This window comes from Pseudomonas sp. B14(2017) (assembly GCF_002113255.1).
GTDB classification, from domain to species: domain Bacteria; phylum Pseudomonadota; class Gammaproteobacteria; order Pseudomonadales; family Pseudomonadaceae; genus Aquipseudomonas; species Aquipseudomonas putida_Z.
Map to the genome: position 1 here is coordinate 1 of NZ_NEJY01000017.1, position 56,310 is coordinate 56,310.

A 56,310-nucleotide genomic window follows, 5' to 3' on the forward strand; every position below is an offset into this window, starting at 1 on the left:
TGAACTCGCGGGTGTAGGTCTTTCGTTCTTGCATGGAACCTCCTGATTGGGCGAATCATATCGCCCTTAAGAGGTGTCCGGGATCATTAGGCCAGTTCAGCTTGCCGGCGATGAGGCCAGTACAGGCAGTACAGATCAGGAAGCAGGCGCCGGATCCACCTTGGCTTCCCGGTGATTGGCCCAGTACTGGATCAGCTCTCGCAACTGCGACAGTTCCACCGGTTTGGCCATGTGCCCGTCCATGCCCGCCAGGCGGGCGCGTTCCTTGTGTTCGGCAAGTATGTGCGCGGTCAGCGCCACCACCGGGGTGCGCTGGCGCTGGTTGGCCGCTTCCCAGGCGCGCAGCTGCTGGGTGGCCGAGAAGCCGTCCAGTATCGGCATTTCGCAGTCCATCAGCACCAGGTCATAGCGCTGCGCCTTCATCGCCTGCAAGGCCTCTTCGCCATTGCTGGCGGTGTCGGGCTCGAGGTTGAGCTTGCCGAGCATGCCGCGGATCACCTTGGTCGAGATGCTGTTGTCCTCGGCGACCAGCACGCGGAAATCGCCGGGCAGGTCCAGTGCCTGGGGGATGCCGGGCAAACTGGCTGGTATGGCTTGCTCGCGGCCGCGCTGGGCCAGTTCTTCGGCCAGGGTGGTTTTCAGCGTGTAGCCGGCCACCGGCTTGGCGAGGATCCGCTTGACCCCGGCGTTGCGCGCAATGACCTTGCTCGGCGCGTTGCTGATGCCGGTGAGCATCACCACCAGGATGTCGTGGTTCAGGCTCGGGTCTTCCTTGATCTTGGCGGCCAGCTGCATGCCGGTCATGCCTGGCATGTTCTGGTCCAGCAGCACGGCATCGAAGTAGTCGCGCAGGTGGGCCTTGGTGCGCAGCAGGGCCAGGGCTTCCTTGCCCGACGGGACCGCGCTGACGTTCATGCCCCAGGCACTGCACTGCTGTACCAGCACCTTGCGGCAGGTATCGTTGTCGTCCACCACCAGTACGCGAGCATCGCGCAGCGGGCTTTCCAGGTCGGCCGGTGGCTGTTCCAGGCGCGAAGGGTCCAGCGGCAGCGTCAGCCACAGGGTGTTGCCCATGCCGGAGCTGCTCTTGATGCCGAACTCGCCCTGCATCAGGCCGATCAGCTGCTTGGCGATGACCAGCCCCAGGTGGCCGCCCAGCTTGTTGCTGGACAGGAAGTGGTGGCTGTGCAACTCGGCCTGCAGCAGGGCTTCGCGGTCAGCGGCGGGCAACGGTTCGCCGCTGTCCTGCACGGCGATGCGCAGGCGCGGTACCTCGCCGCGCTGGTCCAGCGCCACTACCAGCAGGATCTCGCCCTGGTCGGTGTTTTTCAGGGCATTCTCCAGCAGGCTCGACAAGGCCTGGCGCAGGCGCGTCGGGTCGCCGCTGATCACCCGTGGTACCTGCGGCTGGGTGAAGCTGATCAGTTCGATGTTCTGTTGTTCGGCCTTGGCGCGGAAGATGTTCAGGCAATCTTCGATCAGCGCGTTGAGGTCGAACTGCACATCATCGAGTTCGATCTGCCGGGATTCCAGCTTGGAAATGTCGAGAATCTCGTTGATCAGCGTGAGCAGTTCGTTGCCGGCGCTGTGAATGGTCTGCACGTAGTCGCGCTGCTTGACCGACAGCGGCGTGCCCAGCAGCAGCTCGGTCATGCCCAGCACACCGTTCATGGGGGTGCGGATTTCGTGGCTGATCTTGGCCAGGAACTCGGCCTTGGCGTTGATTTCGGCATCGCTGGCAGCCAGGGCGCGGCTGGCGCTGAAGCGCTCCTCGCTCATGCGCCGCAGGCGTTCGCTGACTGCCAGGTTGAGCAGCAGGCCGCTGGCCACGGTCAGCCCCAGCAGGATGCACAGCAGCCAGGGCGTCGAGGTACGGGTCAGGCCCAGCAGCGCTGGCAGCAGCACCAGCCCACCGAGGTTGAACACCACCATGGCCAGGCTGAACAGGCGTGCGGGTGCATAGCCCTTGTACCAGTGGTAGCTGCTGACCAGCAGCATGCTCACGCTGCCCAGGGCCATCAGGGCGTAGGTCATCAGGTTGAGGGGCAGGGTGTCGACGAACAGCAGCACCAACCCGCTCAACCCGACCACCAGCATCTCGCCCTGCAGCAGGCGGTTGAGCCGTGGCGAGTTGCATGGCGAGAAGAAATGCTGGGTGAAACACAGCCCGGCCAGGCCGGCCAGGACCAGCGTCAGGTATGCGGCGGGCGTTTGCGCGCTGTGCCACACGTGCCACCAGGGGCCGCTGAGGTTCAGCAGGATCAGGCCGCTGAGCAGCATCAGGCCGTGGTACAGCGCCAGGATCAGGGTGGTGCTGGAGCGGCTGTAGAGGAAGCGGATCAGGTTGTGCATGATCAGCATCACCAGGCCGCCGAACAGCATGCCGAACAGCAGTGGCTGGCGCTGGTCGGAGGCTGCCACGGCCGCAGGCTCCAGGCTGATGGCCGGGCGCAGCTGGTGCTCGGAAACCAGGCGCAGGTAGATATCCAGGGGGTGCTTGCTGTTGGGCAGGGGCAGTACATGGTCGCTGCCACGCAGGGTCGGGCTGGCATTGCCGGCCTGGCGCCCGTGGTGCAGCTGACGCAGAAGCTTGTCGCCCTCGAGGGCGTAGAGGTCCAGGCCAGAAAGGTCTGGGGCGAAAACCCGCAGCAGTTGTTCCTGCTCGCCGGGCTCCAGGCGGTAGTGCAGCCACAGGGCCTGTTCCGCAGGGGCGGCATCCAGGTCGGCGAGTACCAGCGGGCTGAACTGGTTGCGGTAACGCTCGGAGCGCACGTCGCTCAGTTGCAGGTTGGCCTGTTCGTCGAGCAGAACGGCCCAGCCTCCGTCATGTTCGGCCGCAGCCGGGAACATACAGAGCAAGGTCAGCAAGCTGACGATCAGAGCTGAGGCAATCCGAAGCCGACGCACTACGAAATCCCTTCTTAGCCAAGGTGCCGGGTATTAACTATGCGCGGCGCGCCAAGTCGAAGGCAAGGCCCCTCGGGGCCCTGTCGACGAGCCGGATGCCGCAGGCGCAAGGTGCTGGAGCGCGCTGCGGCAGCCCGGTACAACTTACTGCTGGTGCTCACCGCGCTCGCGGGCGATGGCCCGGTAGCCGATGTCGGTGCGGTAGAAGCTGCCGTTCCAGCTTACTTCCTTGGCCAGGCGGTAAGCCTGCTGCTGCGCGTCGGCAACGGTGCTGCCCATGGCGGTGGCACACAGCACGCGGCCGCCGTTGGTGGTCACCTTGCCATCCTTGAGCGCAGTACCGGCGTGGAACACCTTGCCTTCGATCTTCGCGGCAGCGTCCAGGCCATTGATCACGTCACCCTTGGCGTAGTCGCCCGGGTAGCCGCCGGCAGCCAGTACCACGCCCAGGCTCGGGCGCGGGTCCCACTGTGCTTCGACCTTGTCCAGCGCCTTGGCGAATGCGGCCTCGACCAGCAGCACCAGGCTCGACTCCAGGCGCAGCATGACTGGCTGGGTCTCAGGGTCGCCGAAGCGGCAGTTGAACTCGATGACCTTGGGGTTGCCCGCCTTGTCGATCATCAGGCCGGCGTAGAGGAAGCCGGTGTAGACGTTGCCTTCCTCGGCCATGCCGCGCACGGTCGGCCAGATCACCTGGTCCATCACGCGCTGGTGCACTTCGGCGGTGACCACCGGGGCAGGGGAGTAGGCACCCATGCCGCCGGTGTTCGGGCCGGTGTCCTGGTCGCCGACGCGCTTGTGGTCCTGGCTGGTGGCCATGGGCAGCACGTTCTGGCCGTCGACCATGACGATGAAGCTGGCTTCCTCGCCGTCGAGGAACTCCTCGATCACCACGCGGGAGCCCGCATCGCCGAAGGCGTTGCCGGCCAGCATGTCACGCACGGCGGCTTCGGCTTCTTCCAGGGTCATGGCGACGATCACGCCCTTGCCCGCGGCCAGGCCGTCGGCCTTGATCACGATCGGCGCGCCTTTTTCCTGCAGGTAGGCCAGCGCCGGCTCGATTTCGGTGAAGTTCTGGTAGTCGGCGGTCGGGATCTTGTGACGCGCCAGGAAGTCCTTGGTGAAGGCCTTGGAGCCTTCCAGCTGGGCCGCGCCCTTGGTCGGACCGAAGCAGTCCAGGCCGCGGCTGCGGAACAGGTCGACCACACCGATGACCAGCGGTGCTTCCGGGCCGACGATGGTCAGGTCGACGTTCTTCTCGGCGAAGTCAGCCAGTTGCTCCAGGGCGCACACGTCGATGGCGACGTTCTCGCACTTGGCTTCAATGGCGGTGCCGGCGTTGCCCGGGGCAACGAAGACTTTCTCCACGCGTGGGTCCTGGGCGACTTTCCAGGCCAGGGCGTGCTCACGGCCGCCGCTGCCGATGATCAAAACTTTCATGTCAAAACCTCGATTCAGGTGATCCCGAGGCTGGTGGGGAACGCTGTGGGAGCGGGCGTGCCCGCGAATGCGGCGGTGAATTCACCATCGTATTCGCGGGCACGCCCGCTCCCACAGGATCGCCGCTTGCCCGGGATCCGCGTAATTAGTGGCGGAAGTGGCGCATACCGGTGAAGACCATGGCGATGCCGGCTTCGTCAGCAGCAGCAATCACCTCGGCATCACGCATCGAACCACCCGGCTGGATCACGGCGCTGATACCCACTTTAGCCGCATTGTCGATGCCGTCACGGAACGGGAAGAACGCGTCCGACGCCATGACTGCGCCCTGCACCTGCAGGCCGGCATGCTCGGCCTTGATTGCAGCAATGCGCGCGGAGTTGACGCGGCTCATCTGGCCGGCGCCGACGCCGATGGTCTGGCGCTGCTTGGCGTAGACAATGGCGTTGGACTTGACGAACTTGGCCACTTTCCAGGCGAACACCAGGTCGTGGATCTCTTGCTCGGTAGGCGCACGCTTGGTGACGATCTTCAGGTCATCGGCGGTGATCATGCCGATATCGCGGCTTTGCACCAGCAGGCCACCGTTAACGCGCTTGAAGTCCCAGCCGGCAGCGCGCTCGGCTGGCCACTCGCCGCATTCCAGCAGGCGTACGTTCTGCTTGGCGGCAACCACGTCGCGGGCAGCCTGGGAGATTTTCGGGGCGATGATCACTTCGACGAACTGGCGGTCGACAATGGCCTTGGCGGTTTCGCCGTCCAGCTCGCGGTTGAAGGCGATGATGCCGCCGAACGCCGACTCGGTGTCGGTGGCATAGGCCAGGTCGTAGGCCTTGCGGATGCCGCCTTCGTCTTCAGGTACCACGGCCACGCCGCATGGGTTGGCGTGCTTGACGATGACGCAGGCCGGCTTGACGAAGCTCTTCACGCACTCCAGTGCGGCGTCGGTGTCGGCCACGTTGTTGAACGACAGTTCCTTGCCCTGCAGCTGGATGGCGGTGGAAACGCTGGCTTCGCCTTTTTTCGCTTCCACGTAGAACGCCGCGCTCTGGTGCGGGTTCTCGCCGTAGCGCATTTCCTGGGCCTTGACGAACTGGCTGTTGAAGGTGCGCGGGAATTCGCTGCGGTCTTCAGTGCTCAGGGTCTCTTTGGCCTGATCGATGGTGCCCATGTAGTTGGCGATCATGCCGTCGTAGGCGGCGGTGTGCTCGAACGCCTTGAGCATCAGGTCGAAGCGCTGGGCGTAGGTCAGGCCACCGGCCTTGAGGCCTTCGACGATGCCGGCGTAGTCGCTGGCGTTGACCACGATGGCCACGTCCTTGTGGTTCTTGGCAGCCGAACGGACCATGGTCGGGCCGCCGATGTCGATGTTCTCGATGGCGGTCGGCAGATCACAGCCAGGCTTGGAAATGGTGGCTTCGAACGGGTACAGGTTGACTGCTACCAGGTCGATCGGCTTGATGCCGTGCTCGTTCATGATGGCGTCGTCGGTGCCGCGACGGCCGAGGATGCCACCGTGGATTTTCGGGTGCAGGGTCTTGACCCGGCCATCCATCATTTCGGCGAAGCCGGTGTAGTCGGCCACTTCCACCGCGTTGACGCCGTTGTCCTTGAGCAGCTTGTAGGTGCCGCCGGTGGACAGGATCTCGACACCGAGCTGCTGCAGCTCACGGGCGAATTCGAGGATACCGGTCTTGTCGGAGACGCTGATCAGGGCGCGGCGGACTGGCAGGCGGGTAGTCTGGTCGGTCATTTCGGGTTCCAATAACGCGGTGGAGTCAGCAAAAAAGGCGCCTCTGTTCAGGGAGCCGCCTTTTCTGGTTGGGATTCTGGCTTACAACAAGTCGTACTGCTTGAGCTTCTTGCGCAGGGTGCCTCGGTTCAGCCCGAGCATCTCGCTGGCCTTGGTCTGGTTGCCCTTCACGTAGTTCATCACGCTTTCGAGCAGGGGCGCCTCGACTTCGGAGAGCACCAGGTTGTACACGTCCGTCACGGTCGCGCCTTCCAGGTGGGCGAAGTAGTTGTGCAGCGCCTTCTCGACGCTGTCGCGAAGGGTCTGGCCCTCTTCGCTCGGCGTGTTGAGGTGCTGTTTCAGGTTGGCGTTGTCGCTCACGGGCGTTGTTCCACTCACAAATGTCTCGGTCATCATCGTCATGCGGCCACCCCTTGTCCGTCCTCTGTCTCAAGGCTCTGTCGACGTTCGCTGAAAAACGCGCGAACGTTGGCGCACTGCGCTTGTGTGTCTTCCAAAGCGTTGAACCGGGAGCGAAACTCCTTGCCGCCGGGTCGTGTTGCCAGGTACCAGCCAACGTGCTTGCGGGCGATACGTACGCCCATCACATCGCCATAGAAGGCATGCAGCGCGGCCAGGTGCTCCAGCAGGATGCGTTCCACTTCTTCCAGCTGCGGCGCTGGCAGGTGTTCGCCAGTGCGCAGGTAATGCTCGATCTCGCGAAAGATCCATGGCCGCCCCTGGGCGGCCCGGCCGATCAACAGGCCATCTACCCCGGTGGCGTCCAGCACCGCCCGGGCCTTTTCTGGCGAGGTGATATCGCCGTTGGCAAAAACCGGGATCGACACCGCCTGCTTGATGGCAGCGATGGTGTCGTATTCGGCTTCGCCGGTGTACAGGTCGGCGCGTGTGCGGCCATGCACCGCCAGCGCCTGGATGCCGGCCTGCTCGGCGATCCTCGCCACGTTCAGGCCGTTCTTGTTCGCCCGGTCCCAGCCGGTGCGGATCTTCAGGGTCACCGGGACGTCCACGGCGCCGACCACGGCGTGGAGAATCTCGCTGACCAAGGCTTCATCTCTCAATAAAGCAGAGCCTGCGGCTTTGTTGCAGACTTTTTTTGCCGGGCAGCCCATGTTGATATCAATGATCTGGGCGCCTGCTTCGACGTTGGCCTTTGCCGCCGCTGCCATCATCTGCGCATCACCACCGGCGATCTGCACCGAGCGTGGCTCGGGATCACCTTCATGGATGCGGCGCAGGCTCGACTTGCGGCTGTTCCACAGGCTCATGTCGCTGGAGACCATTTCCGACACTACCATGCCGGCGCCCAGGCGCTGGCAAAGTGTACGGAAAGGCTGGTCCGTGACCCCGGCCATGGGCGCGAGGATCAGGTTGTTACGTAGTGTGTATGGGCCGATGCGTACCGCCGACATAGGTGATCCCTGTTGTGGGGCCGAATCTTGGAGTTCGAAAAAGGGTTGGCATGATACCCGCTCTCGGTGACCGGATAAAGATGGATTTGGATAAAATCTGAACAGTTGTCGGCTTATGACATTTGGTATGGGGGAGGGCTTGGGGCTGCTTTGCAGCCCTTTCGCGACACAAGGCCGCTCCTGCAGGCGAACGCGATCCCCTGTGGGAGCGGCCTCGTGTCGCGAAAGGGGCGCAAAGCGCCCCCACAGGCATATTGTTTATTCCGGCGAGCGGAAGCTCAGGCTGTAATTGACGGCCTTCGGCCCCGGATCGAGGATGTCCAGGGCGATGTGGATCGGGGTCTGGCTGGGCATTTCGCCGCGCCCGGCCAGTTCGCCGGACAGGTATTCGCTGGGCTTGAAGCGACGGCTGGCGATCAGCTGGCCATTGAGGTCGGCGAAGCGCAGTTCCAGCAGCGGGAACGGCTGGGCGAACGGCGCGCGGTTGTAGATGATCGCATCGACGATCAGTGCGCCCTTGAAGTCCGGGTGGCTGCGTACCACCAGGTTGCTGCTCTTGATTCGGGCGATATCGACGCGGGTCGGGACTTCGCAGCCGACCAACGGGCAGACTTGCTGGAAGAGCGGCCGGTACTGGTCCTGGCGGGCCATTTCATCGAAGTGGAACCACACGTACTGGAACGCCAGCAAGCCAGCGGCCAGCAGGGTCAGGAAGCCCCACAGCAGGCGCTTGCCCCAGTTGGGTGCGGGCTTTTCCCAGCCCAGTTGCAGCGGGTCGTCGACCACGTCGACCAGCGGCTCCTTGCGCGCCGGGCGCTCGGCTTTGCCGGCAAGGCCTGGTTCCAGGCGTTCGCCGGGCAGCGGCTCGACAGGCTCGTCATCGCGCGCCGACAGGTGCAGCTCCAGCGGCTCGTCGTCGCGGGCGCTCAGGCCCTGTTCCGGGGCTTCATCATCGCTGGCACGCAGCGGTTCGTTGAATTCGGGGTGGTCATCGATTTCGACGGCACGGTGTACCGGTGGCTCGTCGTCGATGTCCAGGTCCAGATTGCCGCCTAGCGTCGGCTCGGTACGCTCGCCAGGGGCGGGCTCCAGGTCCAGCTCCAAGGGCTCCGGCTCCCGCAGCACGGGCGCGGTTTCTATCGCCGGTTGCGGTTCGAACGGTTCATCGGTAGCCGTACCGAACAGGTCGTCGGCATGTTCGTCCGGGTGCAGTTCGTCACGCCGCGCCTGCAGGCCGTCATCCTGGCTGGCCGGGCGAGCCGTGGCCGGTTGGCCGCGGCGCTCCAGGCGCTCCAGTTCCATGTCGAGGTCGAGCGCGTCCAACGCCTGGTTGGTGAGCGCCCAGTCCTCGTCCGGGGTGGTGCCGGGTTCGCTGGCGACAGGCTCGGGTGCGATCACCGGTTCGGCCAGCGGATCGGCAGGAACGGCAGGCATCGGTGCCGGCACAACAGGTGCGCTGGCTCCGCCGGCGCGGTTCTGCTCCAGCAGCTGCTTTGCGGCGTTGAACACCTGCAGGCAGTGGCCGCAGCGCACTACACCGCGGGCCACGCTCAACTGGTGGTGGGTGACGCGAAAGCTGGTCTGGCAATGCGGGCACTGGGTGACGAAACTGTCGGTCATGCGGCAATCCGGGAGCTGTGCAGAAAAGTATTCTAGGCCCGCTTAACGGCGGCGACCACTGATGCGCACCCAGCCGTCGCGCACGACGATCGGGTCCAGCTCGAAGTCGGCGGCATAGGCCGCGGCCACTTCCTCACCCTGCTCGGCGAGGATGCCCGACAGCGCCAGCAGGCCACCTGGGCGGACCAGGCCGGACAGTTGCGGTGCCAGCGACACCAGCGGGCCGGCGAGGATGTTGGCGACCAGCACGTCGGCCTGCATGGCCGGCATGTGCTCGGGCAGGTACAGCGCCAGCTTCTCATCGGCGATGCCGTTGCGCTGGGCGTTGTCGCGCGAAGCCTCGATGGCCTGCACGTCGATGTCGGTACCGACCGCCTCACGGGCGCCCAGCAGCAGCGCGGCGATGGCCAGAATGCCCGAGCCGCAGCCGAAGTCCAGCACCTGGGTGCCTTCGAGTTGCTGGCCGTCGAGCCATTCCAGGCACAGGGCGGTGGTCGGGTGGGTGCCGGTGCCGAACGCCAGGCCCGGGTCGAGCAGCAGGTTCACCGCGTCCTGTTCCGGGGCCTCGTGCCAGCTGGGCACGATCCACAGGCGGCGGCCGAAGCGCATCGGCTGGAAGTTGTCCATCCAGCTGCGTTCCCAGTCCTGGTCCTCGATCACCTCGGCCTGGTGCTCGGGCAGCTCGGCGCCGGTCAGCAGGCGCAGGTGGGCGAATACCTGCTCAGGATCGGCATCGGCCTCGAACAGGGCCAGCAGGTGGGTGTGCGACCACAGCGGGGTGGTGTTGAGGTCTGGCTCGAAGATCGGTTGATCCTCGGCGTCCATGAACGTGACCGAGACGGCACCCACTTCGAGCAGGGCATCTTCGTAGGTTTCGGCTTGTTCCGGGCTGATGGCCAGGCGTACTTGCAGCCAGGGCATGGCGGGCACCTTTGGTAAATCGACAGGGGCAGCCCTAGGCTGCGCGAAGGCTGGCAGTTTACGCGAGTGCGGTGGGTTTGTAGAGGAGGCCAGGCACGGACATCGTTGGGGCTACTGCCTTGCACAACATTGAAATCCTGGCATGCACCCTGTGGGAGCGGGCGCGCCCGCGAACACGGGCGAAGCCCGTGCCATCCACCGCGGTGCTTGCTTCGCGGGCATGCCCGCTCCCACAGAAACTGTGGTGTATCAGACAAAACAGAGGGAAAGCGACTCAGCTATATAAGCAGGTTTTTCTTCTCCCTCGATTTCCAGCGTGGCAATCGCCTTGAGCAACCATTGCCCCGGCCTCTTCTCCGTCACCTCGGCCAAATCCACCTTCAGTCGCACCTGGCTGTCGACCTTGACCGGCTGGATGAACCGCACACTGTCCAGTCCGTAGTTCACCACCATCTTCAGCCCTTCCGGCAGGACCAGGATGTCCTCGATCAGCTTGGGAATCAGCGACAACGTCAGGAAACCGTGGGCGATCGTGCCGCCAAACGGGGTTTTCGCCGCCTTTTCCGGGTCGACATGGATGAACTGGAAATCGCCCGTGGCTTCGGCGAACAGGTTGATGCGTTGCTGGTCGATCTTCAGCCAGGCCGAGTGGCCCAGTTCCTTACCAACGTACTGCGAAAGCTCTGTAACCGGTACATGGGGCATCGCGGACTCTCCAGGTTGTCAGTTGGTACGAAAGTGCAAGATCAGCACGGCGAACCGTTTCAGTCAAGTTGCGCGCTTTTCGACGAATATCGGTATATGGCGGCACGTGCTTATAATGGCGGCCATGCCCGAGGGAGATGCTTATGCTGTTGCGTGGTTTGACCTGGCTGGTGCTGTTCCAGCTGCTGGGGACGGCGATCAACCACCTGTTGGTGCCGTTTTTGCCGGGGCCGATCATCGGCCTGTTGCTGCTGTTGTTCTTCCTCATGGCCCGTGGTGAGGTGGGCAAGCCGCTGAACGAGGCCGCCAGCAGCCTGCTGCGCTACCTGCCGCTGTTGCTGGTGCCGCCAGCGGTGGGGGTGATGGTGTATGCCAGGGATATCGCCGCCGACTTCTGGGCCATTGCCGGTGCCTTGCTGATCTCCTGCCTGGTGACCCTGGTGTTCGTCGGCGTGTTGATGCAAAAGCTCATCCACCGCCAGGGCCGGCGCGAGGAGCAGCCATGATGCTCGACTGGCAAGGCGCACTGGATGCGGTCGTTCATCATCCCTTGTTCGGTATCGGCATCACGCTTGGGGCCTACCAGGTGGTGCTGGCGGCCTACGAGAAGACCCGCTGGATCTTCCTGCAGCCGGTACTGGTGTCGATGCTGCTGGTGATCGGCGTGTTGCTGGTGTGTGGCATCGACTACCGCGAATACCGCAAGAGCACCGAAATCATGAACATCCTGCTGGGGCCTGCCACCGTGGCCCTGGCCGTGCCGCTCTACCTCAACCTGCGGCGTATCCGGCAGCTGTTCTGGCCCACATTTACTACGCTGGTAGTCGGAGGCCTGTTCGCCACGCTGTGCTGCCTGTTGCTGGGCTGGTGGTTCGGTGCCGAGCACATGATCCTGATGACCATGGCGCCGAAATCGGTGACCTCGCCGATCGCCATGCTGGTGGCCGAGCAGATCGGTGGCGTGGCGGCCCTGGCGGCGGTGTTCGTGTTGATTACCGGGGTGATCGGGGCAATCTTCGGCCCGGCGCTGCTGAGCCGTTTTGGCGTGCATAGCCCCGAGGCACGCGGCATGTCTCTGGGCGTGACCGCGCACGCGGTGGGCACTTCGGTGGCCCTGCAGGAAAGTGACGAATGCGGCGCCTTTGCCGCGTTGGCGATGAGCCTGATGGGGGTGGCCACGGCGGTGTTCCTGCCGCTGGCGGTCAGCCTGGTGGCTTGAGGACTTGTGATGACGCTACCGCTGTTTCCCCTCAATACCGTGCTGTTTCCTGGTTGTTTCCTCGATTTGCAGATTTTCGAGGCACGCTACCTGGACATGATCGGGCGCTGCATGAAACGGGGCGAAGGTTTTGGTGTGGTGTGCATCCTGGAAGGCGAGCAGGTCGGCAAGGCGCCGCCGGTGGTTGCCTCGATCGGCTGCGAGGCGGTGATCCGTGACTTCGTGCAGCAGGATAACGGCTTGCTGGGTATCCGCGTCGAAGGTGTGCGGCGCTTCAACCTGGAAAGCACCGAGGTGCAGAAGGACCAGTTGCTGGTGGGGCAGGTGCAATGGCTGCCGGAGCAGGCGGACAGCCCGTTGCTCGAGGCGGACGAAGACCTGCTGGCGCTGCTGGTGGCCCTGGGCGAACACCCGATGGTCGAAGCCCTGGACATGCCGCGCCCGGTGGACGGGCGCCAGGCGTTGGCCAACCAGTTGGCGTACCTGCTGCCGTTCATGGAAGAGGACAAGCTGGATTTGCTGACCCTCGACTCGCCACAGGAGCGGTTGGGGGAAATCCAGAAGCTGCTGGAGCGGATTCAGGGAGAGCTGTTTGCCTGAAGTGCTGTGTTGCCTATACCAGCCTCTTCGCGGGCTTGCCCGCTCCCACAGAGATAGCGCCCTCTCGGGCCGGTACCTGTAGGAGCGGGCAAGCCCGCGAAGAGGCCGGTACAGGCGACATCAATATTGATACCGCAGCAAAGCCTGCGGCAGCGCATGCATGGCAAAGAACGCCAGCAATGCGACACACGCCGGCAACACCAGCCACCACACCCGCAGCGGCAAGGCTGGCAGGGTCTGGTGACGCTGCACCAGTGCCAGGCTGAGCGCGCACACACAGCACGCCAGCAAGGCCCCGGCGAGGATGTCGGTCGGCCAGTGCGCCCCCAGGTACACCCGTGACAGGGCAATCGCCAGCGCTGGAATACAGCCCAGCATCACCCAGGTCAGGCGCATCCGCGGCGGCTGCCCGCGCCCGGCCAGCACCGCCATCACCAGAAAGAACGCAAACGACGCCGAACTGTGCCCGCTGGGCATGCTGTAGCTGGTCAGCGGGTCACTCAGCACTTCCGGGCGGGCCCGGGCGAACAGCCACTTCAGCGTGCCGTTGGCAAGCGCCGTACCCATCAGCGCGCCCGCAGCGAACATGGCATGCCGCCACTGCCGGGCAAGCAGCAGCAGGCCCGTCAGCAGGCCGCCGAGGAACAACTGGGTGCGGAAATCGCCCAGCCGGGTCACCAGCACCACGGCGCCATCGATGGCCTGGCTGCGGTGTTCCTGCACCAGTGTCATCACGCCCTGGTCGAATTCGTGCAGGTAGGGCCAGCCGAGGAAGACCCCGGCCAAGGCCAGGAAACTCATGCCGGCGATCAGCCGGGTGCCGTGGCGTTGATCGCGAATGCTGGTGTTCAGGCTCAGCCCGATGATGACAGCCAGGGTCCCGGCGATGATCCCGGCATCCAGCCAGAAGCCTTCCGGCAAGGGCAGGCGCATGGCCGCGCCGGTAGCCCAGCCGGGCAGCAGGTAGGCCACCGCCCAGCCGGCACCGGCCACCAGGCTGACGGCGATGAAGCGCGGCAGTGGCATGTCGAACATGCCGGCGACCATCGGCAGCATCGGCCGCAGCGGCCCGATGAAGCGGCCTACCAGCAGGCTGGCGATGCCGTAGCGCTGGAAGTAGGCCTCGGCACTGCCGATCCATTCCGGATGGTGGCGCAGCAGGGGCAGGCGGCGGATATTCTGGTGGAAGTACTTGCCCACCGTGTACGACAAGGCATCGCCCACCAGGCCGCCGAGAAAGCCCAGCAGCAGCGTTTCGCCCAGGCTGAAGGCGCCGCTGCCGGCCAGTACCGCGACCGCGAACAGCAGCACGGTGCCTGGCACGATGATGCCGGCAATGGCCAGGCACTCGATGCAGGCCACCAGGAAAATTGCCAGGCCAAGCCACTGCGGGTTGGCGCTGAGCCAGCCGGTCAGGCTGTCGAGCCATTGGCCCATGGTTCAGCTTCCTTGTTCGAGAATGAAGAAGTCGCGGCCTTCGACTTGGCCACGACGTAACGGGTTCCGCGTACAGAAACGGGCGTATTCGGCATCGACGAAACGGTAGGGCAGGTGCTCGTCGCGGCCATGCGGGATGCCCAGGCGGGTGGCCTGGATCACCCGTGGCACGACGTTGCCGCAATCTTCCACGTACAGGCGCTCGGCGTCGAAACGCTGGGCGTCCCAGTGCGGCACCTTCAGGCCCAGGGCCCGGCACAGCAAGGTCTGGCCGGCGCACAGGCGCTCGGCCGGGCGGAGGTTGCCGCTGGCATCGGGGTTGTTCAGTTGCATCTGTGCCAGGCTGTTCGGCCCCGAGCGGGCGTCCTGCCAAGGATAGGCCGACTTGATCAGCACCGCGTTGCCCGGCCCGTGGGCGCTGAAGTTCAGCGAGTCGCCGCCGCGCGCGTAGTACATATAGATGTGCCCGCCATCGAGGAACAACGCCTTGCGTTTCTCGGTGTGGCCGAGCGAGGCGTGGCTGCCTTTGTCGGTGAGGTAGTAGGCCTCGGTCTCGATGATGCGCGCGGCCAGCCACAGGTCGCCGTGGCGATGGCGGATGACCTTGCCCAGCAGGGCCTTGGCCAGGGTCTGGGCGTCGCGGTCGAAAAAGCTGTCGGGCAAGGCTGGCATGCGGGCGGTTCGCGGTTGGGAGGCGGGGATGATAGCAATGAATGGCTTAATCGAGGCTGAATCGAGTGGGATGTTGGCAGTGCCGGCCCTTTCGCGGGCTCGCCCGCTCCCACAGGTACCTCGGAGGTCCCAGGCCTTGTGCAATCCCTGTGGGAGCGGGCGTGCCCGCGAAAAGGCCGCAACAGATGGTGGGTTTTTCGATAACCCCGGTTACATCTTTCCTACACAATGCCCCCAGCCATTTTCTACCATCCGCCACCCGCCGCTGGGCGTACACCTGCGCGGCAGTTATAATCAGCCGATTTCCCCTTCGCCAAGACACCGAACCCATGACTGAGTCCGTTCTTGACTATATGACCCGCCTGGGTCGCGCTGCCCGTGAGGCTTCCCGGGTGATCGGCCGTGCCAGCACCGCGCAGAAGAACCGCGCCCTGCAGGCTGCCGCCGATGCACTGGACGCCGCTCGTGCCGAGCTTACCGCTGCCAACGAGCTGGACCTGGCCGCCGGCCGTGCCAACGGCCTGGAGCCGGCGCTGCTCGACCGCCTGGCGCTGACCCCGGCGCGTATCGACGGCATGATCACCGGCCTGCGCCAGGTGGCCAGCCTGCCGGACCCGGTCGGTGCCATCCGCGACATGAGCTACCGCCCATCCGGTATCCAGGTTGGCAAGATGCGCACGCCGCTGGGGGTGATCGGGATCATCTACGAGTCGCGCCCGAACGTGACCATCGATGCCGCCAGCCTGTGCCTGAAGTCGGGGAACGCGACCATCCTGCGTGGTGGCTCCGAGGCCATCCACTCCAACCGCGCCATCGCCACCTGCATCCAGCGTGGCCTGGCCGCCGCCGGCCTGCCGGCAGCCGTGGTGCAGGTGGTCGAGACTACCGACCGCGAAGCCGTGGGCGCGCTGATCAGCATGCCGGAATTCGTCGACGTCATCGTGCCGCGCGGTGGCCGTGGCCTGATCGAACGCATCAGCCGCGATGCCCGCGTGCCGGTGATCAAGCACCTGGACGGTATCTGCCACGTCTACGTCAGCCAGCACGCCGACCTGGACAAGGCCTGGCGTGTGGCGTTCAACGCCAAGACCTACCGCTACGGCATCTGTGGCGCCATGGAAACGCTGCTGGTCGACCAGCAGGTGGCCGAGCGCTTCCTGCCTGAAATGGCCCGCCGCTTCCAGGAGAAGGGCGTCGAACTGCGTGGCTGCGAGCGCACCCGGGCGATCATCGACGCCAAGCCGGCCACCGAGGCCGACTGGCACACCGAGTACCTCGATGCGATCCTGTCGATCCGTGTGGTCGACGGCCTGGACCAGGCCATCGAGCACATCAACCACTATGGCTCGCACCACACCGATTCGATCATCAGCGAACACCAGGGTGAAGCCCGCCAGTTCATGGCCGAGGTCGACTCGGCGTCGGTCATGCTCAATACCCCGACCTGCTTCGCCGACGGCTTCGAGTACGGCCTGGGTGCGGAAATCGGCATTTCCACCGACAAGCTGCATGCCCGTGGCCCGGTCGGCCTGGAAGGCCTGACTTGCGAGAAGTACGTAGTGATCGGCGACGGCCAGCTGCGCGGCCAGGAGTCCTGCTGAGTTGAGCAAGGCCCAGGCAGTCCGGCGCATCGGCATTCTTGGCGGCACCTTCGACCCCGTGCACATCGGCCACCTGCGCAGCGCGCTGGAAGTGGCCGAGTTCATGGGGCTGGATGAGCTGCGCCTGCTGCCCAACGCCCGGCCGCCACACCGCGACACCCCGCAGGTGGCCGCGCAGGACCGCCTGGCCATGGTGCAGGGCGCCGTGCAGGGCGTGCCCTGCCTGAGCGTGGATGCCCGCGAACTGGCGCGCGACAAGCCGTCGTACACCATCGACACGCTGGAATCGATCCGCGCCGAACTGGGCGCCAACGACCAGCTGTTCCTGGTGCTGGGCTGGGATGCCTTCTGTGGCTTGCCCGGCTGGCACCGCTGGGAAGAATTGCTGCAACACTGTCACATCCTGGTGCTGCAACGCCCGGATGCCGACGTAGAACCCCCTGACGAGCTGCGCAACCTGCTGGCTGCGCGCTCGGAGAGCGATCCCACCGCCATGTCCGGCCCGGCGGGAAACATTTCGTTCGTCTGGCAGACGCCGCTTGCGGTGTCGGCTACACAGATCCGACAGCTGCTGGCCAGCGGCAAATCGGTGAGGTTCCTGGTGCCGGACGCCGTACTGGCCTACATCGAGGCGCACGAACTGTATCGTGCACCTAACTGACGGTGCCTCTGGCGCCTCATCCAACGAGTTGAACGAGTTTTATATGACCAAGCAGAAAATCCACGGCGAAGAACTGGTCGCCCTGACCAAGGCAGCGCTGGAAGACGTCAAGGCCCAGGACATCCAGGTCATCGACGTGCGCGAAAAGCACAGCCTGACCGACTACATGATCATTGCCACCGGTACCTCCAACCGCCAGATCAACGCGATGCTGGAAAAGGTCCGCGAAGCGGTCAAGGCCAAGGGTGCCCAGCCACTGGGTGAAGAAGGCAAGGGCGACAGCGACTGGGTGCTGCTGGACCTGAACGACGTCATCGTGCACATGATGACCGCCGCTGCCCGCCAGTTCTACGACCTGGAGCGCCTGTGGCAGGGTGCCGAGCAAAGCCGTGCCGCCGATGGCAAGCACCACAGCCCGGACCATGCCCACGAGTACTCCGACAAGCTCAAGGACCGGGAATAAGGAAGCGCTGTGCGTCTGCGCCTGATCGCGGTCGGCTCGCGCATGCCGAAGTGGGTCGAGGAAGGCTGGCATGAATATGCCAAGCGCCTGCCCGCCGAGCTGTCGCTGGAGCTGGTGGAAATCCCGCTGAACACCCGTGGCAAGAATGCCGACGTCGCCCGCCTGATCCGTCAGGAGGGCGAGGCCATGCTGAGCAAGGTTCAGCCAGGGGAACGCATCGTCACCCTCGAGGTCCATGGCAAACCCTGGAGTACCGAGCAACTGGCGACCGAGCTGGACCGCTGGCGCCTGGATGCGCGCACGGTGAATTTGATGGTGGGCGGCCCGGAAGGCCTGGCGCCCGAGGTCTGTGCGCGCGCCGAGCAACGCTGGTCGCTGTCGCCGCTGACCTTGCCGCACCCATTGGTAAGGATACTCATCGGCGAGCAGATCTACCGCGCCTGGACCGTGTTGTCCGGGCATCCTTACCATAAATGAGCCTGTAAGCAGTCCGATGTCGCAGCCGATCCGTCTCAAGGACCACGAGAAAGACGCCCGCCTGGTGCGCAACCGCGTCGTGGTCGGCGCAGTGGCGATCATGCTGCTCATTTGCGTGCTGATCGCGCGGCTGTACTACCTGCAGGTCATCCAGCACGACTATCACTCGACGCTGTCCGAGAACAACCGGGTGCATGTGCAGCCGATCCCGCCGACCCGCGGGCTGATCTTCGACCGCAACGGGGTGATCGTCGCCGACAACCGGCCCAGCTTCAGCCTGTCGATGACCCGCGAACGTGCGGGTAACTGGCAGGAAGTGCTGGATACCATCGTCGAAGTGCTGGAACTGACGCCCGACGACCGCGCCCTGTTCGAGAAGCGCATGCGCCAGGGCCGCAGGCCGTTCGAGCCGGTGCCGATCCTGTTCGAACTCAACGAAGAGCAGATCGCCCGCGTGGCGGTGAACCAGTTCCGCCTGCCGGGCGTGGAAGTGGTGGCCCAGTTGGTGCGCCATTACCCGCAGGGCGCGCACTTCGCCCATTCGGTGGGGTATGTGGGGCGGATCAACGAGAAAGAGCTGAAAACCCTCGACCCGGTGAACTACAGCGGCACCCACCACATCGGCAAGACCGGCATCGAACGCTTCTACGAAGCCGACCTGCATGGCCAGGTGGGCTACGAGGAAGTCGAGACCAACGCCCGCGGCCGTGTGCTGCGGGTGCTCAAGCGTACCGATCCGAAACCGGGCAAGGACATCGTGCTGAGCCTGGACATCAAGCTGCAGGAGGCCGCCGAGGCCGCCCTGGGTGGCCGGCGTGGCGCGGTGGTGGCGCTCGACCCGCGTACCGGCGAGGTGCTGGCGATGGTCAGTCAGCCCAGCTTCGACCCCAACCTGTTCGTCACCGGCATCGGCTTCAAGGCCTATGCCGAACTGCGCGACTCGATCGACCGACCGCTGTTCAACCGCGTGCTGCGCGGCCTGTACCCGCCAGGTTCGACCATCAAGCCGGCGGTGGCCATCGCCGGCCTGGACAGCGGCGTGGTCAATGCCGGCAGCCGGGTGTTCGACCCGGGCTACTACCAACTGCCCAACTACGACCACAAATACCGTAACTGGAACCGCTCGGGCGATGGCTGGGTCGACCTGGACACCGCGATCATGCGCTCCAACGACACCTACTTCTACGACCTTGCCCACAAGATGGGCATCGATCGGCTGTCCAGCTACATGAACAAGTTCGGCATCGGCCAGCGGGTTTCCCTCGACATGTTCGAGGAGTCTGCCGGGTTGATGCCGTCGCGCGAATGGAAGCGCGCCACCCGCCGCCAGGCCTGGTTCCCCGGCGAAACCCTGATCCTCGGCATCGGCCAGGGCTACATGCAGACCACGCCGCTGCAACTGGCCCAGGCCACTGCGCTGATCGCCAACAAGGGCGTGTGGAACCGCCCGCACCTGGCCAAGACCATCGAAGGCCAGCCGCCGGTGGACGACAACCCCATGGAAAACATCGTGCTGCGTGACAAATCCGACTGGGCCAAGGTTACCCATGGCATGGAGCAGGTGATGCACAACGCCCGCGGTACCGCACGCAAGGCGGCCATCGGCTCGCAGTACCGCATTGCCGGCAAGAGCGGTACCGCCCAGGTGGTGGCGATCAAGCAGGGCGAGAAGTACGACCGCAACAAGCTCCAGGAGCGCCACCGCGACCACGCCCTGTTCGTCGCCTTCGCCCCGGCCGAGGACCCGAAGATCGTGGTTTCGGTGATGGTCGAGAACGGTGAGTCCGGCTCGGGCGTCGCCGCCCCGGTGGTGCGCCAGGTGATGGACGCCTGGCTGCTTGACGAAAACGGCCGGCTCAAGCCCGAGTTCGCGCCTGCCACCGTTACCCAGGAATCAGCCCTGTGATGAACAATTTCGATCGCATGCTCTCCAGCGAGGATGTGATGCGTCGGCGCGCCAGCTTTCTGCAGCGCATCCACGTCGACGGCCCTTTGCTGATCATTCTGCTGACCCTCGCGGCCGGCAGCCTGTTTGTCCTGTACTCGGCCAGTGGCAAGAACTGGGACCTGCTGCTCAAGCAGGCCACCTCGTTCGGCATCGGCCTGGTGTCGATGTTCATCATCGCCCAGCTGGAGCCGCGCTTCATGGCCCGTTGGGTGCCGCTGGCCTACCTGGCCGGGGTGCTGTTGCTGGTGGTGGTGGACGTGATGGGCCACAACGCCATGGGCGCCACGCGCTGGATCAACATCCCCGGGGTGATCCGCTTCCAGCCCTCGGAGTTCATGAAGATCATCATGCCGGCGACCATCGCCTGGTACCTGTCCAAGCGCACGCTGCCGCCGCATCTGAAGCATGTGGCGATCAGCCTGGTGCTGATCGGCGTGCCGTTCATCCTGATCGTGCGCCAGCCCGACCTGGGCACGGCGCTGCTGATCCTCGCCTCCGGGGCTTTCGTGCTGTTCATGGGCGGGCTGCGCTGGCGCTGGATCCTCAGCGTGCTGGCAGCTGCGGTGCCAGTGGCGGTGGCGATGTGGTTCTTCGTCATGCACGACTACCAGAAGCAGCGGGTACTGACCTTCCTCGACCCGGAAAGCGACCCGTTGGGCACTGGCTGGAACATCATCCAGTCGAAGGCGGCGATCGGCTCGGGCGGTGTGTTCGGCAAGGGCTGGCTGCTCGGCACCCAGTCGCACCTGGACTTCCTGCCGGAAAGCCACACCGACTTCATCATTGCCGTGCTCGGCGAGGAATTCGGCCTGGTCGGCATCTGCCTGCTGCTGATCGTCTACCTGCTGCTGATCGGCCGTGGCCTGATGATCACCGCCCAGGCGCAGACCCTGTTCGGCAAGCTGCTGGCTGGCAGCCTGACCATGACCTTCTTTGTATACGTGTTCGTCAATATCGGTATGGTCAGCGGCCTTCTGCCCGTGGTGGGCGTGCCGCTGCCCTTCATCAGCTATGGCGGAACTTCGTTGGTGACGCTGCTGTCAGCGTTTGGCGTTCTGATGTCGATCCACACGCACCGCAAATGGATCGCTCAGGTTTGAATAAGGTGAAGAATTTCATGCAAGCAGTGCGTAACTGGGCTGCCCGTTGTGCGCCGTGGATCGGCGCGGTGGGCCTGTTCGGCGCTGTACAGCTGGCCCATGCCGGCGATTACCAAGGCTCGCCCCAGGTGGCCCAGTTCGTTGGCGAAATGAGCCGCGACCATGGCTTTGCCCCTGAGCAGCTGATGGGTGTGTTCAGTGAGGTGCAGCGCAAACAGTCGATCCTCGACGCCATTTCGCGCCCGGCCGAACGGGTAAAGCCTTGGAAGGACTACCGGCCGATGTTCATCACCGACGCGCGCATCGCCCGCGGTGTGGACTTCTGGCGCCAGCACGAAGCGGTGCTGGCCCGTGCCGAGCAGGAATACGGCGTGCCGGCGCAGTACATCGTCGCCATCATCGGCGTGGAAACCTTCTTTGGCCGCAACACCGGCAACTACCGGGTGATCGATGCCTTGTCGACCCTGGGCTTCGACTACCCGCCACGGGCCGAATTCTTCCGCAAGGAGCTGCGCGAGTTCCTGCTGCTGGCCCGTGAGGAGCAGCTCGACCCGCTGACGCTCAAGGGCTCCTACGCCGGCGCCATGGGCCTGCCGCAGTTCATGCCGAGCAGCTTCCGCAACTTTGCGGTGGACTTCGACGGCGACGGCCACATCAATATCTGGAACAACCCGGACGATGCCATTGGCAGCGTGGCCAGCTACTTCAAGCGCCACGGCTGGGTGGCCGGCGAAGGTGTGGTCAGCCGCGCCTGGGTGGACGGTGGGCGCGCCGACGAAGGCCTGACTACCGGCATCGAGCCGGTAAAAACCGTTGGGGAGTTGCGCACGCTTGGCTGGTCGGTCCATGATTCGCTGCGCGATGATCTGCCGGTTACCGCCTTCCGTCTCGAGGGCGACAATGGCCCCGAGTACTGGATGGGCCTGAAGAACTTCTACGCGATCACTCGCTACAACCGCAGCGTGATGTATGCCATGGCGGTGCATCAGCTATCGGAACAGCTGGTTCAAGCACGGGGCGTCAAGTAATGCGCGCAATCTTCTCTGGCAACTCTTTCAAGCTGCTCACCTGCCTCGCCGTCGGCGTGGTGCTGGCCAGCTGTTCGTCCAACCGCCCGTCCCAGCAAAGCAGTGGCAACGTGGTGCGCACCCAGCCGGGCCTGGACATCAACCGCGCGCACAAAGACGGCGCGCCGTGGTGGGACGTGGATGTGAACAAGATCCCCGACGCCACGCCAACCGTGCATACCGGCAACTACAAGGCCAACCCGTACACGGTGCTGGGCAAGACCTACTACCCGATGCAGGACTCGCGCAACTATCGTGCGGAGGGCACCGCGTCGTGGTACGGCACCAAGTTCCACGGTCAGAACACCGCCAACGGCGAGCTGTACGACCTGTACGGCATGAGCGCGGCGCACAAGACCCTGCCGCTGCCGGCCTACGTGCGGGTGACCAACCTGGCCAACGGCCGCAGCGTGATCCTGCGGGTGAACGACCGTGGGCCGTTCTATTCGGACCGCATCATCGACCTGTCCTATGCCGCGGCGAAAAAGCTCGGTTATGCCGAGATCGGTACCGCGCACGTGCGCGTCGAAGGCATCGACCCGCAGCAATGGTGGGCCCAGCGTGGCCAGACTCCACCGATGGTGCTGAAAGAGCCGCAGGTGGCCCAGACCCAGGCAATCCCGGCCAGTACCGGGCGCGTCGAGCAATGGACCCCGCCGCCCCAGCAGCATGCGGCACCGGTGGTGCCGGTGCAGGTGGCTGGCAACAACGTGCCGGCCGGCAGTGGCGGCAGCTTCCTGCAGGTGGGCGCCTTCGCCAACCCGGACGCCGCCGAACTGCTGCGCTCCAAGCTCAGCAGCATGGTCAGCGCGCCAGTGTTCATCAGCTCGATCGTGCGCAACCAGCAGACCCTGCACCGCGTGCGCCTTGGGCCGATCAACAGCCAGGGCGAGATCCAGCAAGCGCAGGACAGCATCCGCCTGGCGAACCTTGGGCAGGCCAAGCTGGTCACAGCTGACTGACCGCGTTGCCTTCTTCGCGGGCACGCCCGCTCCCACAGGGGCATGCGAAAGCCTGTGGGAGCGGGCGCGCCCGCGAAGAAGGCAACACCAAACTGTCGGTTTTGTCATGAATTGCCGGGCGTGGGCATGTACAATGTCGGCTTTTGCCCGCAGCGACATAAAGCCGCACTTTGCGAGCCTGGCCTACGGCCACAAAAACTAGACTGACTGGCGCTGGGCACATGATCTTGCCCAGGGAACATCAGACCATTAGCGATTTTCGAGAGACGGATGAACATCACCAACCTTGCCAAACGACTTTGCCTGCCCGTACTGCTGATGATCACTCCTGCCGCCTTCGCGGCTGAGCAGATGACGCCGGCGCCACCGCAACTGGCAGCCAAGTCCTACGTACTCATGGATGCGTCCAGCGGCAACGTGCTGGTCGAGAACAACGGTGACGAGCGCCTGCCGCCTGCCAGCCTGACCAAGCTGATGACGGCCTACATCGCCACCCTGGACATCCGTCGCGGCCAGATCGGTGAAAACGACCCGGTTACCGTCAGCGAAAACGCCTGGCGTACCGGCGGTTCGCGCATGTTCATCAAGGTGGGCAGCCAGGTGACCGTCAGCGACCTGCTGCACGGCATCATCATCCAGTCCGGCAACGACGCCTCGGTCGCCCTGGCCGAGCACATCGCCGGCAGCGAAGACGCCTTCGCCGACATGATGAACAAGACCGCTGCCGACCTGGGCATGGCCAACAGCCACTTCATGAACCCGACCGGCCTGCCGCATCCGGAGCACTACTCGTCGGCCCACGACATGGCCACCCTGGCCCGTGCGATCATCAACGTCGACCCGGCCCACTACGCCATCTACTCGCAGAAAGAGTTCTTCTGGAACAACATCAAGCAGCCAAACCGCAACCTGCTGCTGTGGCGTGACAAGACCGTCGACGGCCTGAAGACCGGCCACACCGACGAAGCCGGCTACTGCATGGTGGCTTCGGCCGTTCGCGATGGCCAGCGCCTGATCGCCGTGGTGTTCGGCACCAACAGCGAGCAGTCGCGTGCTGCCGAGACCCAGAAGCTGCTGACCTACGGCTTCCGCTTCTTCGAAACCCAGACCTTCTACCAGAAGGGTACCGAGCTGACCAAGTCGCCGGTCTGGAAGGGCGCGACTGGCGAAGTGAAAGCCGGCCTGGCCAACGACCTGACCCTGACTATGCCTAAAGGCCAATTGAAGCGCCTCCAGGCTTCGATGACCATGAACCCGCAGCTCACCGCGCCAATCGCCAAAGGTGACGTGATCGGCAAAGTGGAAGTCAAACTGGACGAGAAAGTGGTTCACAGCGCCGACCTGATCGCCCTCGATGGCGTCGAGGAAGGTGGTTTCTTCCGCCGTATGTGGGATAGCATCCGTCTATTCTTCTACGGGTTGTTCAACTGATACGTGACCTGCATGCCCCCGCGTATCCTGCGGGGGCGTTGTTGTTGCCACGGCTTACGAGGCCGTTTCCGCCATGAGCGAACCAGACGTCAAGTCGCACAAGATCGAATTCCCCTGCGACGATTACCCGATCAAGGTCATCGGTGACACCGTTGTCGGCTTCAAGGACACGGTGATCGAGATCCTGAGCAAGCACGCCAAGGTCGACCTTTCCACCCTGGCCGAGCGCCAGAGCAAGGAAGGCAAGTACACCACCGTGCAATTGCACATCGTTGCCGAAAGCGAGAACCAGCTTCACGATATCAACAGCGCCCTGCGCGCTACCGGCATCGTGAAAATGGTGCTCTGATGTCCGCCTGCCTCGGTTTTCGCGAGCTTGGCCTGCAGCCCTACGAACCGGTGCTGGAGGCCATGCGTCGCTTCACCGAGCAGCGCAGCCCGGACAGCCAGGATGAAGTGTGGCTGGTCGAGCACCCCGCGGTCTTCACCCAGGGCCAGGCCGGCAAGGCCGAGCACCTGCTGGTGCCGGGCGACATCCCGGTGGTGCAGACCGATCGCGGTGGCCAGGTGACCTACCATGGCCCCGGGCAGCTGGTTGCCTACCTGCTGCTGGATGTGCGCCGGCTGGGCTTTGGCGTGCGTGAGCTGGTCAGCCGTATCGAGCAGACCCTCATCGACCTGCTCGCCAGTTACGATGTCCAGGCCGCGGCCAAGCCCGATGCCCCGGGCGTCTATGTCGACGGAGCGAAAATCGCCTCCCTCGGCCTGCGAATCCGCAACGGCCGTTCGTTCCACGGCCTTGCCCTGAACGTGGACATGGACCTCGCGCCATTCCGCCGAATCAACCCCTGCGGCTATGCGGGGCTGGCGATGACCCAGCTGCGCGACCTGGCAGGTCCGATCGAACTCGACGAGGTCAGGACAAGGCTGCGCGGACAGCTGGTCAAGCACCTCGACTACGCTGAGCAGACGACCCTCACGGGCGGAATCGACTGAATATGACAACTGTGCAAGAAGCCGTGCCGAACCTGATACCTACCCAGGATGCCACCCCGCGCCCAGCGCCGAAGAAGGTGGAAGCCGGGGTCAAGCTGCGTGGTGCCGAAAAGGTGGCGCGCATTCCGGTGAAGATCATCCCCACCGAAGAGCTGCCGAAGAAGCCCGACTGGATCCGCGTGCGTATCCCGGTGTCGCCCGAGGTAGACCGCATCAAGCAGCTGCTGCGCAAGCACAAGCTGCACAGCGTATGCGAAGAGGCATCCTGCCCGAACCTGGGCGAGTGCTTCTCCGGTGGCACCGCCACCTTCATGATCATGGGTGACATCTGCACCCGTCGTTGCCCGTTCTGCGACGTTGGCCACGGCCGGCCGAAACCGCTGGACCTGGACGAGCCGAAGAACCTGGCCATCGCCATCGCCGACCTGCGCCTGAAGTACGTGGTGATCACCTCGGTGGACCGCGACGACCTCCGTGACGGTGGTGCCCAGCACTTTGCCGACTGCATCCGCGAAATCCGTGCGCTGTCGCCGGGCGTACAGCTGGAAACCCTGGTGCCGGACTACCGTGGGCGCATGGATATTGCCCTGGAGATCACCGCGCAAGAGCCGCCGGATGTGTTCAACCACAACCTCGAGACCGTACCGCGCCTGTACAAGGCCGCACGCCCGGGTTCGGACTACGACTGGTCGCTGGACCTGCTGCAGAAGTTCAAGCAGCTGGTGCCGCACGTACCGACCAAGTCGGGCCTGATGCTCGGCCTGGGCGAGACCGACGAGGAAGTGATCGAAGTGATGCACCGCATGCGCGAGCATGACATCGACATGCTCACCCTCGGCCAGTACCTTCAGCCGTCGCGCAGCCACCTGCCGGTGCAGCGTTTCGTCCACCCGGACACCTTCGCCTGGTTCGCCGAGGAAGGTTACAAGATGGGCTTCAAGAACGTCGCTTCCGGCCCGCTGGTGCGTTCTTCGTACCACGCTGACCAGCAGGCTCACGAAGCCAAGATCAAGCTCTGAGCCAAGCACAGAGCTACGCATGCCGATGCGCGCCGAAGGGCGGCATCGGCATTTTTGTTTGTGCCACACGCGCTGCAAGGAGCCGCGATGAACTGCGCCGAAACCTTCCAACCCAGCCTGCCCGCCGCGCTGCCGCGTGATGCCTGTTTTGCCATTGTCGCCCCGGCGGGCGCGGCGCGGCTGGATACGCACAAGGTCAACCAGTGGTTCGTTGATCGAGGCTACAGTTGCCGCATCTACCCGGGCGCCCTTCAGGCTCAGGGCTACCTGGCGGGGCCGGACCGGCAGCGGTTGCAGGACCTGCATGATGCCTTTGCCGACCCGGCCATCGACGCCATTCTGTGCATGCGTGGGGGGTACGGCAGCATGCGCCTGCTCGACCAGCTCGATTTCGAACTGATCCGGCGCAACCCCAAGCCGCTGATCGGCTACAGCGACATCACCGCGCTGCACACGGCGATCTACCGGCATGCCGGGCTGCTCACCTTCCATGGCGGGATGCTCAATGCCGACCTGCTGGGAGCCAAGTTGCCGCCAACCGAGACTTCGTTGCTGGCGCAGCTGGGTGGGCATGTGCGGGCAGGGGAACAGATCGTGCACCCAGCTGACTTCGCCTTGAGCAGCGTGCTGCATGGGGTGGCCAGCGGGCCGCTGCTGGGCGGCAACCTGTCGATGCTGGGCGCGACCCTGGGGACGATTGCCGAGCTGGATACGCAGGGTTGCATCCTGTTCATCGAGGACGTCAACGAGCCGCTGTACCGGGTGGATCGCTTGCTGACCCAGCTGCGCCTGGCGGGCAAGCTGGAGGGGGTGAAGGGTGTGCTGGTGGGGGACTTTGCCGGGATTACCACTGCGGCGTTGACGCCCCTGCTGGAGGATATCTTCGCACCGCTGGGTGTGCCGGTGCTGGCAGGGTGGCGCAGTGGGCATTGTGACCCGAATGTGTGCTTGCCTTTGGGGGCTCGCGTAAGGCTGGACAGTGATCGGCAGAGCTTGCTGCTGGAGCAGGATCTTTTCCAGGCTTGAGATTGCCGGGGCTGCTTTGCAGCCCATCGCGACACAAGGCCGCTCCTACAGGAGACCGCGTTACCCCGATGGTTCGCGATCGCTTGTAGGAGCGGCCTTGTGTCGCGATGGGCCGCGCAGCGGCCCCAAAATGCTCACTGCTGACGCAGGCTCTCGAGCAGCTTGTGCGTCGGATACCCATCCGCCGGCCACCCCAACCCCTGCTGGGCATTGCGGATCGCCTTGCGGGTATTGGCGCCAATGATGCCATCGGCATTGCCGGCTTCGTGCCCATTGCTGTTCAGCAGGTTCTGCAGCTCCATGCGCTCGCTGCGGCTGAGCGGCAGGTCTTCTTTCGGCCAGCTGCCGGCAATGAAGCCCCAGCCCGTGAAGCGATCACCCAGCAGGCTTACCGCCAGCGCGTAGGATGACGAGTTGTTGTACTTGAGGATGGCGCGGAAGTTGTCCAGCACCAGGAACGCCGGGCCACGCGCGCCCGCTGGCAGCAGCAGGGCGGCAGACAGCTGGTTGCTGCCCACTGGCAGCTGGGTACCGGCAGGCAGTTTCACGCCCATCGCCAGCCACTCGCTCACCGGCTTGCGCAGGGCGCCATCGGCCTGCCAGTAATCGAAGCCAGGCGGCACCTGTACCTCGAAGCCCCACGGCTGGCCACGTTTCCAGCCCGAGCTCTGCAGATAGTGCGCGGTCGAGGCCAGGGCGTCTGGCGTGCTGTTCCAGATGTCACGGCGGCCATCGCCGTCGAAGTCCACGGCATGGGTGTTGTAGGTGGTCGGGATGAACTGGGTCTGGCCCATGGCGCCGGCCCACGAGCCACGCATGGCCTCAGGCTGGATGTCGCCATGCTGGATGATCTGCAGCGCAGCGATCAGCTGGTCCTGGGCGAACTGCGGGCGGCGGCCCTCATAGGCCAGGGTAGCCAGCGAGCGGATCACCGACTTGTTGCCCTGGAACTGGCCGAAGTTGCTTTCCATGCCCCATACCGCGACCAGCACCTGGCGATCGACGCCATAGCGTTGCTCGATGCGGGTCAGCAGTTCGGCGTTCTGCTCCAGCAGCTTCTTGCCGTTGCGCACACGCAGGGGCGACAGGGCGCCTTCGAGGTATTCCCATACCGGGCGGGTGAACTCCGGCTGGCTGCGATCGGCCTTGATCACGTCCATGTCGGGGGTGACGCCGAGGAAGGCGCGGTCGAAGGTGTCCTGCGAAATGCCGGCTTGCAGGGCTTGCTGGCGAAAGCCTGCTTGCCATTGTGCGAAGGTTTGCAGAGGCTGGATTTCAGTGCTGGTGTCGGGCGTCGTGCCGGGCAGGGTCACCACCGGGGCGGGCTGGGCGGGGGCCAGCGGCAGGGCATCGGCAGCGGTGGGCTTTTCTGCGCAGGCCACGAGCAGGATGAAACTGGAGGCCGCGATCAGCTGACGGGTTTTCCAGCGGGGGAGAAGACTGAGGAGCATTCACAGATCCAGAATTGCAGGTCAGGTGACGACCATACCATGCCTGCGCTTTCGATGCTTTCATGCAGCCAAAAAGTAGGAAGCCTCCCAATCTCTCGATTGGAAGGCTTCGCGGCGGTAGCTGCCTTTGCCCTTGTTCGGCTGTTCCTGGCGGCAGCGGAACAGCGGTTGGGCGATGATCGACTTGGCCTTGTTGGGGCCGTGCTTTTTCGGCTTTTTGCTCATGGCGGGGTTCCCGGGTTGGGTGGGTTTCGCGGCGCACTGTAGGGCTTGGGGCAGGGTGGGGCCAATTGATTGTGTATATGGTTCGAGCGCCCGATCGCCGGCAAGCCAGCTCCCACAGGTACAGCACAGCCTCCAGGGCCTGTTATATCCCTGTAGGAGCTGGCTTGCCGGCGATTGGGCCTTTGAATGTTACTCGGGAGGCAGTGTCAGGCGCTGGCCGGCCATCAGCAGCGACAAGCGCGCCAGGCCAGTCCACGGCGAGCCCTCGGCCTGGCCCTTGATCTGTGCATCGATACGCTGGGCATCTTGCAGCAACTGCGGCCAGCGCTGCGCCGACAGGCGCTGCAGGGCCTTGCTGACCAGTGGCCGGCGTTTGTCCCAGATCGGCGGGCGGGCCTGGCTGAAGGCCTTGTCCAGCGGTACACCCTGGCTGAACTGCTGGGCCAGCCCGGCCAGCTGGCGCAGCTCACGTGCCAGGGCCCAGAGAATCACTGGTGGCTCCACGCCTTCACCGCGCAAGCCTTCGAGCATGCGCAAGGCATGCGCGGCTTCGCCGTTGAGAATGGCATCGACCAGGCCGAAGACATCGAAGCGGGCGCTGTCGGCGACGGCGGCCTGCACGGTCTCCACGGTGATCTGGTTACCTTCGGCAAGCAGCTTGAGCTTTTCGATTTCCTGCGCTGCAGCCAGCAGGTTGCCTTCCACGCGTGCGGCAATCAGGTCGACGGCGTCACGCTGTGCCGACAGGCCGGCCTGCTGCAGGCGCTGGTTGATCCACTGCGGCAGCTGGTGCACATCCACCGGCCAGATCTGGATGAACTGGCAGTGGGCGCCTTCGATCAGCGCCTTGCCCCACTTGGTCTTCTGTGCGCTGCCGTCGAGCTTGGGCAGGCTGACCAGCAGCAGGGTGTCTTCGGCGGGGTTGGCGCAGTATTCCATCAGCGCAGCAGCGCCCTTGTCACCGGGCTTGCCCGAGGGCAGGCGCAATTCCAGCAGGCGGCGCTGGGCGAACAGGGACAGGCTGGCGCCAGCCTGGAGCAGGGTGCCCCAGTCGAAATTGGCGTCGGCACTGAATACCTGGCGTTCGTCGAAGCCCTGCTGGCGCGCGGCGTTGCGGATGGCGTCGGCGGCTTCCTGGCACAGCAGCGGGTCGTCGCCGCTGACCACGTAGACCGGTGCCAGGGCGCCTTGCAGGTGCTTGTTGAGTTGGGCGGGGGCGAGCTTCATGGGAAACAGGCGGGGCACCCGAAGGTACCCCGCTCGGGCTTAGTTGCCCGGTACTTCCAGTGGCGACTGCTGAGGCGTTTCGGCCTGCTGGCGGCGAGCGGCCTCCAGCGCAGCGGCTTCGGCCTTGGCACGTTCGTCGGCTTGACGCTGCAGCTCGTCCAGCTGGGACGGGGTCAGCATCTGCAGGCGAACGACCATGGCGTTGACCAGGTCGCGACGCATTTCTTCGCGGGCGCGGTTGGCTTCCTGCTCGGAGCCGGTGATGTTCGAGCCGTCACGCAAGTAGATCTTGCGCACTTCCAGCTTGTCGCTCATCAGCTCCAGGTTGTTCAGGCCCTGGATGCTGTAGTTCAGCACGGTGGTCAGCTCGTATTCGGCGGTACGGTTGCCGCTGTTGTAGGTCGCCGAGCGCTCGCGCTCCTGCTCGTTGGTCAGCACCAGGCGGTACGGTGCGCCAGCGTGCACGTTGACACCGCTACGCTGCAGTACTTCACGCAGCTGGACCACGGTGGGGCCGTAGGCGTTGCGCGCACTTACGTCCATTTCCTTCACGCTCAGTTCGGTAGAGCCGGTGCCACGCAGCTGGAAACCGCAGGCGCTGAGCATGACCGCCAGGCCAATTACCAGCAAATTGCGTTTGATCATGTTGTTGCTCCCTTGTGGGCCTGTTCGCCCGCCCGCAGTGGCTGCGGGCGGGCGTTGCCATCAGTTGGCGACGATGTTGACCAGCTTGCCCGGTACCACGATGACCTTGCGGATGGTCAGGCCATCGATGAAGCGCAGGACGTTCTCGTTGCTGCGCGCGGCGGCTTCGATTTCTTCGCGGCTGGCGGCGGCCGGCATTTCGACCTGGCCACGCAGCTTGCCGTTGACCTGCACCACCAGGGTAACGGTGTCCTGTACCAGGGCTGCCTCGTCGACGGCTGGCCAGCTGGCGTCGATGACGGCCTGCTGGTGGCCCAGCTGTTGCCACAGCTCGTGGGAGATGTGCGGGGTGATCGGTGCCAGCAGCAGGGTGACGGCCTCCAGGCCTTCCTGCAGCAGGGCACGGTCCTGTTCAGTGACTTGCGGGGCCTTTTCCAGCACGTTCATCACGGTCATCACCTGGGCGATGGCGGTGTTGAACTTGTGGAACTGACCCACGTCGGTGCTGGCCTGCTTGATGGCGGCGTGGATGGCGCGGCGGATGACCTTCTGCGCGTCGTCCAGGGCGGCGACATCCAGCTTGCCCGGCAGGCCTTGGGCCACGTGGGCCTGGGCCAGGCGCCAGACGCGGCGCAGGAAGCGGCTGGCGCCTTCGACGCCGGAGTCGGACCATTCCAGGCTCATGTCGGGCGGCGAGGCGAACATCATGAACAGGCGGCAGGTGTCGGCGCCGTACTGGTCGATCATCGATTGCGGGTCGACGCCGTTGTTCTTCGATTTCGACATCTTCTCGGTGCCACCGATTTCCACCGGCAGGCCGTCGGTCTTCAGGCGGGCGCCAATGATCTTGGCCTTGGCATCGCGCTCGACTTCGACATCGGCCGGGTTGAACCAGTCCTTGCCGCCGTTGCTGGCCACACGGTAGTAGGTTTCGGCGACCACCATGCCCTGGGTCAGCAGGTTCTTGAACGGCTCGTTCGAGGTGACCAGGCCTTCGTCACGCATCAGCTTGTGGAAGAAGCGCGCGTACAGCAGGTGCAGGATGGCGTGCTCGATACCGCCGATGTACTGGTCGACCGGCAGCCAGTGGTTGGCCGCTTTCGGGTCGACCATGCCACCTTCGTAGTTCGGCGAGGCGTAGCGGGCGAAGTACCAGGACGACTCGACGAAGGTGTCCATGGTGTCGGTTTCGCGCTTGGCCGCGGTGCCGCATTTCGGGCAGCTGCACTCGTAGAATTCAGGCATGCGCGCCAGCGGCGAACCGGCACCGTCCGGCACCACGTTCTCTGGCAGGGTGACCGGCAGCTGGTCTTCCGGCACCGGTACGTCGCCGCAGGACGGGCAGTGGATGATCGGGATCGGGCAGCCCCAGTAGCGCTGGCGGCTGATACCCCAGTCGCGCAGGCGGAACTGGGTACGCGATTTGCCCAGCTCCTTGCGGATCAGGGCGGCTTCGATGGCGTCGAAGGCACCGGCGAAGTCCAGGCCGTCGAACTCGCCGGAGTTGATCAGCTGGCCGTGCTCGCCATAGGCGGCCAGCCACTCGTTGCCGACTTCGTCGCCAGCGCTGGTGCGCACCACGGCCTTGACCGGCAGGTTGTACTTGTGGGCGAACTCGAAGTCGCGCTCATCGTGTGCCGGCACGGCCATGACGGCGCCATCGCCGTAGTGCATCAGCACGTAGTTGGCGACCCATACCGGCAACTTCTCGCCGGTCAGCGGGTGCTCGACCAGCAGGGAAGTGGCCATGCCCTTCTTCTCCTGGGTGGCCATGTCGGCTTCGGCAACGCTGCCGCTCTTGCACTCGTCGATGAACGCCTGCAGCGCCGGGTTGCCCTGGGCGGCCTGGGTGGCCAGCGGGTGTTCGGCGGCGACGGCGACGTAGGTGGCGCCCATCAGCGTGTCGGGACGGGTGGTGAAGACCTTGAGGGTGCCTTCGTGGCCGATGCTGGCCAGGTCGAACGGGAACTGCACTTCCATGCCGCGCGACTTGCCGATCCAGTTGCGCTGCATGGTCTTGACCTGCTCAGGCCAGCCCGGCAGCTCGTCGAGGCTTTCCAGCAGCTCGTCGGCGTAGTCGGTGATGCGGAAGTAGTACATCGGGATTTCGCGCTTCTCGATCAGCGCGCCCGAACGCCAGCCACGGCCGTCGATGACCTGCTCGTTGGCCAGTACGGTCTGGTCCGCCGGGTCCCAGTTCACGGTACCGTTCTTGCGGTAGATGATGCCTTTCTCGAACAGGCGGGTGAACAGCCACTGCTCCCAGCGGTAGTAGTCGGGCTTGCAGGTGGTGACTTCACGTGCCCAGTCGATGGCCAGGCCCAGGCTCTTGAGCTGGGTCTTCATGTAGTCGATGTTTTCGTACGTCCACTTGGCCGGGGCGACGTTGTTCTTCATCGCCGCGTTTTCCGCGGGCATGCCGAAAGCGTCCCAGCCCATCGGCTGCAGGACGTTCTTGCCCAGCATGCGCTGGTAGCGGGCAATCACGTCACCGATGGTGTAGTTGCGCACGTGGCCCATGTGTAGCTTGCCGCTCGGGTACGGGAACATCGACAGGCAGTAGTAGGTGTCCTTGCCTGGCTGTTCGGTAACAGCGAACGATTGTTGCTCGTCCCAGAACTTCTGGGCGGCGGCTTCGATATCACGGGGCGTGTATTGTTCGTGCATGGCTACTTTTTGCTGAGAGGGAAGAGACCTTGTTCCAGGCAGCGGAACCTCGCTGCGTCCGGCACTCCGGTGTCGTTTAGAGTGAACGCCGTAGCATACAGCAGCGCCGCGCATCGTGGGAAACCTTCGTTGCGAATGCCCGCTGGTCGCGGCACACGGCTGCTTTTTGCAACGACGCTAAGCTCAGGTGTGGGGGGAGATATTCTTATCTTCAATGAGGTGAACGGATGGGAGAGACGCAGCTACCCGCAATCAGACCGGAGCTATACGAACGCCTGATCGACCGGCTTGGCCTGGCGCTGGAAGTGGCCAGGACCTCGGTGCGATTGCGCGACGAAATGCCAGCCGAGCTGGAGTTGCGTGGCCTGAGCCACGCAGAGTTCGAACTGATCAAGGCCTACCTGGATTCCCTCCCGGAGCGCCACAATGCCTGTGTCGGCAGTTACCCACAAGCGGAGCCGACATCGGCCAAGATCATCTGGCTCAAGGACAAGAAACGCCCCGCCAGCACGGCGAGATCCAGGACGCTGCCACATCGCTAGCCGTTCAGGACGCCAGGCGCAGGCTATCGCGCGCCGGTTCTTCAAAATTTGCACAGCTCACGATCGGCGCCGGCCTCACCCTTGTTGACCGGCGTCGATCCTTCTAGGCTGCACGCCTGCCAAGGAGGTGTGGCCAATGCCGATCCGATTCTTCGTAAAACAATGGCTGATGCCGCCAGGCGTCCTGTTCCTGCTGCTGCTTGTGGCGTGGTGGCTGCGCCGTCGCCGGCCCAGGCTGGCAGCGCTGTGTTTTGCCGTGGGCCTTGGTGGCCTGTGGCTGATGAGCCTGCCGCTGGTGGTGCAGGAAACCGCTCGTGTGCTGGAGACGGAAGCGCCGCTGGCGGTCAGTGATTGGGCCGGCCTGGCAAGCCGGGCGGATGCCATCGTGGTGCTGGGCGCGGGGCGTGAGCGGGGTGACCCGGCCTGGGATGGTAGCGACCAGCCCACGGCCACGGCGCTGGAGCGCATGCGCTTCGCCGCGCGGCTGGCCAAGGCTTCGGGCTTGCCGGTGCTGACCAGTGGCGGGTTGCACTATGGCACGCCGCCGAGCGAGGCGCGGTTGATGGCTGATCGCCTGCGTGAAGATTTCGGTGTCGAGGTGAAATGGCGGGAGGAGGGCAGCCGCACGACCTGGGAAAATGCCCGGCTGACGGCCAAGGTGCTGCAGCCGTTGGGGATTCGCCGGGTGGTCGTGGTGACCCAGGCGTGGCACATGCAGCGCTCGCGCTGGAGCTTCGAGCAGGCGGGGTTCGAGGTGGTGCCGGCGCCGGTCGGGTTCCTCGGGCGCGATCATGCGCGGCCGTTCGGTGGGTTGCTGCCGGAGAGCCGGGCGATGTGGCAGAGCGGGCAGTTGCTCAATGAAGTGGCGGGGCTGGTGGGGTATCGGCTGTTCTACTGACCCTTGTGTTGCCTGTGCCGGCCTCTTCGCGGGTGAACCCGCTCCCACAGGTACACCGCAGGCCATGGGCTTGTGCGGTCCCTGTGGGAGCGGGTTTACCCGCGAAGAGGCCGGTACAGGAAAACTCAAACGGTCTTGGCAATGCGCCCGGCCAGCAACGCCCAACCCAGCAGCAATGCGCAGACTATCGCCAGCGGCCACGACCGCCATTGCAGGTACGGCGTCAGTTTCTGCATCGGCACCACCTCGCCGTACAGCACCGCCTGCTGGAACTGCGGTACCTGCGTGGTAATGCGGCCAAACGGGTCGATCAGTGCGGTCACGCCGTTGTTGGTGGCGCGGATCATCCAGCGGCCGGCTTCCAGCGCGCGCATCTGCGCCATCTGCAGGTGCTGCAACGGGCCGATCGAGGTGCCGAACCAGGTGTCGTTGCTGATGGTCAGCAGCAGGTCGCTGCGGGCCGCCAGGCCAGCGGCGAATTCGGGGTAGACCACTTCGTAGCAGATGTAAGGCGCAATCTGGTAGCCCTTGGCCTGCAGCAGCGGCTGGTCTTCCGGCCCGCGGGCGAAGTCCGACATGGGCAGGTTGAAGAACTCGATCAGGCCGCGCAGCATGTCCTGCAGCGGCACATACTCGCCAAATGGCACCAGCTTCTGCTTGAGGTAGGTGCCATCGCCTTCACCGGTGACGGTGATGCCGTTGTAGTAGCGGCGCTGGTGGTGCACCACTTCACGCACCGGCACGCCGGTAATCAGCGCCGAATGCCGCTCGGCGGCGAAGCGGCCCATCACGTCGATATAGCCCTGGGCCTGGTCCTTGAGCACCGGGACCGCGGTTTCTGGCCACACCAGCAGGTCCACTGGCCTGGAGCTGAAGCTCAGGTCACGGTACAGCGCCAGTTGCGCGTCGATGTGTGCCGGGTCCCATTTCAGGTCCTGCTCGACATTGCCCTGGATGGCCGCCACTTTCAGCGGGTCGCCCGCCGGCTTGGTCCAGGCATGGCCCTTGAGCGCCAGGCCCAGCACCCACGGGGCCAGCAACAGCAGGCAACCCGCCGCCAGGAACGAGGGGCGGGCGCGCAGGCGGTGCAGGTTGCACAGCAGGGCAGCGGTCAGGGCCAGGGTGAAGGAAATCAGCCACACGCCGCCCAGCGGTGCCAGGCCGGCCAGCGGGCCGTCCAGCTGGCTGTAGCCGGCGTAGAGCCAGGGGAAACCGGTCAGGAACCAGCCGCGGAAGGCCTCTTGCAGCAGCCAAAGGGCGGCGAAGCACAAGGCGTCGGCCAGTGGTGCCTCGGTGCGCCGCAACCAGCGTGCCCAAAGCCAGGTGGGCAGGGCGAAGAACCAGGCCAGGGCGGCGAAGAACGCCAGCAGCAGCAGGATCGCCAGCAGCGGCGAGGCGCCGCCGTAGGTGTTCATGCTTACGTAGATCCACCAGGTGCCGGCACCGTACAGGCCGAAGCCGAACCACCAGCCACGCCACATGGCCTGGCGCGGGCTGAGCTCGCGCAGGCCAAGGTAGAGCAGGGCGATGGACAACACGGCCAGGGGCCAGATGTCGAACGGCGCCAGGGCCAGGAGGGTGGAGGCACCGGCCGCCAGGGCCAGCAGGTTACCGGGCCAGCCGGGGCGGGTGATCCAACGCATGTTTGTCCTTAACGGGTGATCGGTGTCAGGCGCAGCAAGTGTATCCGCCGGCTGTCGGCATTGAGAATACGGAACTTGTAAGGGCCGATCTCGGTGGTTTCGTTGCGCTTGGGCAGGTGACCGAAGGCGCTCATCACCAGGCCGCCGACCGTGTCGAACTCGTCATCGGAGAATTCGCTGTCGAAGAACTCGTTGAAGTTCTCGATCGGGGTAAGCGCCTTGACCAGGAAGTCACCGCTGGGCAGCGGCTTGATGTAGCTGTCTTCCTCGACATCGTGCTCGTCCTCGATGTCGCCGACGATCTGCTCCAGCACGTCCTCGATGGTGACCAGGCCGGCCACGCCGCCGTACTCGTCGATGACGATGGCCATGTGGTTATGGTTGGCGCGGAACTCGCGCAGCAGCACGTTCAGGCGCTTGGACTCGGGCACGAAAGTGGCCGGGCGCAGCAGGTCCTTGATGTTGAAGCTGTCACCGTTCTCCTTGAGGATCAGCGGCAGCAGGTCCTTGGCGAGCAGGATCCCGAGCACATCGTCGTGGCTTTCGCCGATCACCGGGTAGCGCGAGTGTGCGGCGTCGATCACTGCCGGCAGGAACTCGCGGGGCGACTGGCTGGCCTTGATACTGATCATCTGCGAACGCGGCACCATGATGTCGCGAACCTGCAGGTCGGCCACCTGGATGGCGCCTTCGACGATGGTCAGCGCTTCGCTGTCCAGCAGTTTGTTCTGATGGGCTTCGCGCAGCAGTTCAAGGAGCTGCTGGCGGTTTTTCGGCTCATGGGCAAAAGCCTGGGTCAGTTTACCCAGCCAGGACTTCTGCCCGTTGCTCGATCGATCTTCGCTCATGGCGGTTCTCGTGATCCTTCGTGTATCAGTGTGTGATGGTGTCGGTTTCATCGTCGGCGTACGGGTCGGGATGACCCAGTTCTGCCAGCAATTCCCGTTCCAGGCCTTCCATTTCCTCGGCTTCCTCATCTTCGATGTGGTCGTAACCGAGCAGGTGCAGGCAACCGTGGATGACCAGGTGTGCCCAGTGCGCTTCCAGCGACTTGCCCTGTTCGGCGGCTTCGCGCTCGACCACCGGCACGCAGATCACCAGGTCGCCCAGCAGTGGGATATCGAGCAGGTCGTCGGGGACGTCGGCCGGGAACGACAGCACATTGGTCGCGTAGTCCTTGTGCCGGTAGGTGTGGTTCAGCTCGCGGCCTTCGGCTTCGTCGACCAGGCGAATGGTCATTTCCGAATCGGCGCTGCGCTGGCGCAGTGCCAGTTCGCACCAGCGGCGAAAGGCGGTGTCATCCGGGGCGGCAGCATCCGTGGCCCGTTGAATATCGAGTTCAAGCATCTTTGCCGGGCGCCTCGGGCTTGGCCTGGCGGGCATCGAAGCGGTCGTAGGCCTCGACAATGCGCTGCACCAGTGGGTGACGAACCACATCTTTGGGTTGGAAGTGGGTGAAACTGATCCCCGGAACGTCCCTCAGCACCTCGATGACGTGCGCCAGGCCCGACTTGGTGCCACGGGGCAGGTCGACCTGGGTGATGTCACCGGTGATGACCGCGGTAGAGCCGAAGCCGATACGGGTGAGGAACATCTTCATCTGTTCCAGCGTGGTGTTCTGGCTCTCGTCGAGGATGATGAAACTGTTGTTCAGGGTGCGGCCACGCATGTAGGCCAGCGGGGCGATCTCGATCACCTGGCGCTCGATCAGCTTGGCCACATGTTCGAAGCCGAGCATTTCGTACAGGGCGTCGTACAGCGGGCGCAGGTACGGGTCGATCTTCTGGGCAAGGTCGCCGGGCAGGAAGCCGAGCTTTTCGCCCGCCTCGACCGCCGGGCGCACCAGCAGGATACGGCGCACCTGTTCGCGTTCCAGCGCGTCCACGGCGCAGGCCACGGCCAGGTAGGTCTTGCCGGTACCGGCCGGGCCGATCCCGAAGTTGATGTCGTTGGCCAGGATTTCCTTGACGTAGCGTTGCTGGTTGACCCCGCGCGGGCGGATGTTGCCCTTGCGCGTGCGCAGCGACACGCTGACCTCGTTGACGGCCGGGTTGTCGATGTTCTCGACGGTCGATTCCTGCAGGTACAGGTGCACGGTTTCCGGCGACAGGTCGCTGGCCTTGGTCTCGCGGTAGAGACGGCGCAGCAGTTGTTCGGCAGCGGAGGTGGTCTTGGGTTCGCCGATCAGCTCGAACTGATTGCCGCGGTTGCGGATCTCGATGGCCAGACGCTGTTCGATCAGGCGCAGGTGCTCGTCGAACTGGCCGCACAAGTTGGCGAAACGGTGGGCCTCGAAAGGTTCGAGGATGAAACGATGGGGTTGTATGGGTGCGTTCAAGGTCGTTTTTAGCCGCTCGACGGCAATGGATGTGAACTCAAGAATAACCCTTGAATGGCAGTGGCGAAAGCACTGAAACGTTCAACGGTATGTATGGCCTGTTCCGGCCCTATCGCCGGCAAGCCGGGCTCCCACAGATACTGCACAGGCCTGAAGCTTGCGCAGTACCTGTGGGAGCTGGCTTGCCGGCGATGAGGCCGGGACAGGCAACACAGATCAGCAAACCTGTCTGCTATGATGCCCGCCTTTTCTTACGCATGTGTTATCCCGACGAACATGAGCAAACGCGAACCTGCCATCTATAAAGTGATCTTCCTCAACCAGGGGCAGGTCTTCGAGATGTATGCCAAGCAGATCTACCAGAGCGACCTGTGGGGGTTCCTGGAAATCGAGGAGTTCGTGTTCGGCGAGCGTTCGCAGCTGGTGGTGGACCCGAGCGAGGAGAAGCTCAAGAGCCAGTTCGATGGGGTGATCCGCAGCTTCGTGCCGATGCACTCGATCGTGCGCATCGACGAGGTGGAGCGCCTGGGCACGGCGAAGATCAGCGAAGCCAAGGGCGGCGGCAACGTGATGCCGTTCCCCATGCCGATGCCGGAAAAGTAACCCTCAGGGGAGTGGCGAGAACGGCGTGCGCCCTTCGGCGTTCTGCAGTTCCAGCAGGTACTTGCGGAAGATCTGGCCGAGCACCTGGGTGGCATGCTCCAGTTCGTCGCGGGGCATTTGCTCGGTCACTTCGTCGGCCATGTCCAGCGCATCCTCGGCGCCGTTGACCGCTGCCATCTTCAGGAGGATGTAGGCCTGCACATTGTTGGCCTTGACCCCTTCGCCACGGAAGAACATGGCGCCCAGGCGGTACTGGGCCTCTGCATGGCCTTGCAGCGAGGCCTTTTCGAACCAGTTCAGGGCTTTGCCCAGGTTTTTCGGCGTTTGCGTGTAGTAGTACTCGCCCAGTTCGAATTGCGCCTGGGCATCCCCCGCCGTTGCCGTCTGCTCACAAGCCTTGAGGGCGTTTGCCAGGTCTTCAGGCTGGACATTCAAGGTGCAGCGGCCCGTCGCCGGAATGAGCAACGAGTTACCGCCCTCCGCCAGGGCCAGCAGGGGCTGAAGAAGCAACAGGCAGCCCAGGGTCAGGGCGCGGCCGGTGCGGTTCATGGGGATCGACTTACCTCTGCAAAGCTGCGGCCAATGTCTCTGGTGGCACATTATGGGATAAGCAGCGCCAACCTTACAAAGTTTTACTCGAATTTCTGCTTGGTTGGGGGAGTCAGCTGATTGTGCAGGGTCTTTTGTTGCCTGTCCCGGCCTCTTCGCGGGCACGCCCGCTCCCACAGGGATCGCACCATTTTCAAGGTTGGTGCAGAACCTGTGGGAGCGGGCGTGCCCGCGAAAGGGCCGGTACAGGCTGACAATTACTTCAGGGCTGCAAAAGCCTTTTCAGCCGCATCCAGGGTGATCTGCAGCTCCTTGTCGCCATGGGCGATGGAGGTGAAGCCGGCCTCGAACGCGCTCGGCGCCAGGTACACGCCACCATCGAGCATCAGGTGGAAGAAGCGCTTGAAGCGCTCGGCATCGCTGGCCATCACGTCTTCGAAGGTGACGATGTCGTCGGCACCGCTGAAGTACAGGCCGAACATGGCACCGGCCTGGGTGGTGACGAACGGCACGCCAGCGGCATCGGCGCGCTGTTGCAGGCCGTCGAGCATGCGGCTGGTGTAGTCGGTCAGCTCGGCGTGGAAGCCCGGGCGGCTGATCAGCTTCAGGGTGGTCAGGCCGGCGGCCATGGCCAGCGGGTTGCCCGACAGGGTACCGGCCTGGTAGACCGGGCCGAGCGGGGCGATGCAGCCCATGATTTCACGCGTGCCGCCGAAGCAGCCGACCGGCATGCCGCCACCGACGATCTTGCCGAAGGTCGACAGGTCCGGCTTGATGCCGTAGTGGCCCTGGGCGCCGCCGAGCGAAACGCGGAAACCGGTCATTACTTCGTCGAAGATCAACACCACGCCGTGCTTGTCGCACTGCTCGCGCAGGCCTTCGAGGAAGCCTGGCGCCGGCGGTACGCAGTTCATGTTGCCGGCTACCGGCTCGACGATGATGCAGGCTACGGTCTGGCCGACTTCGGCCAGGGTTTTCTCGACGGCGGCGATGTCGTTGAACGGCAGGGTCAGGGTGTGCTTGGCGAAGTCCGCCGGCACGCCCGCCGAGCTCGGCACGCCCTGGGTCAGCAGGCCGGAGCCGGCTTTTACCAGCAGGCTGTCGGAGTGGCCGTGGTAGCAGCCTTCGAACTTGATGATGGCGTCACGGCCGGTGTAGCCACGGGCCAGGCGGATGGCGCTCATGGTGGCTTCGGTGCCCGAGCTGACCATGCGCACCATCTCCATGGACGGCACCAGCGAGCAGACCAGGTCGGCCATCTCGGTTTCCATGGCGGTCGGGGCACCATAGGACAGGCCGTGCTCCAGCTGCCTGCGTACCGAGTCCAGTACCTCCGGGTGGCCGTGGCCGAGGATCATCGGGCCCCAGGAGCCGACGTAGTCGACGTAGCGCTTGTCATCCTCGTCAACGACGTAGGCGCCTTCGGCATGCTTGAAGAACAGCGGCGTGCCGCCAACGCTCTTGAAAGCGCGGACCGGCGAGTTGACGCCACCGGGGATGTGCTTCTGGGCTTGGGCGAACAGGGCTTCGGAACGGGACATGGGAGGATCTCTCGAATCAGGATGCGAACAAGGCGTTGAAGGCGCGGGCGCGGCGGGTGACTTCCTGCGCGCTGTCGGCACCGAACAGGCCGTGGATCACCGCCAGCAGGTCGGCGCCATGGGCGACCAGCGGGGCGGCGTTGTCGAGGGTAATGCCGCCGATCACCGCGATCGGCAGTTTCACCTGGGCGCGGGCCTGCTCCAGCAGTTCGATGTTGGCAGCGGGTGCACCCGGCTTGGTGACGGAATTGAAGAAGCGGCCAAAGGCCACGTAGCTGGCGCCTTCGCTGGCAGCCTGGGCGGCCAGTTCGAGGCTGGCGTGGCAGGTGGAACCGATGATCGCCTGGCGGCCGAGCAATGCGCGGGCTGGGGTCAGCGGGCCGTCGGTCTGGCCCAGGTGCACGCCGACGCCCAGGCGCGCGGCCAGTTCGGCGTCGTCGTTGATGAGCAGCTGGGTGCCGTAGCGCTCGCAGAGCTTCAGCAGCCCTTCGGCTTCATGCAGGCGGCGCGCCGCGTCGTCACTTTTGTCGCGGTACTGCAGCAGGCACACGCCGCCTTCCAGTGCCGCCTCGACATGGGACAGGAAACGGCCAGCGAGCAGCTGGCTGTCGGTGATGGCGTACAGACCGCGTAGCTTCATTGGAGGCCTCGTGTCAGGAGCAGAAATCCAGCGGCAGGCGGCGCGGCACGAACTGGCCCTTGCCCAGCTGTTCGGCGTCACGCAGTGTGCGCCAGGTGTAGTCCAGGGCGCTGCGGACGGCGCTTTCCAGCTGCTCGCCGAGGGCCAGACGGCCGGCCAGGGCACTGGCCAGGGTGCAGCCCGAGCCGTGGTAGCTGCCCGGCAGGCGCTGGCAGGTCCAGGTGTGGCGCTGGCCGTCGCGGCTGTACAGGCGGTTGTGAATTTCGTCTTCGTCGCCGTGACCGCCGGTAATCAGCAGGTGTCTACAGAACGGCAACAGTTTCTCGGCACACTCGTCGGCGGTGCCTTCGGGCAGTTCGGCAAGGATGCGGGCTTCGGGCAGGTTCGGCGTGGCGATGGTCGCCAGCGGCAGCAGGCGTTCGCGCAGGGCGTAGCCCACTTCGTCCTTGCCCAGGCGGCCACCACCACCGGCACGCAGCACCGGGTCGCAGACCAGCGGCAGGTGCGGGTGGGCGGCCAGCAGTTCGGCGACGGTGTCGACCATTTCGATCGAACCGAGCATGCCGAGCTTGACGGCGGCCACCGTGGAGTCGGCCAGCACGGCGTTGGCCTGGGCCAGCACCCACTCGCGGTCGAGCACGCGGAAGTCGGAAACGTTGACGGTATCCTGCACGGTCAGGGCGGTCACTGCGGGTGCGGCGTGACAGCCTTGGGCGATCAGGGCTTCGATATCTGCCTGCAGGCCGGCGCCGCCACTGGGGTCGTGGCCGGAGAGACAGAGGACAACGGGGCGGGAGCTGTAGGTATTCATGGTCGGCGAGCTTACCACCAATCCTGTTTGGGCGGATCGTCCTACAAACGAGTTTTGTTGATCATAAGGTCAGTTTTTTGCCGGTTTAATTTCTGAAAGCATTGATTTAGAGCCTTTTCTTTGTGATTGGATATGGTCGATTGCCAGGTTGCGAAGCTATGCTAGAGTGCTCGGATAACTCTACAAACGGGTTCTGCCGGATCGTGTCGTCTCAAACGGATGGGAGGCAACCGCGACTCGACCGGACAGGCCATGCTGGGGCTGTATGCGCTATTTGCTGATTGTGCTTCTGGGCTTGCTGCCCGTGCTGGCCGGGGCAGTCGATTTCGACGACGCTACGCGGCATCTTCCGCTGGGCAAGGCCATGCAGGTTTATGAAGACCTCGATGGCAGCGCCAGCATCGCCCAGGTCAGTGCCCCTGGGTTCGCCAAGCATTTTCGCCCCCACCACGAAGACGTGCTGAACGCCGGTTATTCCACCTCGGTGTTCTGGCTCAAGGTCGAACTGCGCCCTGTCGCCGCACCCGGCGCCGCCCCACGGCAATGGCTGCTGGAACTGGCCTATCCGCCGCTGGACCACCTCGAGCTGTACCTGCCCGACAGCAGTGGCAGTTACCGCCTGGCCCGGCGCACCGGCGACGCCTTGCCCTACCACAGCCGCCAGATCCTGCAGAACAACTACCTGTTCGAACTGCAGCTGCCGCCTGGCCAGGTGACCACCGCCTACCTGCGCCTGCACAGCCAGGGCTCGGTGCAGGCGCCGCTGGCGCTGTGGTCCGCCCAGGCCTACATGGAGGAGCAGCCCACGCGCCTGTATGTGCTGGGGATGATTTACGGCGTGCTGCTGGTGATGCTGGTGTACAACCTGTTCATCTACCTCAGCGTGCGCGACGTCAGCTACCTCTATTACATCCTCTATATCGCCTCGTTCGGCTTTTACCAGGTGTCGGTGAATGGTGCTGGTGTGGCCTACTTCTGGCCGGACAGCCCGTGGTGGGCGAATGCTTCGACGCCGTTGTTCATCGGTGCCGCTGGCCTGTTCGGCTGCCAGTTCGCCCGGCATTTCCTGCAACTGGGCAGCATCAGCCGTGGTTTCGACAGGCTGCTGCAGCTGCTGATGCTGGGTGGCGCGCTGGTCATGGTGCTGGCGGTGAGCATGCCCTACGGCGTCGCCCTGCGCATGGCCACGATGCTGGCGTTGCTGTTTACCGTGAGCATCTTCGCTGCCGGGCTGTACGCCTGGTGGCGAGGCTTGCGCGTGGCACGCTGGTTCATCATCGCCTGGACGGCGTTCCTGCTCGGAGGCCTGGTCAACACCCTGATGGTGCTGGGCTACCTGCCGAACGTGTTCATCACCATGTATGCCAGCCAGCTGGGGTCGGCGCTGGAGGTGGCCTTGCTGTCGCTGGCGCTGGCCGACCGCATCAACAGCCTGCGCGAGCAGCAGGCGCAGACCTTGCGAGACACCGGGCGCACGCTGGAACAACTGAACCTGCAACTGGCCAGGAGCAACCGGCTGAAAGATGAGTTCCTGGCCAGCGTGACCCATGAGCTGCGCACACCGATGAATGGTGTGATCGGCTCGCTGGAGCTGATGCATACCCTGCCGATGGAGGCCGAGATGGCCCAGTACCACCGCACGGCGGTGGGCTCGGCCCAGGGCATGATGGATATGGTCGATGCCATTCTTACCCTGTCCGAGCTGCAGGCCGGCCGCCTGCGCGCGCAGCCGGCGCCGTTCAGCCTGCGTGACCTGCTGCAGGGCGTGCGTGCCGGTTATGCCGGGCAGGCTTTGGGCAAAGGCTTGTACCTGAGCCTGGACATCCCGGCCGATGTGCCGGACGGGTTGCTGGGCGATGCTCAGAAGCTGGCCCGCTGCCTGGGGTGCCTGGTGGACAACGGTTTGAAGTTCACCCACCAGGGCGGGGTGATGATCCAGGTGCGCGGGCGCCGCGTGGGGCCTGACGACCTGGCGCTGACCTTCATGGTCAGCGACAGCGGTATCGGCTTCGATGACCTCGATCAGGCGACCCTGTACCAGCGCTTTTTCCAGGTCGATGGCTCGATGACCCGGCGTTATGGCGGGCTGGGGATTGGTTTGTCGATCTGCCGGCAGATGGGGGAATTGCTGGGGGCACGGTTGTCGCATGAGTCGACGCGGGGGTTGGGGAGCCGGTTCGAGTTGAGTTTGAACATTGCTATTGCGCAGATGCAGATGGCATCGAATGTTCTGCAGACGCGACGGTCGCTTTAGAGATTTTCGCAGGCTTTGTTGGGGCTGCTTTGCAGCCCTTCGCGGGCACGCCCGCTCCCACAGGTTTGGCGCTGAGTTCGGGCAATGCGCGATCCCTGTGGGAGCGGGCATGCCCGCGAAGGGCCGCAAGCGGCCCCCAGGACATGCCCTGACCGCATCTGCACTCCTACAACAACGCCAGACTCTTCCTACGCTTCAGCACTGGCAACTCCATCCCCTGCGAAATACCCTACAACCTCTGTCGACACGCGTCTGATTGTTCCTGCAAATCCCGCGCTCTAGGCTTTTCCAGTCGCTGACGGTTCAGCGATCGGGTGTGGAAACCTGGCAAGACCTATGGTGCGTGTCGTTACGACAGCTGTACGCGGGAGGCCTTTGGGCCTACCGGGTTCGCACCATGCCTGGTTTTCCACCCCGTGTGCAGCTGTCACCCCTATGTGTGGAAACGGACGGGTGGCACATATCTCCATGGTGCCGAACTCATGACCGACGAAACCAAAACCACCCCTGGCGTTACCTACTTCTACCAAGGCGAAGGCCAAACCCATCCACTGTTCCGCATTGCCGAGGGCATCCCCTGTCGCAGCGCCCGTGAGCAGGCCTCGGAACTGATGGGCTATGCGCGGGACTTGTCGCTTACCGGTTTGATGGATGGCGACCAGCAAATGATGTGGGCTTCACACTACTTCGCAGCAATGGCCAAGGCGCTGCTGGATGATGCCGAGCTGGGTTTGATGCGCTGAGTTTTGTTTGGCTGCACCGGCCCTTTCGCGGGTGAACCCGCTCCCACAGGGATTGCGTATGCCTCAGGCTATGCACATCTCCTGTGGGAGTGTTTACCCGCGAACATCGGCGCAGCCGATGACGTCCTGCTGCCAGCGGGACTCGCCTTCGATGAGGGTGCTTTCTTGGCCACAGCGCGGGCAGGGGGTGGTCTTGTCGCCCTTTAGCAGCCAGTCTTTACCGTGTACACGGCCCCTGGCCTGGCCGGCAATGCAACTGTCGTGTCGAAAACCTGTCAGCCCCGTTGCATCCCCAAGACATGCCCCCCACCACATGTTTAGTCATTAATGTCACTTTGACTGACTCACAGGGAGTGCTTCACTGGGTCTCTCAAGCCTACCCGGATCCAGGAGCCCACGATGAACCTGCACCAGTACGCTGAAACCCACGAAGTCACCAACCAGCCACCGCCCCTCGACGGTGCCAACCTTTACCGCCTCGACCTGCCGCTACAGGAATGGTCGCGGCGTTTCGGTGCGGGTTGGGCCGAATCGCGGATCGATGCCTACGGTGCCCTGGCCGGCGGCCCGCTGATGCAGGCGGGCTTCCTGGCCAATGCGCACAAGCCGGAGTTCAGCAGCCACGACCGCTACGGCCATCGCATCGACTTGGTCGAGTTCCACCCCGCCTACCACGAACTGATGCGCACCGCCGTCGAGCACGGCCTGCCGTCGCTGCCATGGGTCGAACCCCGCCCAGGCGCCCATGTGGCGCGGGCTTCGATGACCTACCTTCACAGCCAGGCCGAGGCCGGTACCGGCTGCCCGCTGACCATGACCTTCGCCGCCGTGCCAGCGCTGCGGCTGCAACCCGAACTGGCCGAATACTGGCTGCCGAAAATCCTCGCCTGCGAGTACGACCCGCGTAACGTCGGCGACCGTCACAAGGCCGGTGTCACACTGGGCATGGCCATGACCGAGAAGCAGGGCGGCACCGATGTACGGGCCAACACCACCCGGGCTTATCCGGTCGGCGCCGCGGGCCCGGGGCAGCCCTACGAACTGGTCGGGCACAAGTGGTTCTGCTCGGCGCCGATGTGCGATGCCTTCCTGACCCTGGCCCAGACCGAAAAAGGCCTGAGCTGCTTCCTGCTGCCGCGTCACCGCCCGGATGACAGCCGTAACCAGTTCTATATCCAGCGCCTGAAGAACAAGCTGGGCAACAGTTCCAACGCCTCCAGCGAGGTGGAATTCCGCGGTGCCCTGGCGTGGATGGTCGGGGAAGAAGGGCGGGGCGTGCCGACCATCATCGAAATGGTGGCCATGACCCGCTTCGACTGCATGGTCGGCTCCAGCGCCCTGATGCGCCAGGCGCTGACCCAGGCGACCCACCATTGCGCGCACCGCAAGGTCGGCGGGCGGCTGCTGAGCGAGCAGCCGTTGATGCAGAACGTGCTGGCCGACCTGGCGTTGGAAAGCGAGGCCGCGCTGGCCCTGAGCCTGCGCATGGGGCAGGCGCTGGAGCAGCTGGAAGACCCGCAGCAGGCGCATTTCGCCCGGCTGGTCACGGCGGTGGGCAAGTACTGGATCTGCAAACGCGCGCCGGCCATGATCAACGAGGCCGCCGAGTGCCTGGGCGGGGCAGGTTATGTGGAAGACAGCATCCTGCCACGGCTGTACCGCGAAGCGCCGGTCAACTCGACCTGGGAAGGCTCGGGCAATGTGCAGTGCCTGGATGTGCTGCGGGCCTTGTCCAAGGAGCCGGGCGTGCTCGATGCGCTGTTCGCCGAGCTGGGCGATGGGCACGGGGACCCGCGCCTGGCGGCGCACATCGGCAACCTCAAGGGGGCGTTTGCCGACACTGGCGACATGCAGTACCGCGCGCGGCAGCTGACCGAGGATATTGCCCTGGCGCTGCAGGCCAAGCTGCTGCTGGAGGCGGGCAATGCGGTGGTCAGTGATGCGTTTATCGACAGCCGCTTGACGGGGGGCGGGCGCGTGTACGGGGCGTTGCCGCGGGGTGTGGATGTGGCGGCATTGGTGGCCAGGGCGACGCCAGCCTGGGCGAACTGAGCTGGCTTCTTCGCGGGCACGCCCGCTCCCACAGGTACTGCGTCGTGCTTGAGGGCAGTGAAGATCCTGTGGGAGCGGGCGTGCCCGCGAATGGATGCAACACCGATCAATGGGGGTGTATTTAGCCAAGAAGGCAGGCAAGATGGTTCACATGCATGTCCAGACAGGAAGCACAGTGTGAGCCAAGCTTTTGTAGTCGTTGATACCCCCGAACAGGCCGTCGACCGTCTGGCGGCCCTGCATGACCAGGCCACCGGGGCCCTTAGCCAGGCCCTCAAGCGTTACCTGAAGGACCGTACCGAGCCAGGCGTCGAAGAGCGCGACCTGTTCCGCTACCCGGCGCTGCGCCTGACCTACTACAGCCACGGTGAAGTCGCCGCCACCACGCGGGCTTACGCCAAGGTTCAGGTGGCCGGTACCTACAGCGTCACCATCACCCAGCCGGCTGCTTTCCGTGGCTATCTGTTGGAGCAACTGCGCCCGCTGATGCACGACTACACCGTCACGGTAGAGGTCGGCGTCAGCGAACAGAACATCCCTTACCCTTACGTGGTCGACCAGGGCGACGAACTGGCCGGCAGCGGCATCACCGCCGCGCAGCTGGCGCGGGTGTTCCCCAGTACCGACCTGTCGGCTGCCACCGACAACATCGCCGACGGCCTGTATGACTGGGGCAGTGCCGAAACCCTGCCGCTGGCGCTGTTCGATGCCGCGCGGGTCGACTTCTCGCTGCGCCGTCTGGTGCACTACACCGGCAGCGACTGGCGCCATGTGCAGCCATGGATCCTGCTGACCAACTATCACCGCTATGTCGACCAGTTCATCAGCCACGGCCTCGACCAGTTGCGTGACGACCCGCGCTTCGTGCGCATGGTGCTGCCGGGCAACGTGGTGATCGAAAAGGGCATGGACCACGGTGAAACCCAGGCCCTGGTGGCCAGCGTGGTCTGGCACCGCTACCAGATGCCGGCGTATCACCTGATCGCCGCCGATGGCGACGGCGTCACGCTGGTCAACATCGGCGTCGGCCCGTCCAATGCCAAGAACATCACCGACCACCTGGCCGTGCTGCGCCCGCACTGCTGGCTGATGATCGGCCACTGCGGCGGCCTGCGGCAGTCGCAGACCATCGGCGATTATGTGCTGGCACACGCCTACATGCGCCGTGACGGCATTCTCGACCGGGTGGTGCCGCCGAACATCCCGATTCCGGCCCTGGCCGAAGTGCAGCTGGCCTTGCAGGAAGCCGCCGCGCAGGTCACCGGCGAGCGTGGCGAACAGCTGAAAAAGCGCCTGCGCACCGGCACCGTGCTGACCTACGACGACCGCAACTGGGAGCTGCGCTGGGCCCAGGAGCGGCCGCTGATCAACCTGTCGCGTGCCGTGGCGGTGGACATGGAAAGCGGTACCATTGCCGCCCAGGGTTACCGCTTGCGCGTGCCGTACGGCACCTTGCTGTGTGTGTCCGACAAACCGCTGCACAGCGAGATCAAGCTGCCGGGTTCGGCCAACGCCTTCTATAACCGGGCGGTCAGCCAGCATCTGAAGATCGGCATTGCCGCCCTCGACTTGCTGCGCACCGAGCTCAACTCGCTGCACTCGCGTAAACTGCGCAGTTTCGATGAGCCGCCGTTCCGCTGAGGATCCATGTCACTGCCACCCCGTTCCAAGCCGCGCCGCCCCCAGGCGCGGCCTGCCACCGGCCCGCGTCGCCAGCCCAAGGCGCCACCGGCCGAGCCGCGCCTGATCCTGTTCAACAAACCGTTCGACGTGCTGACCCAGTTCAGCGACGGCGACGGGCGCGCGACGCTCAAGGACTACATCGACATCCCCGGCGTGTACCCGGCCGGGCGGCTGGACCGCGACAGTGAAGGCCTGTTGCTGCTGACCAACGATGGCGGCCTGCAGGCGCGCATTGCCGACCCGAAGCACAAACTGGCCAAGACTTACTGGGTTCAGGTGGAGGGGGAGCCGAGCGAGGAGCAGTTGCAGCGCTTGCGCGATGGTGTGGAACTGAACGATGGGCCGACCTTGCCGGCCGAGGCGCGGCGCCTGGACGAGCCCGAGCTGTGGCCGCGCAACCCGCCGGTGCGTTTTCGCAAGAGCGTGCCGACCAGCTGGCTGGAGCTGGTTATTCGCGAAGGGCGTAACCGCCAGGTGCGGCGGATGACGGCGGCGGTGGGGTTGCCGACCTTGCGCCTGGTGCGGGTGCGGATTGGCGACTGGGCGCTGGATGGGTTGGAGCAGGGGTGCTGGCGCGAAGTGGCCGCCAAGCTTTAGTCCAGTTCAAGGGCCTATTCGCGGGCACGCCCGCTCCCACAGGTATGGTGCAGCCCTCAAGTGCAGCGCCAGACCTGTGGGAGCGGGCGTGCCCGCGAATGGCCCTGAATTTTCTACACCCCTTCGAGAAACCCCACCACCACGCTCTTGATGATAAAGGCCAACACCCCCAGCCCCAGCACGAAGAACAGGATCAGCGTCCCGAACCGCCCGGCCTTGGACTTTTTCGCCAGGTCCCAGACGATGAAACCCATGAAACCGATCAACACGGTGACCAGGATGATCATCATCCACTCTTCGAATACGGCGGGATCCATCGGTGTTCTCCAGGCGGGTTGAGCGTCCGATTATACGCCTGCTGGCGCAGGCAATTAACGCAGGTGGGTCAAGGGCAGCTCGGTGCTGGCCAGCACCTGGTTCAGCACAAAGCTCGAACGCACGCTGGTGACGCCTTCGATACGGGTCAGGCTGCCTAACAGCAGTTTCTGGTAGTGGTCCATGTCGGGCACCACCACTTTCAGCTGGTAGTCGGCATCCATGCCGGTGACCAGGCTGCATTCGAGCACCTGCGGCAGGTTACGGATGGCCGCCTCGAAGGTTTCGAAGCGTTCCGGGGTGTGGCGGTCCATGCCGATCAGCACATAGGCGGTCAGGCTCAGGCCCAGCTTCTTGCGGTCGAGCAGGGCCACCTGGCGCGAGATGTAGCCATCGTCCTCCAGTTGCTTGACCCGACGCGAGCATGGCGAAGGCGACAGGCCGATGCGCTCGGCCAGTTCCTGGTTGGAAATGCGCGCATCGCGCTGCAATTCGGCGAGGATGCTCAGGTCGTAGCGGTCAAGTTTGCTCATGGTTTATGCCTTTTCTGTTCGGATTGCGGTGAATTATCAATCCAGGGTGAAAAATTGCGCAAGTGCTATTTATCCGAGCAATCTTCGCAATCATCTGCCGCAACCTGTCCGGTATCTTTATCCACAGAATCACTGCCCGGACATCAGTCCACGGCGACGCGCCCTAGGCGGGCGGTCGCGGCCAGCCATCCAACAGGATCTGCAGGCCCCCGGGCTACACACCTTCCAGAAGACGGTGTGAGGTGAGCCGGCGCCACAAGTGCCGAGCACGGACGACAATTCCTGAAGGGAGGCCCAGCGGCCTCCCTTTTTTCATGTCCGGAAATTTAATTGGCCTGCGTGACAGGCGCGGTAGACTGGCTGTGGTTGCCGTATTTTCTACCGAGAGGAACAGCATGAAGTCGCGCATCTGGCAGTTGGCAGGTGTTGGTGTGTTGGGGTTGAGCATCAGCCTCGGGGCCATGGCCGAAGGGTCGGGCGAGGGGGCGCCGGGCCGCCCGCTCAATTCGCGTGACGAAGTGCAGCAGACCCAGCCGCCACGCCAGGGCTATTACCAGGACATTCCCCGCCGCCATGGCGATAACCGCCATTGGGAAGCCGGTGGCCCGGGGCAACGGCTTGGCGGTGACTGGCAGGGGCGCCCGGATGGGCATGGCAATGGCTGGGGGCCGGGGCCGCAGTATCGCCCCGGGCATACCATCGATCATTTCCCGGACCGCTACTGGAAAGTGCCCTACCGTGGCGATGACTACTTCTACTCTGGTGGTTACTGGTATCGCCCCCATGGTGGCCGTTATGTCGTGGTGACCCCGCCCCATGGCGTGCGGGTCGACTACCTGCCGCCCTATGCGCGGGAAGTCTGGCTGGGCGGGGCGCTGTTCTTCCTGGTGGCAGATACCTATTACCAGTACCTGGCCGACAGCCGCGAGTACGTGGTGGTCAACCCGCCGGTTGCCGCGCCGGCACCTGTAGGCGGTGGGTATGACGTGGTGGCCTACCCGATGTATGGACAAGGGCAGGAGCAGCAGGACCAAGACCGTTACCAATGCCACCGTTGGGCGGTGAGCCAGTCAGGGTTCGACCCGGCGACAGCGACTTATGCACCTTCGGCCGATGTGGCGGACAACTACCGGCGGGCGCTGGGCGCTTGTTTCAGCGGCCGAGGCTACAGCATCAACTGAGCTAGATGTGCTGCCTGTCCCGGCCCTATCGCCGGCAAGCCAGCTCCCACAGGGACCGCACCGGCCTGAAGCCATGAGTAGTGCCTGTGGGAACTGCCTGTCCCGGCCCTATCGCCGGCAAGCCAGCTCCCACAGGAACCGCACCGGCCTGAAGCCATGAGTAGTGCCTGTGGGAACTGCCTGTCCCGGCCCTATCGCCGGCAAGCCAGCTCCCACAGGGACCGCACCGGCCTGAAGCCATGAGTAGTGCCTGTGGGAACTGCCTGTCCCGGCCCTATCGCCGGCAAGCCAGCTCCCACAGGGACCGCACCGGCCTGAAGCCATGAGTAGTGCCTGTGGGAACTGCCTGTCCCGGCCCTATCGCCGGCAAGCCAGCTCCCACAGGGACCGCACCGGCCTGAAGCCATGAGTAGTGCCTGTGGGAACTGCCTGTCCCGGCCCTATCGCCGGCAAGCCAGCTCCCACAGGAACTGCACCGGCCTGAAGGCATGTGTAGTGCCTGTGGGAACTGCCTGTCCCGGCCCTATCGCCGGCAAGCCAGCTCCCACAGAAACCGCACCGGCCTGAAGCCATGTGTAGTGCCTGTGGGAACTGCCTGTCCCGGCCCTTCGCTGGCAAGCCAGCTCCCACTGGTATTGCGCATGCCTTCAGGACGGTGCGGTTCCTGTGGGAGCTGGCTTGCCGGCGATAGGGCCCTTGCAGGTTCACACCGGATCCGCATGCACCATCACATCCGCCTGTGGATAACGCTGGCGGATCACCCTCGAGGCCTCCACGCACAAGGCGTGCGCTTCATGCAGCGGCAATTGCCCCGGCATCTCCAGATGCAACTGCACGAACCACTGGTTGCCCGACACCCGCGTACGCAGGTCGTGCACGCCTTTGACCCCGGGAATGGCCAGCACCAGCGCAGCCATGTCCTCGCCAACATCGCCGGGCAGTTCCTGGTCCATCAGGATGGCCGTACTCTCCCGGGCAATCTGCAGCGCGCTCCAGAGGATATAGACAGCGATGCCCAGGCCGAACAGCGCATCCAGCTGCGGCCAGCCAAAGCGTGCCAGCAGCAGGGCCAGCAGGATGCTGCCGTTGAGCAGCAGGTCCGAGCGGTAGTGCAGGGAGTCGGCCCGTACCGCCGTGGAGCCGGTCAGGCGGATGACCTTGTGTTGCAGTGCCAGCAGGGCAAGGGTCAGCACCAGCGACAGCAGCATTACCCCGATACCGACGGCGGTATCGCCCAAGGGTTGCGGGGTGTGCAGGCGTTCAACCGCCTGCACCCCGATCAGCACCGCGCTGACCCCGATGAACAGCGCCTGCGCCATACCGGCCAGGGCCTCGGCCTTGCCATGGCCGAAACGGTGGTCGTTGTCGGCCGGGCGCAGGGCGTAGTGCACGGCGAGCAGGTTGAGGAACGAGGCAACGGCATCCAGTGCCGAGTCGGTCAGCCCGGCCAGCAGGCTGACCGAGCCGCTCAGCCACCAGGCTAACGCCTTGCTCAGGACCAGGATGCTGGCCACCGCCAGCGAGGCGCGAGTGGCCAGGCGTAGCAGGCGCTGGTGTTCAGCCGGGGTGGTCATCATCCGTGGGTAGTGTCCTTGTACTTCAGGCTGCAGGTACCAGGCCCAGGCTGGCCAACTGCTCGATGCTGCCGCGATGCTGGATCAGCCGAGGGTCGTTCAGCGGCAGGCGCTGGCCCAGTTCGCTTTCCAGAATGGCCTGCAACTTCAGGTTGTCGACCTTGCCATCGGGGCTCACGGCCTCGCGCAGTTTGACCGGGTCGACCTGAGCGGATCGCCCGCCTGAGTAATAAATGGCGCCCGTGGCGAAGTCGATACCGAAGGCGATCAGCCCCGGGATCACGTAGAACAGGATGCCGATGGCATCCATTGCGGCAACCACTGGGTCGATCTTGCCGCCGATCTGGCCGCGCCGTTCCGGGTAGAGAATGGTGCCGCAGGCGGTCAGTTGGGTCAGCAAGGTGACGATGAGGGCGCCACCGATGACGCGGGTTGGGATGCGCATGTAAATCTCCGAAAAGGTATCCAGCAGGGCAAGCGAAGCGCCTGCACCTGAAGCTAAGACCATGATAGAGCAGGCTGGGTTCGCCGTTATACTCGCGGGACTGTTCGAGGACCACCATGATTTCATTACCGATCGATGCTGTCTTGCCCGCTCTGCGCCAAGCCCTGGAAAACCGTGACGAAGCGGTGCTCGAGGCGCCGCCTGGTGCCGGCAAGACCACGCGCGTGCCGCTGGCGCTGCTCAACGAGCCGTGGTTGGCCGGGCAGAGCATTCTCATGCTCGAGCCCCGGCGCCTGGCAGCGCGGGCTGCGGCCGAGCGCCTGGCCAGCGAGCTGGGCGAAAAGGTCGGCGAAACCGTGGGCTATCGCATCCGCCTGGACAGCAAGGTCGGGCCGAACACCCGCATCGAGGTAGTGACCGAAGGCATCCTCACCCGCCGCCTGCAGGCCGACCCGGCGCTGGAGGGTGTGGGGCTGGTGATCTTCGACGAATTTCACGAGCGCAGCCTTGATGCCGACCTGGCCCTGGCATTGAGCCTGAATGGCCGGGAATTGCTGCGGGACGACCCGCCACTGAAGGTTTTGCTGATGTCCGCGACCCTGGAGGGCGAGCGCCTTTCGCGGCTGCTGGATGATGCCCCGGTGGTCAGCAGCGAAGGCCGCATGCACCCCGTCGACATCCGTTGGGGGCGGCCTTTCCAGCCGGGTGAGTTCATCGAGCCACGGGTAGTGGACAGCGTGTTGCAGGCACTGGCCGACCAGACCGGCAGTGTGCTGGTATTCCTGCCAGGTCAAGCCGAGATCCGCCGGGTGCACCAGAGCCTGCAGGAAGCGCTGGGCGAGCGCCCCGAGGTCCTGCTTTGCCCGCTGCATGGCGAGCTCGATCTCGACGCCCAGCGTGCGGCCATCGACCCGGCGCCCAAGGGCCTGCGCAAGGTGGTGCTGGCCACTAACATCGCCGAGACCAGCCTGACCATCGACGGCGTGCGCGTGGTGATCGACGCAGGCCTGGCCCGGGTACCGCGTTTCGACCCCGGCAGCGGCATGACTCGTCTGGACACCCAACGCATCTCCCGTGCCAGTGCCACTCAGCGCGCTGGCCGTGCCGGCCGCCTGGAGCCCGGCGTGTGCTATCGCCTGTGGTCCGAGGCCCAGCATGACCAGCTGGCCGCCCACGGCAGCGCCGAGATCATGCAGGCCGACCTGGCCGGCCTGGCCCTGCAACTGGCGCGCTGGGGTGTTACACCCGAGCAGTTGCGTTGGCTCGACCAGCCTCCCACGGCCGCCTTCGCCCAGGCCCAGGACCTGCTGGCGCGGCTCAACGCCTTCAAGCCCGGCAGCCGTGACAAACTTAGCGAGCACGGCCAGGCCATGGCCGAGTTGCCGGCGCATCCGCGTATTGCGCATCTGCTGTTGCGCGGCCAGGACCTGGGCCTGGCACAGATGGCCTGTGATGTGGCTGCGCTGCTGGGCGAGCGGGATATCCAGCGCGGCGGTGGTGCCGATTTGCACAGCCGGCTGGCGCTGGTCAGTGGCGAAAGCAAAGCTGCCCGTGGCAGCCACGGCGGTGTGCAGCGTGCGCGCCAACTGGCTCGCCAGTACCGTGGCCTGCTGCGTGGCAAACCAGACGCGCCGGTTGCGGACCCCGATCACCCGCGCTGGCTGGGCGCGCTGCTGGCGCTGGCCTACCCCGACCGCGTCGCCCAGCAGCGCCGCG

The 56,310-nt window shown here is 64.7% G+C and carries 53 protein-coding genes (1 of these 53 only partly in view); 26 read left to right on the forward strand and 27 right to left on the reverse strand.

Features of this window, described 5'->3' with window-relative positions:
- Nucleotides 1-135 precede the first annotated feature (135 nt).
- The 8 genes from CAG34_RS17980 to CAG34_RS18015 form a co-directional block, all read right to left on the reverse strand.
- Nucleotides 136-2,907 (reverse strand): hybrid sensor histidine kinase/response regulator, encoded by a 2,772-nt coding sequence (locus CAG34_RS17980; protein ID WP_085591608.1) that lies wholly within the window; start codon nt 2,905-2,907, stop codon nt 136-138.
- A gap of 144 nt (nt 2,908-3,051) precedes the next feature.
- Nucleotides 3,052-4,347, reverse strand: a complete 1,296-nt coding sequence (purD, locus tag CAG34_RS17985; RefSeq protein ID WP_075046492.1) for a phosphoribosylamine--glycine ligase — start codon at nt 4,345-4,347, stop codon at nt 3,052-3,054.
- Nucleotides 4,348-4,492: 145 nt separating this feature from the next.
- Entirely contained in the window at nt 4,493-6,100 is a 1,608-nt protein-coding gene (gene purH, locus CAG34_RS17990) for a bifunctional phosphoribosylaminoimidazolecarboxamide formyltransferase/IMP cyclohydrolase (protein ID WP_075046491.1), read from the reverse strand.
- A gap of 81 nt (nt 6,101-6,181) precedes the next feature.
- Nucleotides 6,182-6,502 carry a DNA-binding transcriptional regulator Fis gene (gene fis / locus CAG34_RS17995; RefSeq protein ID WP_012274390.1) on the reverse strand — a complete coding sequence of 107 codons (321 nt, stop codon included), beginning with the start codon at nt 6,500-6,502 and terminating at the stop codon, nt 6,182-6,184.
- Nucleotides 6,499-7,512, reverse strand: a complete 1,014-nt coding sequence (dusB, locus tag CAG34_RS18000) for a tRNA dihydrouridine synthase DusB (RefSeq protein WP_085591610.1) — start codon at nt 7,510-7,512, stop codon at nt 6,499-6,501. The genes fis and dusB overlap by 4 nt, the downstream gene beginning before the upstream one ends.
- Before the next feature lie 258 nt (nt 7,513-7,770).
- A complete protein-coding gene (locus CAG34_RS18005; protein WP_085591612.1) occupies nt 7,771-9,132 on the reverse strand; it encodes a DUF3426 domain-containing protein in 1,362 nt (453 codons plus the stop codon).
- Nucleotides 9,133-9,174: 42 nt separating this feature from the next.
- Nucleotides 9,175-10,053: a 50S ribosomal protein L11 methyltransferase gene (prmA, locus tag CAG34_RS18010; protein ID WP_025340777.1), complete on the reverse strand. Its 879-nt coding sequence runs from the start codon at nt 10,051-10,053 to the stop codon at nt 9,175-9,177.
- Between the two features lie 249 nt (nt 10,054-10,302).
- Nucleotides 10,303-10,758 carry a MaoC family dehydratase gene (locus tag CAG34_RS18015; RefSeq protein WP_075046487.1) on the reverse strand — a complete coding sequence of 152 codons (456 nt, stop codon included), beginning with the start codon at nt 10,756-10,758 and terminating at the stop codon, nt 10,303-10,305.
- 143 nt (nt 10,759-10,901) lie between these two features.
- Between CAG34_RS18015 and CAG34_RS18020 the strand changes: the two genes are divergently transcribed.
- From CAG34_RS18020 to CAG34_RS18030, 3 genes are read left to right on the forward strand one after another with little or no spacing between them, the layout of a single operon-like run.
- Nucleotides 10,902-11,264, forward strand: a complete 363-nt coding sequence (locus CAG34_RS18020; protein ID WP_084785276.1) for a CidA/LrgA family protein — start codon at nt 10,902-10,904, stop codon at nt 11,262-11,264.
- A complete protein-coding gene (locus CAG34_RS18025; RefSeq protein WP_025340774.1) occupies nt 11,261-11,977 on the forward strand; it encodes an LrgB family protein in 717 nt (238 codons plus the stop codon). Before CAG34_RS18020 ends, CAG34_RS18025 begins: the two co-directional genes overlap by 4 nt.
- 9 nt (nt 11,978-11,986) lie before the next feature.
- The gene (locus CAG34_RS18030) at nt 11,987-12,577 is read left to right on the forward strand and encodes an LON peptidase substrate-binding domain-containing protein (RefSeq protein ID WP_025340773.1); all 591 of its coding nucleotides are present in this window, start codon (nt 11,987-11,989) and stop codon (nt 12,575-12,577) included.
- Between the two features lie 120 nt (nt 12,578-12,697).
- Here CAG34_RS18030 and CAG34_RS18035 read toward each other — a convergent pair whose 3' ends face one another.
- Nucleotides 12,698-14,014 carry a bifunctional DedA family/phosphatase PAP2 family protein gene (locus CAG34_RS18035; RefSeq protein WP_025340772.1) on the reverse strand — a complete coding sequence of 439 codons (1,317 nt, stop codon included), beginning with the start codon at nt 14,012-14,014 and terminating at the stop codon, nt 12,698-12,700.
- A gap of 3 nt (nt 14,015-14,017) precedes the next feature.
- Nucleotides 14,018-14,686: a DNA-3-methyladenine glycosylase gene (locus tag CAG34_RS18040; protein WP_085591743.1), complete on the reverse strand. Its 669-nt coding sequence runs from the start codon at nt 14,684-14,686 to the stop codon at nt 14,018-14,020.
- Nucleotides 14,687-15,015: 329 nt separating this feature from the next.
- Here CAG34_RS18040 and CAG34_RS18045 point away from each other — a divergent pair, with 329 nt between their 5' ends.
- From CAG34_RS18045 to CAG34_RS18105, 13 genes are all read left to right on the forward strand, one after another.
- The gene (locus CAG34_RS18045) at nt 15,016-16,287 is read left to right on the forward strand and encodes a glutamate-5-semialdehyde dehydrogenase (RefSeq protein WP_025340770.1); all 1,272 of its coding nucleotides are present in this window, start codon (nt 15,016-15,018) and stop codon (nt 16,285-16,287) included.
- Between the two features lies 1 nt (nt 16,288).
- Complete coding sequence (gene nadD / locus CAG34_RS18050; RefSeq protein ID WP_075046481.1) at nt 16,289-16,948, forward strand: nicotinate-nucleotide adenylyltransferase; 660 nt, start codon at nt 16,289-16,291, stop codon at nt 16,946-16,948.
- A gap of 43 nt (nt 16,949-16,991) precedes the next feature.
- Entirely contained in the window at nt 16,992-17,411 is a 420-nt protein-coding gene (rsfS, locus tag CAG34_RS18055) for a ribosome silencing factor (RefSeq protein WP_013974359.1), read from the forward strand.
- A gap of 9 nt (nt 17,412-17,420) precedes the next feature.
- Nucleotides 17,421-17,888, forward strand: coding sequence for a 23S rRNA (pseudouridine(1915)-N(3))-methyltransferase RlmH (rlmH, locus tag CAG34_RS18060; protein WP_003249722.1), 468 nt, complete (start codon nt 17,421-17,423; stop codon nt 17,886-17,888).
- Nucleotides 17,889-17,904: 16 nt separating this feature from the next.
- Nucleotides 17,905-19,794, forward strand: coding sequence for a penicillin-binding protein 2 (gene mrdA, locus CAG34_RS18065; protein ID WP_025340768.1), 1,890 nt, complete (start codon nt 17,905-17,907; stop codon nt 19,792-19,794).
- A gap of 38 nt (nt 19,795-19,832) precedes the next feature.
- Nucleotides 19,833-20,936: a rod shape-determining protein RodA gene (gene rodA / locus CAG34_RS18070; RefSeq protein WP_015271941.1), complete on the forward strand. Its 1,104-nt coding sequence runs from the start codon at nt 19,833-19,835 to the stop codon at nt 20,934-20,936.
- Nucleotides 20,937-20,953: 17 nt separating this feature from the next.
- Nucleotides 20,954-21,964, forward strand: coding sequence for a lytic murein transglycosylase B (gene mltB / locus CAG34_RS18075; RefSeq protein ID WP_025340767.1), 1,011 nt, complete (start codon nt 20,954-20,956; stop codon nt 21,962-21,964).
- Nucleotides 21,964-22,965 carry a septal ring lytic transglycosylase RlpA family protein gene (locus CAG34_RS18080; protein ID WP_046613225.1) on the forward strand — a complete coding sequence of 334 codons (1,002 nt, stop codon included), beginning with the start codon at nt 21,964-21,966 and terminating at the stop codon, nt 22,963-22,965. Before mltB ends, CAG34_RS18080 begins: the two co-directional genes overlap by 1 nt.
- 270 nt (nt 22,966-23,235) lie before the next feature.
- Nucleotides 23,236-24,396 carry a D-alanyl-D-alanine carboxypeptidase family protein gene (locus tag CAG34_RS18085; RefSeq protein ID WP_085591614.1) on the forward strand — a complete coding sequence of 387 codons (1,161 nt, stop codon included), beginning with the start codon at nt 23,236-23,238 and terminating at the stop codon, nt 24,394-24,396.
- Nucleotides 24,397-24,469: 73 nt separating this feature from the next.
- Nucleotides 24,470-24,745 (forward strand): DUF493 domain-containing protein, encoded by a 276-nt coding sequence (locus CAG34_RS18090; protein ID WP_003249736.1) that lies wholly within the window; start codon nt 24,470-24,472, stop codon nt 24,743-24,745.
- Nucleotides 24,745-25,392, forward strand: a complete 648-nt coding sequence (lipB, locus tag CAG34_RS18095; RefSeq protein ID WP_013974352.1) for a lipoyl(octanoyl) transferase LipB — start codon at nt 24,745-24,747, stop codon at nt 25,390-25,392. The genes CAG34_RS18090 and lipB overlap by 1 nt, the downstream gene beginning before the upstream one ends.
- A 2-nt stretch (nt 25,393-25,394) precedes the next feature.
- On the forward strand, nt 25,395-26,411 hold the full coding sequence (gene lipA, locus CAG34_RS18100) for a lipoyl synthase (RefSeq protein WP_003257574.1): 1,017 nt from the start codon (nt 25,395-25,397) through the stop codon (nt 26,409-26,411).
- An 87-nt stretch (nt 26,412-26,498) separates the two neighbouring features.
- A complete protein-coding gene (locus CAG34_RS18105; protein WP_054573593.1) occupies nt 26,499-27,437 on the forward strand; it encodes an LD-carboxypeptidase in 939 nt (312 codons plus the stop codon).
- A 134-nt stretch (nt 27,438-27,571) separates the two neighbouring features.
- On the opposite strand, the gene CAG34_RS18110 is transcribed toward CAG34_RS18105, so the two are convergent.
- The 5 genes from CAG34_RS18110 to leuS form a co-directional block, all read right to left on the reverse strand.
- Nucleotides 27,572-28,888 (reverse strand): lytic murein transglycosylase, encoded by a 1,317-nt coding sequence (locus tag CAG34_RS18110; protein WP_075046477.1) that lies wholly within the window; start codon nt 28,886-28,888, stop codon nt 27,572-27,574.
- Nucleotides 28,889-28,948: 60 nt separating this feature from the next.
- Complete coding sequence (arfA, locus tag CAG34_RS18115) at nt 28,949-29,113, reverse strand: alternative ribosome rescue factor ArfA (protein ID WP_003257578.1); 165 nt, start codon at nt 29,111-29,113, stop codon at nt 28,949-28,951.
- Nucleotides 29,114-29,302: 189 nt separating this feature from the next.
- The gene (gene holA / locus CAG34_RS18120) at nt 29,303-30,340 is read right to left on the reverse strand and encodes a DNA polymerase III subunit delta (RefSeq protein ID WP_085591617.1); all 1,038 of its coding nucleotides are present in this window, start codon (nt 30,338-30,340) and stop codon (nt 29,303-29,305) included.
- A 39-nt stretch (nt 30,341-30,379) separates the two neighbouring features.
- Nucleotides 30,380-30,985, reverse strand: a complete 606-nt coding sequence (lptE, locus tag CAG34_RS18125) for an LPS assembly lipoprotein LptE (protein WP_003257580.1) — start codon at nt 30,983-30,985, stop codon at nt 30,380-30,382.
- Nucleotides 30,986-31,045: 60 nt separating this feature from the next.
- A complete protein-coding gene (leuS, locus tag CAG34_RS18130) occupies nt 31,046-33,652 on the reverse strand; it encodes a leucine--tRNA ligase (RefSeq protein WP_085591619.1) in 2,607 nt (868 codons plus the stop codon).
- 227 nt (nt 33,653-33,879) lie between these two features.
- Here leuS and CAG34_RS18135 point away from each other — a divergent pair, with 227 nt between their 5' ends.
- Both CAG34_RS18135 and CAG34_RS18140 read left to right on the forward strand, forming a co-directional pair.
- Complete coding sequence (locus tag CAG34_RS18135) at nt 33,880-34,194, forward strand: hypothetical protein (RefSeq protein ID WP_003257582.1); 315 nt, start codon at nt 33,880-33,882, stop codon at nt 34,192-34,194.
- A 136-nt stretch (nt 34,195-34,330) separates the two neighbouring features.
- Nucleotides 34,331-35,092, forward strand: coding sequence for a YdcF family protein (locus CAG34_RS18140; protein WP_085591621.1), 762 nt, complete (start codon nt 34,331-34,333; stop codon nt 35,090-35,092).
- Nucleotides 35,093-35,217: 125 nt separating this feature from the next.
- Here CAG34_RS18140 and lnt read toward each other — a convergent pair whose 3' ends face one another.
- The 4 genes from lnt to CAG34_RS18160 are packed head-to-tail and all read right to left on the reverse strand — an operon-like array spanning nt 35,218 to nt 39,073.
- Nucleotides 35,218-36,735, reverse strand: a complete 1,518-nt coding sequence (gene lnt / locus CAG34_RS18145) for an apolipoprotein N-acyltransferase (protein WP_085591623.1) — start codon at nt 36,733-36,735, stop codon at nt 35,218-35,220.
- A gap of 8 nt (nt 36,736-36,743) precedes the next feature.
- On the reverse strand, nt 36,744-37,583 hold the full coding sequence (locus tag CAG34_RS18150; protein ID WP_003257584.1) for an HlyC/CorC family transporter: 840 nt from the start codon (nt 37,581-37,583) through the stop codon (nt 36,744-36,746).
- 25 nt (nt 37,584-37,608) lie between these two features.
- Nucleotides 37,609-38,082, reverse strand: a complete 474-nt coding sequence (gene ybeY, locus CAG34_RS18155) for an rRNA maturation RNase YbeY (RefSeq protein ID WP_015271932.1) — start codon at nt 38,080-38,082, stop codon at nt 37,609-37,611.
- Nucleotides 38,075-39,073, reverse strand: coding sequence for a PhoH family protein (locus CAG34_RS18160; RefSeq protein WP_039613560.1), 999 nt, complete (start codon nt 39,071-39,073; stop codon nt 38,075-38,077). The genes ybeY and CAG34_RS18160 overlap by 8 nt, the downstream gene beginning before the upstream one ends.
- 276 nt (nt 39,074-39,349) lie before the next feature.
- Here CAG34_RS18160 and CAG34_RS18165 point away from each other — a divergent pair, with 276 nt between their 5' ends.
- A complete protein-coding gene (locus tag CAG34_RS18165) occupies nt 39,350-39,676 on the forward strand; it encodes a DUF1820 family protein (RefSeq protein WP_013974341.1) in 327 nt (108 codons plus the stop codon).
- Between the two features lie 3 nt (nt 39,677-39,679).
- On the opposite strand, the gene CAG34_RS18170 is transcribed toward CAG34_RS18165, so the two are convergent.
- From CAG34_RS18170 to CAG34_RS18185, 4 genes are all read right to left on the reverse strand, one after another.
- Nucleotides 39,680-40,225 (reverse strand): tetratricopeptide repeat protein, encoded by a 546-nt coding sequence (locus tag CAG34_RS18170; RefSeq protein WP_003257587.1) that lies wholly within the window; start codon nt 40,223-40,225, stop codon nt 39,680-39,682.
- A gap of 257 nt (nt 40,226-40,482) precedes the next feature.
- On the reverse strand, nt 40,483-41,766 hold the full coding sequence (hemL, locus tag CAG34_RS18175; RefSeq protein ID WP_085591626.1) for a glutamate-1-semialdehyde 2,1-aminomutase: 1,284 nt from the start codon (nt 41,764-41,766) through the stop codon (nt 40,483-40,485).
- Nucleotides 41,767-41,782: 16 nt separating this feature from the next.
- On the reverse strand, nt 41,783-42,406 hold the full coding sequence (gene thiE, locus CAG34_RS18180; RefSeq protein WP_085591628.1) for a thiamine phosphate synthase: 624 nt from the start codon (nt 42,404-42,406) through the stop codon (nt 41,783-41,785).
- A gap of 13 nt (nt 42,407-42,419) precedes the next feature.
- On the reverse strand, nt 42,420-43,217 hold the full coding sequence (locus CAG34_RS18185; RefSeq protein WP_046613210.1) for a hydroxymethylpyrimidine/phosphomethylpyrimidine kinase: 798 nt from the start codon (nt 43,215-43,217) through the stop codon (nt 42,420-42,422).
- 265 nt (nt 43,218-43,482) lie between these two features.
- Here CAG34_RS18185 and CAG34_RS18190 point away from each other — a divergent pair, with 265 nt between their 5' ends.
- The 5 genes from CAG34_RS18190 (at nt 43,483) to CAG34_RS18220 (ending at nt 50,546) form a co-directional block, all read left to right on the forward strand.
- Nucleotides 43,483-45,471 (forward strand): hybrid sensor histidine kinase/response regulator, encoded by a 1,989-nt coding sequence (locus tag CAG34_RS18190; protein ID WP_085591630.1) that lies wholly within the window; start codon nt 43,483-43,485, stop codon nt 45,469-45,471.
- A gap of 482 nt (nt 45,472-45,953) precedes the next feature.
- Nucleotides 45,954-46,214, forward strand: a complete 261-nt coding sequence (locus tag CAG34_RS18200; RefSeq protein ID WP_016501785.1) for a DUF3077 domain-containing protein — start codon at nt 45,954-45,956, stop codon at nt 46,212-46,214.
- A gap of 399 nt (nt 46,215-46,613) precedes the next feature.
- Nucleotides 46,614-48,266 carry an acyl-CoA dehydrogenase family protein gene (locus tag CAG34_RS18210; protein WP_085591634.1) on the forward strand — a complete coding sequence of 551 codons (1,653 nt, stop codon included), beginning with the start codon at nt 46,614-46,616 and terminating at the stop codon, nt 48,264-48,266.
- A gap of 177 nt (nt 48,267-48,443) precedes the next feature.
- A complete protein-coding gene (gene amn, locus CAG34_RS18215) occupies nt 48,444-49,907 on the forward strand; it encodes an AMP nucleosidase (protein ID WP_025340748.1) in 1,464 nt (487 codons plus the stop codon).
- Nucleotides 49,908-49,913: 6 nt separating this feature from the next.
- Complete coding sequence (locus CAG34_RS18220) at nt 49,914-50,546, forward strand: pseudouridine synthase (protein WP_085591636.1); 633 nt, start codon at nt 49,914-49,916, stop codon at nt 50,544-50,546.
- A 113-nt stretch (nt 50,547-50,659) separates the two neighbouring features.
- Here CAG34_RS18220 and CAG34_RS18225 read toward each other — a convergent pair whose 3' ends face one another.
- Nucleotides 50,660-50,863, reverse strand: a complete 204-nt coding sequence (locus CAG34_RS18225) for a DUF2788 domain-containing protein (RefSeq protein WP_013974331.1) — start codon at nt 50,861-50,863, stop codon at nt 50,660-50,662.
- 54 nt (nt 50,864-50,917) lie between these two features.
- Nucleotides 50,918-51,394, reverse strand: a complete 477-nt coding sequence (locus CAG34_RS18230) for an Lrp/AsnC family transcriptional regulator (protein ID WP_003249795.1) — start codon at nt 51,392-51,394, stop codon at nt 50,918-50,920.
- A gap of 395 nt (nt 51,395-51,789) precedes the next feature.
- On the opposite strand from CAG34_RS18230, the gene CAG34_RS18235 reads away from it, so the two are divergent.
- Nucleotides 51,790-52,575 (forward strand): DUF6515 family protein, encoded by a 786-nt coding sequence (locus CAG34_RS18235; RefSeq protein WP_085591638.1) that lies wholly within the window; start codon nt 51,790-51,792, stop codon nt 52,573-52,575.
- A 704-nt stretch (nt 52,576-53,279) separates the two neighbouring features.
- Here the strand turns inward: CAG34_RS18235 and CAG34_RS18240 are convergent.
- Nucleotides 53,280-54,152 carry a cation diffusion facilitator family transporter gene (locus tag CAG34_RS18240; protein ID WP_085591640.1) on the reverse strand — a complete coding sequence of 291 codons (873 nt, stop codon included), beginning with the start codon at nt 54,150-54,152 and terminating at the stop codon, nt 53,280-53,282.
- Nucleotides 54,153-54,174: 22 nt separating this feature from the next.
- Entirely contained in the window at nt 54,175-54,594 is a 420-nt protein-coding gene (locus CAG34_RS18245) for a hypothetical protein (RefSeq protein WP_013974328.1), read from the reverse strand.
- Nucleotides 54,595-54,710: 116 nt separating this feature from the next.
- On the opposite strand from CAG34_RS18245, the gene hrpB reads away from it, so the two are divergent.
- Nucleotides 54,711-56,310: the 5' portion of an ATP-dependent helicase HrpB gene (gene hrpB / locus CAG34_RS18250; RefSeq protein ID WP_085591642.1), read on the forward strand. Its footprint extends 929 nt past the window's final position; only the first 1,600 of its 2,529 coding nucleotides appear in the window; its start codon is at nt 54,711-54,713; its stop codon lies beyond the right edge, outside the window.

Bases quoted from the DNA above. Each gene is read 5' to 3' on its own strand.
- mrdA (WP_025340768.1), top strand. From the start codon at position 17,905: ATGTCGCAGCCGATCCGTCTCAAGGACCACGAGAAAGACGCCCGCCTG.
- CAG34_RS18245 (WP_013974328.1), bottom strand. From the start codon at position 54,594: ATGCGCATCCCAACCCGCGTCATCGGTGGCGCCCTCATCGTCACCTTG.
- CAG34_RS18235 (WP_085591638.1), top strand. From the start codon at position 51,790: ATGAAGTCGCGCATCTGGCAGTTGGCAGGTGTTGGTGTGTTGGGGTTG.
- CAG34_RS18135 (WP_003257582.1), top strand. From the start codon at position 33,880: ATGGGAGAGACGCAGCTACCCGCAATCAGACCGGAGCTATACGAACGC.
- CAG34_RS18140 (WP_085591621.1), top strand. From the start codon at position 34,331: ATGCCGATCCGATTCTTCGTAAAACAATGGCTGATGCCGCCAGGCGTC.
- rsfS (WP_013974359.1), top strand. From the start codon at position 16,992: ATGACCAAGCAGAAAATCCACGGCGAAGAACTGGTCGCCCTGACCAAG.
- lnt (WP_085591623.1), bottom strand. From the start codon at position 36,735: ATGCGTTGGATCACCCGCCCCGGCTGGCCCGGTAACCTGCTGGCCCTG.
- CAG34_RS18025 (WP_025340774.1), top strand. From the start codon at position 11,261: ATGATGCTCGACTGGCAAGGCGCACTGGATGCGGTCGTTCATCATCCC.
- CAG34_RS18200 (WP_016501785.1), top strand. From the start codon at position 45,954: ATGACCGACGAAACCAAAACCACCCCTGGCGTTACCTACTTCTACCAA.
- CAG34_RS18165 (WP_013974341.1), top strand. From the start codon at position 39,350: ATGAGCAAACGCGAACCTGCCATCTATAAAGTGATCTTCCTCAACCAG.
- CAG34_RS18240 (WP_085591640.1), bottom strand. From the start codon at position 54,152: ATGATGACCACCCCGGCTGAACACCAGCGCCTGCTACGCCTGGCCACT.
- fis (WP_012274390.1), bottom strand. From the start codon at position 6,502: ATGACGATGATGACCGAGACATTTGTGAGTGGAACAACGCCCGTGAGC.
- arfA (WP_003257578.1), bottom strand. From the start codon at position 29,113: ATGAGCAAAAAGCCGAAAAAGCACGGCCCCAACAAGGCCAAGTCGATC.
- CAG34_RS18045 (WP_025340770.1), top strand. From the start codon at position 15,016: ATGACTGAGTCCGTTCTTGACTATATGACCCGCCTGGGTCGCGCTGCC.
- CAG34_RS18020 (WP_084785276.1), top strand. From the start codon at position 10,902: ATGCTGTTGCGTGGTTTGACCTGGCTGGTGCTGTTCCAGCTGCTGGGG.
- CAG34_RS18015 (WP_075046487.1), bottom strand. From the start codon at position 10,758: ATGCCCCATGTACCGGTTACAGAGCTTTCGCAGTACGTTGGTAAGGAA.
- CAG34_RS18035 (WP_025340772.1), bottom strand. From the start codon at position 14,014: ATGGGCCAATGGCTCGACAGCCTGACCGGCTGGCTCAGCGCCAACCCG.
- CAG34_RS18220 (WP_085591636.1), top strand. From the start codon at position 49,914: ATGTCACTGCCACCCCGTTCCAAGCCGCGCCGCCCCCAGGCGCGGCCT.
- CAG34_RS18090 (WP_003249736.1), top strand. From the start codon at position 24,470: ATGAGCGAACCAGACGTCAAGTCGCACAAGATCGAATTCCCCTGCGAC.
- CAG34_RS18185 (WP_046613210.1), bottom strand. From the start codon at position 43,217: ATGAATACCTACAGCTCCCGCCCCGTTGTCCTCTGTCTCTCCGGCCAC.
- CAG34_RS18210 (WP_085591634.1), top strand. From the start codon at position 46,614: ATGAACCTGCACCAGTACGCTGAAACCCACGAAGTCACCAACCAGCCA.
- CAG34_RS18105 (WP_054573593.1), top strand. From the start codon at position 26,499: ATGAACTGCGCCGAAACCTTCCAACCCAGCCTGCCCGCCGCGCTGCCG.
- purH (WP_075046491.1), bottom strand. From the start codon at position 6,100: ATGACCGACCAGACTACCCGCCTGCCAGTCCGCCGCGCCCTGATCAGC.
- CAG34_RS18150 (WP_003257584.1), bottom strand. From the start codon at position 37,583: ATGAGCGAAGATCGATCGAGCAACGGGCAGAAGTCCTGGCTGGGTAAA.
- CAG34_RS18005 (WP_085591612.1), bottom strand. From the start codon at position 9,132: ATGACCGACAGTTTCGTCACCCAGTGCCCGCATTGCCAGACCAGCTTT.
- leuS (WP_085591619.1), bottom strand. From the start codon at position 33,652: ATGCACGAACAATACACGCCCCGTGATATCGAAGCCGCCGCCCAGAAG.
- ybeY (WP_015271932.1), bottom strand. From the start codon at position 38,082: ATGCTTGAACTCGATATTCAACGGGCCACGGATGCTGCCGCCCCGGAT.
- prmA (WP_025340777.1), bottom strand. From the start codon at position 10,053: ATGCCCTGGCTGCAAGTACGCCTGGCCATCAGCCCGGAACAAGCCGAA.
- CAG34_RS18030 (WP_025340773.1), top strand. From the start codon at position 11,987: ATGACGCTACCGCTGTTTCCCCTCAATACCGTGCTGTTTCCTGGTTGT.
- thiE (WP_085591628.1), bottom strand. From the start codon at position 42,406: ATGAAGCTACGCGGTCTGTACGCCATCACCGACAGCCAGCTGCTCGCT.
- CAG34_RS18110 (WP_075046477.1), bottom strand. From the start codon at position 28,888: ATGCTCCTCAGTCTTCTCCCCCGCTGGAAAACCCGTCAGCTGATCGCG.
- hemL (WP_085591626.1), bottom strand. From the start codon at position 41,766: ATGTCCCGTTCCGAAGCCCTGTTCGCCCAAGCCCAGAAGCACATCCCC.
- holA (WP_085591617.1), bottom strand. From the start codon at position 30,340: ATGAAGCTCGCCCCCGCCCAACTCAACAAGCACCTGCAAGGCGCCCTG.
- CAG34_RS18225 (WP_013974331.1), bottom strand. From the start codon at position 50,863: ATGGATCCCGCCGTATTCGAAGAGTGGATGATGATCATCCTGGTCACC.
- CAG34_RS18170 (WP_003257587.1), bottom strand. From the start codon at position 40,225: ATGAACCGCACCGGCCGCGCCCTGACCCTGGGCTGCCTGTTGCTTCTT.
- dusB (WP_085591610.1), bottom strand. From the start codon at position 7,512: ATGTCGGCGGTACGCATCGGCCCATACACACTACGTAACAACCTGATC.
- mltB (WP_025340767.1), top strand. From the start codon at position 20,954: ATGCAAGCAGTGCGTAACTGGGCTGCCCGTTGTGCGCCGTGGATCGGC.
- lptE (WP_003257580.1), bottom strand. From the start codon at position 30,985: ATGATCAAACGCAATTTGCTGGTAATTGGCCTGGCGGTCATGCTCAGC.
- purD (WP_075046492.1), bottom strand. From the start codon at position 4,347: ATGAAAGTTTTGATCATCGGCAGCGGCGGCCGTGAGCACGCCCTGGCC.
- CAG34_RS18040 (WP_085591743.1), bottom strand. From the start codon at position 14,686: ATGCCAGCCTTGCCCGACAGCTTTTTCGACCGCGACGCCCAGACCCTG.
- rodA (WP_015271941.1), top strand. From the start codon at position 19,833: ATGCGTCGGCGCGCCAGCTTTCTGCAGCGCATCCACGTCGACGGCCCT.
- lipA (WP_003257574.1), top strand. From the start codon at position 25,395: ATGACAACTGTGCAAGAAGCCGTGCCGAACCTGATACCTACCCAGGAT.
- lipB (WP_013974352.1), top strand. From the start codon at position 24,745: ATGTCCGCCTGCCTCGGTTTTCGCGAGCTTGGCCTGCAGCCCTACGAA.
- CAG34_RS18085 (WP_085591614.1), top strand. From the start codon at position 23,236: ATGAACATCACCAACCTTGCCAAACGACTTTGCCTGCCCGTACTGCTG.
- CAG34_RS18190 (WP_085591630.1), top strand. From the start codon at position 43,483: ATGCGCTATTTGCTGATTGTGCTTCTGGGCTTGCTGCCCGTGCTGGCC.
- CAG34_RS18080 (WP_046613225.1), top strand. From the start codon at position 21,964: ATGCGCGCAATCTTCTCTGGCAACTCTTTCAAGCTGCTCACCTGCCTC.
- CAG34_RS18230 (WP_003249795.1), bottom strand. From the start codon at position 51,394: ATGAGCAAACTTGACCGCTACGACCTGAGCATCCTCGCCGAATTGCAG.